The organism is Planctomycetota bacterium (assembly GCA_039182125.1).
Classification (GTDB): domain Bacteria; phylum Planctomycetota; class Phycisphaerae; order Tepidisphaerales; family Tepidisphaeraceae; genus JBCDCH01.
Map to the genome: position 1 here is coordinate 1 of JBCDCH010000025.1, position 54,401 is coordinate 54,401.

Sequence of the window (54,401 nt, forward strand, 5' to 3'; positions counted from 1 at the left end):
CAGGATGTACGAGTGGAGGCACGGCCAAAAAAGCCGTTAAACCGCCACCATGCATATCCGTACGAGTTGCTCACGAACGTGGAACATAACACCGCATGAAGCCACGTCAACTTCGCTCGCCCCGAAACGCCCCACAACGCCCCGCACGGAGCTAGGCCGCGCTATGCCGAATGTCCGGGGCGGGTTGTCCCGTAAAGACGATGGGGCGCGGGGCGAGCCGTCGATAACTTGCTCGACATCGGATCGGTTATCAGACGCCCGAGGCGTCGACCGAACCCAAGTCGTTTCGAACCGAGCCAGCCCGAAAGGACTCCCATGCCCTTCCCCCACACGATCGCGAGAGATGACATGTACACCGCAGTTTCACGGCACGCACTCGCCGCGGCAGCCATCGGCCTCGGCACAACGGGAGCACTCGCGCAGACCGGCGCGTCGGACCTTGGCCAAGCCCTGATCGTCGGTAGCGACGGCCAGGTCAGCGGCATCCTCGCCGACGAACTCGACACCCCCCGCGGCACCGCACTCGCCCCCGACGGCACGTTCTTCGTTTCCGTCACCGGCGGACTCGGCGGGGCCGACGGCTTCGTCCTGCGCGTCAACCCCGACGGCTCCTCCGCGCCGTTCGTCTCGGGCATCTCGCCGTTCGATCTGGAGATCGGACCCGGCGGCGACCTGTTCATCTCCGACGCCTCGGCCGACAACATCCTGCGCGTCCCCACCAGTGGGCCCGACGAGGGCATCGTCTCGGTTTTCACCAGCGGCTTCACGCCCAGCGGCCTCGGCTTCGCGCCCAACGGCAGCCTCTACGCCGGCATGCAGCCCGACGACCCCTCCATCCCCGGCAGCGGCGGGCTCGCCGAAGTCCTGCCCGACGGCACCAACCGACAGGTCGGCATCCTCGACAGCCCCTTCGACGTCCAGGTCGACGCCAACGGCAACGTCTTCGCCAACAACGGCGTCGGCTTCCCGTTCGACGGTGAGATCGCGTTCTTCCCCGGCCTCGGCGCGGTCGATGCCGACGTCCCCGACGAGCCCCTGCCCAGCACCACCTTCTCCCCCACCGGCATCCGCGGTCTCGGCATTGGCCCGGTCGGCACCAGCATCGAAGATCAGATCTTCGCCACCACCGCCGACTTCACCGTCGTCGTCTTCGACCCGTTCGACCCCGACGCCTTCGACCCGACCGACCTCGGCACCATCTTCGCCGGCCCGCCGATCAGCGACATTGAGGACCCTTTCGCCTTCGACATTCAGTTCCTGCCCGGCGGCGACTTCCAACTGTTGATCTCGACCGACGACATCATCCCCGAACCGGCCGGCATCGGCCTGTTCGCCCTCGGCGGCCTGATCCTGCGTCGACGCCGATAGCCCGCACCAACGGCATTTCTCCGTCCCCACGCCGGCGATTACTTCCCGCCGGCGAGGGGTTTTTTCGTTCACCGATGGCCGCGCGGCCTACCGTCACCCACCGGGACATAGCTCAGCTTGGTAGAGCGTCCGCTTTGGGAGCGGAAGGTCGCAGGTTCGAATCCTGTTGTCCCGATTCAATCGCCTCGCCCCAGGGGAACCGGCGGCATCGTGACGATCTTCGCGGCATGCCAGCGGGCGATGAACGCTTCGACCTCGTCGGGATTGTCGGCATACGGGTCGTACGGCGGCTCGCTGTCGATCGGCGGTCGTGGGCCGAACGCTTCGTTTTCGTCGAGCCAATCCCTGATCCGGATCGCGGCCTGCTGCTCGGGTGTCGGACCGCCGGGCCAAACCACACTCGCCCCGCTGAGCAGCTTCCAACACGTCTTTCGCACATCCACGTCCAGCCCGGCGAGGAACTCCGCCACGAACATCGTCGCGAGCATCCGCTCCGAGCTTTCGTCGATACCCTCGACCATCCGCGGCAACCCATCCATCGCTTCTTCCAAGCCCTTGAGCATGCCGAAGCCGTTCTGTAGCCGCTTGATCTGACGGGGGTTGGTGAACGCGAACTGCTCGACGCACTGGCGAAACGCACGGCGTTCATCCGCCGTGAACTGCATCGCTTGGTCGATGTCTTCATCGGTAACCGGCGGCGGACGAAGCTCCGGCGCTGGAGCCGAAGGCGTGTCATCGTTGTCAATCGAGGTGGCAACCTTGCCACCGTTGATGTCGGTACTCGGTACCGGCGGCGATGGTCGATCGGTAAGCGCTTCGACTGCGCCGACCACACTTTCCTCGTCTTCTGCTTCCTGCTTCTCGCGTTCGATCGCATCCTTGAAGAGATGCGTTTCGACGTAGTTCCGCACCACCGCCGGCTCGGGCGGTGGGAGTTGCACGACGGTGTGGAGCACCTTGGCCAGGTAATCCCGGGCCACCCGCGGCCTGTCCTCGGCGGCGACCGTATCGCGGTAGTGGTGCATCACCGCCTGCAACGCGATGTCCGAGTCGACGAGCACCACCACCGTCACTCCCGGCACCTCCGCCACGAGCCGCACCGCGTCGAGCGTCTCCACCACCGACTCCGCGTTACAACGGTCGACGTCGTCGACGAACAGAACCAGTTGCCGCTTTGCGTTGAGCGATGGATCGACCACGTCACGGGCCGTGATCGTGTCGAGCCATCGGCGAAAGCGGCCACGCTTGTCCGTGTTCTCGCCCGACTGCTCTCCCGGCAACAGGCGTAACTTGGCCATCACTTCGAGGTTGCGGCGAATGGCCGGAAGCTCGCCGAGATGGTCCGCGTAGTCCGGCAACTGCATGTACCGGTGCAGGTCCGGCGACAGCGGGTGCTTCGCAAGGCTCGTCAGTTGAGCGAATTCCTTCAGTCCTTTGACCGCTGCGGCGAGCAGGCCCAAGACAGCGATGGTAAGCGGTAGTCCGGTCAACATGCTCAGATTCGGAATCGTGGCGATGACATCGTCGCCAAAGACGGCCACCATCCCAAAAGCCGTCAGGATCAGCACGACAAGCAAGGCGACCCAACCAAGCCTTAGTAAGAACGGCACAGGGTGTGCGTGCCATGCGAACGTCCAGCGCAAACGCAGTTTCGCGAAGAACCCGAGCGGTGCCACCAATCCCTGCACGACTTCCTGCGCCAAGCCCGCAGCGAGGTTGTCGGTTTTCTCGTAACGCCAGGCGTTGAACTCGGCGAAGCAGAAACGTTTGCCGTGGGTCTTGGTGAGACGATCGCGGAGTTGGAGCATGACGCTGCTCTTGCCAGTGCCCCAGTCACCGAGCAGGCCGAGGGTGGTGTGGGCGGGAAACTTCTCGCCGGCGAACATCCGCGCGAGCATGAGCACGAACGGCTTCCGGTCGAGATAGTCGTCCGCCGACGGCTTCTCCGCCGCGATCACCGTCGTGTTGCCGTTGTCCCGCTTGCTCGCCGACCTGGACGCCGCTTCGTCGGTGGATTCGTCCTCAACGAGCGGCTCGCCGCGGGCCGCAAGCCAGTCGTTGAGTCGATGCAGCATCGCCGGATAACCGAGGCCGGCTTTCGACGTCGAGAGGTACGCATCGAGCAGATCGGTCCGCTCCACCGACTCGAACGCCTTGCGAATCGTGGGCAGGCGTTCCTTGATAAGTTCCGGCAAACCAGCTTTCCAGAGCGGGCGTTGATAGAACTCATCCAGCACCTCGGCCGCCACTTCGTCACCAACTTCACCAACTTTAGACTTTAGACTTTAGAAATTCAAAATCGTTGGCGGCAGCGTAGGTAGGAGCGGCGGTGGCGGTGGCGGTTACGTCGGGAGGTAGCTCGCCGGGAATGATAACGACCGGGTGTACGTTAAAGATTGAGTGAGCCTCGGCAACAGCCTTATCGGCGATATCGGCGGAGTTGACACTAGCGGCTGCTGATGCGACATCAGCGGCCGCATCAGCGACAGATTTGGCGATGGCCGCGGCTAACCCAGCGAGGCTGACACTGGAAGAGATGGAGCGCGCCGCAGCGCGGGCGGCTCCTTCAGCAGCGCCGGTAGCCTTTACGACGGCGCTCCAAACCATCGAATCAGTCGGTCGACGACAGAATACAGCACCCGCCACGACTGCAGCGTCAATGTTCGACAGAGTTGAGCCTCCATTTTCCCCCAGAAATCGAAGTCGCCGCCGTAACCTACAACCGGAAACACGCGCATCGCACAACGGACGGCATATGCGACGATCGCCTGCTTCGGCAGCTCGGCAAGTTCCCCTCGTGTTGGTAGCTTTGCCTGCTCGGCCACGCCCGGTGTCCCCTTGCTTGCGGTCGTGGGAACGGTATCAGAACACGTCAACGATGTCGTGACATGGATGCGATCGCCGAACATCCGAGCGGCGCGAGAGCGCTCAGCCGCGTTGCTCCGCAACGCGATTTCGACACCGCGTTGGCGCTGCGAACCAACCGCGTTGCAGAACGACGCAGTCACGCACCACCACGTCGTTGGTACGACGTCGCGTTGACGTGGCAGCGTGTCATGGTGTCCGCTTAGGCCATCGCATCATCTCGTGGCGTGCCCCGGCAGATCGAGAGCGTGGTGCTGGGGTGGCTACGCGCGGCAGTGCGGTGGATCGCGGGGGTGTTTCGACACCGACCGCCCGCGCTCCGAACTACCGGTCGGTGCTCCACATGTTGTTCTCGATCGAGCGGTAGGTGTCCTCGAAGCGCATGAAGGTCACGCTCGAGTCGACCATGCCGTACCACTGGCCGTTGCCGTAGCGGGACTCGCCCTCGTGCTCGGGGCGGCGGCCGTCGATGGGCTGGTCCCATTCGGTGGCGTCCGGATCATCGGGGAAGAGGGTCAGGGGCGGCGCGGCCCGGCCGCGGCTCCAGTGGTACGGGTCGTCCTCGTCGAGCGTGTCCGCCCACGGATCCACGCACACGTCGAAGTACTCGCTGCTCCAGAACGGGTCGTCCTGGTTCGCGAGCGGCAGCGGATCGGGCGGCGTGATCGTGGCGCCTTCCCAGTTGCGTGTCCGGAGGGTGAGCATGATCGTTTCGGACGACCGGCGGACTTGCGTCATCTTCCTGGGTACGCCGGTGAGGAACCCGTTGTCGACGAACGAGCCCCACATCGCGGGGAGGTCGGCGTCAGGATCGAGCGGGTCGAACCAGACGCCGCGGTTGGTGCGTTGGGAGCCGTCTTCCTCCACGCCGCCGCTCTGGCCGATGTAGCTTTCGAGCGCGCGGTGGTAGCTGTCGAGCCGCCACCAGTTGGCGGTCTCGGGGAAGCCGGTAGCCGTGTCCATCGTGCGGGGCATCCAGTCCTCGTTGCCCTGGGAGTACATGCGGGCCGCGATCGCGATCTGGCGCATGTTGTTGGCCGTCTTCACGCCCGCGGCCTGCTTTCGGGCAGCGGTGAGCGACGGAAGAAGGATGCTAATCAACAGCGCGATGATGCCGATGACGACCAGCAGTTCGACGAGCGTGAACGCGCGTGGGCGATGTTGGAGCGAGACTTTCATGCCGGGAGATTACACTTTGATATGTCAAAGTCAATGCCTTTAAATGCCACGGCGTCGACTTTTGCCTGTCGCGGACATGCCGATCTGCTTGACCGATTTTGCCGGACGTCGGCCGCGAAGTAAGGTGCTTGGATGGCACGGCAGGCCGAGGCGGTGGTGCTCGGGTGGCTGCTGGCGGGTTGGCGGTGGCTGGCTCGGCTGGTTTGGCGGAAGCCCGGCGCGGCGTTGGTTCGGCCCGCCGCTTCGGCTACAACCGTGGCCATGCCCCGCACTTTCCTGGCCGATGCCGAGACCGGCAGTGTGCTCGATGACGTGTTCGTCATCACCAACCCGCAGCTCGGCACCACGCGCAAGGGGGACCCGTTCATCAAGCTGCTCGTGAGCGATCGGACGATGCAGGTACCAGGCAAGTGGTGGCAGATGGGGCCGGAGACGCTGGCGAAACTGCCCAAGAACGGGGCGGCGGTGCGGGTGAAGGGGTTGCTCGAGGAGTTCAACGATTCGCCGCAGTTCCGCGTGGACAACATCTGGCCGGTCGACCCGGCGGACGTGGACTACGCCGACCTGCTGCCGAGCACGGAGAAGAACGTCGACGAGCTGCTCGCGACGGTCGAGTCGATCCTCGCGACGATCGAGCACCCGGACCTGCGGGCGCTGACCGCGGCGTACCTGCGGGATGAGAGGCTCATGACCGACTTCAAGCTCGCCCCGGCCGCGATGGCGATGCACCATGCGTACCTCGGCGGCTTGCTCGAACACACCTGCATCCTCCTGCAACTCGCCGACGCGGTGTGCCCGCTCTACCCGGACCTCGATCGCGACACGGTGGTCTTCGGGCTGTTCGTACATGACCTGGCGAAGACGTGGGAGCTGAAGTACGACGTGGCGTTCGGCTACACCGACGGCGGGAATCTGGTGGGCCACATCGTGAAGGCGGCGCTGTGGCTGGAGGACAAGGCCCGCGAAGTCCACGAGAAACGCGGCGAGCCGATCGACCGACGCGTGATGGACATCCTGCAGAACCTGCTGCTGAGCCATCACGGCCTGACCGAGCAGGACTACGGCAGCGCCCGTAACCCGATGACGCCCGAGGCGATCATGGTGCACATGCTCGACACGCTCGATGCGAAGCTGATGCCGGCGTTGGAGCTTTGCCGGTCCGGCGACACGGACGCGACGATGACGGACTTCTCCCGAAGTCTCGGCACGCGGCTGTACCGGCCGTCCATCGCCCAACTCGGCGACGAGCCCGCCAGGCCAGCGGGCGACCAGCCGATCGCCCCGCCGCCGAAGCTGGACAATCCGCTGTTCGGTTCGTGAGCACTTCGGGTATCATCGGGGGATGCTCAACGTTCTGCTTAGCGTGTCGATGGTTCAGGCCGCGCCGGCCGCTGACCCGGTGGCGGAGTTACAGACCGATGTCGCGGCGGCGTACACGCAGCTCGACTCGCTGCACATGGCCGGCAAGCTGGATTACGTCGTCGCCTATGCCGACCTGCGTTACGAGCGGAGCCGGGCGTTCACGGGCGACTTTGCCAGCGGATTGTTCCTGCACGTCAGCGACACGGGGCCGACCTTCGCCAACACCGGCGAGGACATCTTCGTCTACGAACCGGACCAACAGAGCTACCAGCGTTTCGCCGCAGCGAGCGGTACCGAGGAAAGCGCGTTGCCGCCGTACCTGGCCGGGCTCGCGGTGGAGAACCCGGCACTGCTGCTTGCCGCGACGGGCGGCGACCTGACCCCGCTCATCGCCAACGGGGCCGAGTTCATCGTCGACGAGGGCGACGGGAAGAAGATCCTCTCGTTCGAGCGGGACGGCGCGGTGGTGACGTTGATGTTCGACGCGGAGACCATGTTGCTCCGGGGCCGTGAGATCGACCTGCGTCCGGCGTTGATGGCCGACGGGGTCGAGCATGTGACCGAGGGGCGATTGTCGCTGGTTTATGAAACGATGGAGACGGGCAAGGCGATCGACGCGTCGGTGTTCGCGTGGAAGCCGCCGGCCGAGGCCGAGCCCGCCGAAGCCCAGGCCGCCGTGGCCGAGGATCCCAACGCGCTCGTCGGTGCAGAGGCACCAAAGTTCACGCTCGACAACCTTGCCGGCGATCCGGTCACGCTCGAAGACCAGCGCGGCAAGGTCGTCGTCCTCGACTTCTGGGCGACGTGGTGCCCGCCCTGCCGCGAGGGGTTGCCGCATGTCGCCGGCCTTGCCGACCGGTTCGGCGAAGACTTGCGGGTGTTCGCGGTCAACCAACGCGAGGATGCCGACACGATCCAGGGCTTCCTCGACGAGCAAGGCATCGACGTCGAATCGCTATTGGACCTCGACGGTGCCGTCGGTGATCAGTACGGCGTGACCGGCATCCCGACAACCGTCGTCATCGACCGCGACGGCCATGTCCGCCACGTGCTGGTCGGCTTCGGCCCGGACACGCCGGCCCAGCTCGACGCGGCCATCGAGGAGACCATCCGCGACGTCGGCGTGGCGCACTAGGTCCGCTAACCCCATTTGCTTCCAACCCTCTCCCGCCGCCGCAAGTCGCTCGTCGGTCCGACCGATGACAGCAACGTGCGTGCAAGTGTTACCGCGACGCACACGTGATCGGGGACCTAAAAGTGCGGTCGACTCTGCGAGAAGCGAAAATGGCTGAAACCTGTAAAGAAGGCACGGAGCAGACCGATTTGGAATCGGCCGCGAGCGCCAAACTCTTCGAGCGAGTCTCGCAATGCCGGCATCTGCCGTCGCCGCCGGCGGTGGCGATGCGCGTCCTCGAACTCGTCGAGAGCGAGACGTGCTCGGCCGACGAGATCGGCGAGCTCATCGCACAGGACCCCGCGCTGGCCGGCAAGCTGCTCAAGACGGTCAACAGCGCGTTCTACGCGCGATCAACCCCCGTCTCGACCGTGCCGCAGGCGGTGGTGATCCTCGGGTTGCAGGCGGTGCAGACGCTCGTGCTCGGCTTCTCACTCATCATCGAACTGCGTAGCCACGACGAAGACAAGCGGTTCAACCACTCGCTGTTCTGGCAGCGCAGCATCTACGGCGCAACGGCCGCGCGATTGCTCGCCGTCGAGGCCGGCGTCCGCCAGGTCGAGGAAGCCTTTCTCGCCGGTCTCCTGCGGGACATCGGCATGCTCGCGATCGACTGCGCGCTGGGCGACGAGTACGGCAACGTGCTCGGCCAAGCGTCGACGTCCGATCAGATCATCGACGCCGAGCTTGATGCTTTTGACTGCACGCACGCCAACATCGGCGGCAAGCTCGCCGAGACCTGGAGGCTACCCCCGGTACTGGTCGAGCCCATCCGCAACCACCACGGTAACGACGAAGCCGACGGCTCCGGTCCGCTCGATCGGCTCTGCGAAGTTGTCGAGTTCGCCGACCAAATCTCCGAGACGTTCGTCATGCCCGACGGCGCGGAAGCCCGCGAGCCGATCGTCGAAGCGTGCGCCGGTCGGCTCAAGCTCGAGACGGGCGCGATCCGCAAGGTCATTGATCAGATCGAAACTCAGGCCCGCGATGTCGCGACGTTGTACGAGGTGGATCTCAACGAAGCGACCCGCTACGAAGCGATTCTGAACCAAGCCAACGATCGCCTCGTCGATCGCACGCTCCGCGTTCAGGCGGAGGCAACGCAGCTGCAAGTGCAAGCGGCGCAAATGCAGGAGAAAGCGGCACACCTTGAAGTCGACGCCGCCAAGGCACGGGCTTCGGCCAAGGCACTCAAGCACGCCGCCTCGTTCGACGCGCTCACCGGCCTGCTCAACCGTGGCCAGCTCGACCAACAGCTCGCCGCCCAACTCGCATACGCCGTCCAAAAGGGCAAGCCGCTTGCGGTCGCGATGTTCGACCTTGATAAGTTCAAGACGCTCAACGACACGCACGGCCACGCCGCCGGCGACGCGGTCCTCAAGCACGTCGCCCGTATCCTCAAGTCGATGTCGGCCGACAAGCTCATTCCCGCCCGCTACGGCGGCGAGGAGATGACGGTGCTCATGCCCAACTGCGACCGCGCCGTCGCCCTGCCGATCTGCGAACGCATCCGCCAGCGGATCGAGCAATCAACGGTGACACACGAGGGAACGACGCTGGACGTGACCACGAGCATCGGCCTGGCGGCGTACGAACCGGCGACGGCGTATCGCATGTTCGCCAAGCCGAGCGTGCTGATGAAGGCCGCTGACCTCGCGCTCTACCACGCCAAGCAAGCGGGCCGCAATCGCACCAAAGTCTGCCTCCTGCCCGACGCCCAACCTTCAGCCGAGGCTGCCTGACCCACTGCCCGACGCATCGAGCCGGCCGTCGATGTGGACGTCCATCTGCGGGTACGGGATGCCGATGTCCGCGGCGTCGAGCTTGTACTTCACGTTGCGGATCAACGCTTCGCGGACCGCCCAGTAATCCTCGGCGTTCGACCAAACACGCAACACCCAATCCACGCTGCTGCCGCCGAGGCCTGACAGGTAAACCTGCGGTGCCGGCTCTTGGTGAATGCCCTCGGTTGCGACAATCGCTTCATTCAGCACCGAGCGCGTGTGGTCGATGTCCGCGTCGTAGCTCACGCCGACCGGGACATCCACACGCCGCGTACGAAACAGCGTCTTGTTCTCGATGATCCCGTCGTACACCTGGGCGTTGGGCACGAAAAGTCGGCGATTGTCGAACGTGTTGATGTTGGTGGTGAACAGTTCGATCTCGGCGACCTTGCCGCTGACACCGGCAATCTCGATGACGTCGCCGACCTTGAACGGTCGGAAAACCAGCAGCAGCATGCCGGCCGCGAAGTTGCCCAGCGTGCCGGAGAGCGCCATGCCGATCGCGAAGCCCGCCGCGGCGAGGATCGCCGCGAAGCCGGTGACGGGAATGCCGAAGATCCCGAGCACCATGATCAGCACAAGGATCAGCAACGCATAGCGGATCATGCGTGAGATGAAGCCGGCGAGTGTTTCGTCGACCTTCGCCTTCGTCATCGTCCGACGGGCCATCCCGGCGAGCCACTTGGTTACGAACAAACCGACCACCAGCACGACCAACGCACCCGCGAGCTTCCCGAGCAAGCTGGGGCCGTACTTGACCAGCAAGTCCCAGCTCAGATCGGCCAACTGCGACACATCGCCCTCCTTGAGGGAGGTGACGAGTTGATCGGTTTCCGATCCGATGCCGTCGTCACTGCCCCCACTGGTGCCGTCCGTGGGTTCGCCTTCGGCCGGTGCGCCGTTGAAGCTGTCCTGGGCGAAAGCCGCGAGCGATGTCGCCATCACCGCCCCCGTCGCGATCATCGCACGGGCGCGGAGATCCCTGGTGTTATGGGCAACAGCGATTGACGCGGCACCAACGGCGTCGATAATTGGGCGGACGAAATGGGGAATATGCATCGTTTCGTTTTGAACCTGTGGGTCGCCGGCGAAGTCGTTTACCGATGAGTCGGCAACCGATGAACTCCGAGCGTGTCTTTTCTATGTCGGCCTTGCCTAGCGATCCGGTCCAATCTCCTCAGCGTCTGGCTGTTCTCGATCAGACCTACCTGCTCGGCAGCGATGCCGAGCCGACGTTCGACCGGCTCACGAAAATGGCCGCCCGCCTGCTCGACGTACCGGTCGCGCTGATCTCGCTCGTCGGGCAGGACCACCAGTTTTTCAAGAGCCAAACCGGTCTGACCGGCCCGATCGCCGAGTCGTGCCGAACGCCGTTGGACCAGTCTTTCTGCAAGCACGTCGTCGCGGACGACGAGCCGTTGATCGTTCGCGATGCACGGATCGACCCGCGCGTCTCCGACAACGGCGCGATCGAAGCGCTCAACGTGATCGCCTACGCGGGTGTTCCGCTACGCACATCCGACGGCCATGTCCTCGGATCGCTGTGCGCGATCTGCCCGGAGCCGCGTGACTGGTCCGACGAAGATGTCGCCGTTCTCGAACAACTCGCCGACTCGGCCATGCAGGAGATCGAGCTGCGTCGCCGGCTCTCGATCGCCGAGGAAGACAACGCCCGCTATCGCCGGCAACTCGAAAATCAGCAGGCACAGTCGAACAACCGCGACGAACTGTTCGCCGTCCTGGGGCATGAACTACGCAACAACATCGGGCCGGCCATGCTCGCGGCGGAGATGCTGTCGATTGATGACCGCCTGCCCAGGGACATGAAGGAAGACGTCGCCTCGATCCGCCGCTCGCTCGAAGCCGAAGCATCGCTCGTCGGCGATATGGTCGATGTCGCCCGCATGATCCGCGGCCAACTTCGCATCAACCGCCAGCCGACCGACATCAACGAACTCATCCGCGAGATCGCCAACGACTTTCGCACGACCGTGGAAACGCGCGGCCTCACGCTCGATGTCCAAACCTGTCCCGACCACGTTGAGCTCGGCATCGATCCACTCCGCTTACGACAGGTCGTCGTGAACCTTCTCAACAACGCGGCCAAGTTCACCGACAAAGGTACGATCCGCGTGACCTGCACCAAGAACGATCGGTCGGTCGCCGTCGCCGTCGCCGACACCGGATGCGGCATGGATCGCGACCGGATCGAACGACTGTTCGTGCCGATGAGCACGTCAAACGAGAACAAACGCAGCGGACTCGGGCTAGGGCTCACGATCTGCCGTGGCGTGATCGAAGCCCATGGCGGCACCATCAACGCCCGCAGCGACGGACCCGGGCATGGTTCGACTTTCACCTTCACGCTGCCGCGTTGATCAGTCGAGCTTGCCCGTCGGTAGCCAAGCGACCACGTCGATGGACCGAGCGAAGTGCAGCAACGGTTCACCGCCGATCGTCACGCCGATCTGCGACGTCATCTTGAGTTCCGTCAGGTTCAACCACGCCGGCTGCAACGGCCAAGGCTCGTGGTGAATGTCCCCGCGGAGCAGCCGACCACGGCGACTGGCGTAGAGGCAATACCGCTCGGTCAGCCAGTGCTCGAGCGTGCCCGGTCGGCTGCGAAACACGTCACCGTCCGGCCCATAGCTGCCTTCAAAGTTGGCCGGCACCGCACCGGCGTGTGTGCGATCGCTGCGGTACACGACGGCCGAACCTTCCGCACGGCAAACCATGTCCGCGTCGTAGTACGGCAAGGCGAACGTAAAGCGGGCCGTGCGGACGGCCAACCGATGCTCGGCGTCGAGTGAGAAGAACCACACGCCCGGCTTGTCGCCGACCTTCACATACGTCCGCAGGTTCAGTTCCGCGAACGCGTTGGCTCCCGGCAGTCGAGGCATGCAACGCCCGCGAACCCCGCTCATCCGAAACGGCACGACGCCCAACCATGCCTCCCCATCGAACGTGTCCAGTTCCAACCCTTTCGGTAACAACGGTCGCAACGCGTCCGGCTTGACCGGCCAGTGCGCGAACAGCAACTCCTCCCACCGCATGAACATCGCCCACGGCGAACGCGGCAAGGGGTACGGACGATGCTCGGTCAACGCGAGAAGACCCACGGGCAAGTGTAGCCGGGGTGATCGCTTGACCCGGCTTGCTGGCGTGATTACATTCGCCTGTCCGAATATGCGTGTAACCGAATATCCTGACACCCACGCCTTACTCCGTGCGTTCGCCGACCCGACACGCCTTCGGCTGCTCGCGCTGCTGCGTTTGGCCAAGCGTGAAGGCGGCGGCGAGGTGTGCGTGTGCGATCTGGTTGACGTGCTTGAACTGCCGCAACCGACCGTGTCTCGACACCTTGCGGCGCTTCGTGGTGCCGGGCTGGTCCTTGTCCGCAAGGACGGGGCTTGGTCGCACTACCGCCTGGCCCCGGCCGATGGTGCGGTGCATCGCCGGCTGCTCGGCCTGCTCGATGTGGCGCACGAAGGTGCCGCCGATGTTCGAAGCGATGCGTCCCGATTACGCCGTGCCAAATGCTGCTAACCCTCGACCCCACCTGCCATGAAACTCGAACCAGCCTGCTGCGACACCGACTGCTGCAACGACGACGTCACCTCGACCGTTCGCGACAAGTACGCCGACGTCGCCCGAAGTGCGTTGACCAACGATGACGCCGGCGTCCGCCAAGTCGCCGAGGCGTTCGGGTACTCCGCCGAGGAGCTCGACGCGATCCCCGCCGAGGCGAACATGGGCCTCTCCTGCGGCAACCCAACGGCCATGGCGTCATTGCGACCGGGCGAAGTCGTGGTCGATCTCGGCAGTGGCGGCGGACTGGATGTGTTTCTTGCTGCGAAGGCCGTCGGACCGACCGGCAAAGCGATCGGGATCGACATGACCCCCGACATGATCGAGCGCGCCCGACGAAGCGCCGAGGGGTTCGACAACGTCGAGTTCCATCTGTCGACGATCGACAAGCTCCCGCTGCCCGACGCGAGCGTGGATTGCATCATCAGCAACTGCGTGCTCAACCTCGCGGCCGACAAGCCGGCGGTGTTACGCGAGGCGTTCCGCGTACTCAAACCCGGCGGGCGGTTGGCGATCAGCGACATCGCGCTGCGGCGTGAGCTCCCCGCCGATATTGCCGAGAGCGTCGCGGCGTTCGTCGGCTGCATCGCCGGGGCAATCCCAATGAACACGTTCGCGCCCATGCTCACGAGCGCCGGATTCATTGAGCCGACAATCGTTGACGCTGGTGCCGACCTCAATACGTACGCCAAGGTCGAGAACCAAAGCGCATGCTGCTCGCCAAGCATGGAAGGTGACGCCTGCTGCGAGACGACGGTCCACGAAGACCTGACCGCCCTACTCAGCAAGCATGACGTGAACGAATACACGGCAAGCGTCAAGGTGTTCGCGGTGAAACCGGAGTAACCGCGTTGCGGAGCAACGCAGCTTGGCACATTCGTGATGCGCGCTTAGCTGCATTGCTCCGCAACGCGGTTCGATTCCTTAGTCGATGTTCATCTGCATCAAGAACTGCGCGTTGCTCGGGGCCTTCTCCAAGCGGCTCTTGAGCATCTCGATGCCCTCGACCGGGTTCATGTCGCTGAGCACGCGGCGCAGGCGGTAGACCAGGTCGAGTTCCTTCGGATCCATCAGCAGTTCCTCGCGGCGGGTACCCGAGGCGTTGACGTCGATGGCTGGGTAGACGCGCTTGTCGGAGAGGCGGCGGTCGAGGTGGAGCTCGGCGTTGCCGGTGCCCTTGAACTCCTCGAAGATGACGTCGTCCATCTTGGAGTTGGTCTCGACGAGTGCGGTGGCGAGGATGGTCAGGGAGCCGCCGCCTTCGATGGCGCGGGCGGCACCGAAGAAGCGCTTGGGTTTTTGCAGCGCGTTGGCGTCGATACCACCGGAGAGGATCTTGCCGCTGTTGCCGGCCTCGCTGTTGTACGCGCGAGCCAAGCGCGTAATCGAGTCGAGCAGGATCACCACGTCCTTGCCGTACTCGACGTAACGCTTGGCCTTATCAATGACCATGTTGGCCACCTGCACGTGGCGGGAGGACGGTTCGTCGAACGTGCTGCTCACGACCTCGGCCGTGGTGTTGCGTTTGAAGTCGGTCACTTCCTCGGGTCGTTCGTCGATAAGCACGACCATCATGATCACGTCGGGGTTGTTGCCCGTGATCGAGTTGGTGATCTTCTGCAGCAGCACGGTCTTGCCGGTGCGCGGCGGAGCGACGATGAGCATGCGTTGTCCCATGCCGATGGGCGTGACCAGGTCGACGATCCGCATGTTCAGGTCGTTGGTCTCGTGCTCCAGAACGAGCCGCCTGTTGGGGTGTAGCGGGGTGAGGTCTTCGAAGTTGCCGACTTCGTGAGCCTTCTGCGGATTCTCGCCCATGATGCTATCGACGCGGAGCAGCGCGAAATAGCGCTCAGACTCCTTGGGCGGACGCGTTGCGCCGCTGACGACCATGCCGTCGCGCAGGCCGAAGCGGCGAATCTGGCTTGGGCTGACGTACACGTCATCCGGGCACGGCAGATAGTTGTACTCGGGACTGCGCAGGAACCCGAAGCCGTCGGGCAGGATCTCGAGCACGCCCTCGCCGAAGAGCATGCCGGACTTCTTGGTCCGGGCACGCAGAATCTGGAAGATCAGGTCGTTCTTGTTGGTCGGCGGATTCTCAACGCCTTCCTCGGCCGCGAGCTTGTTCAGCTCGTCGACTTCCATCTTTTGGAGATCCTTGATGTACAGCGGCGGGACGTTGGGGTCCGGCGCGGTCGGGCCATCCCAGTCGGGGCCGTACGGGTCCTCCATGTCATCGTCGTACTCGATGATCGGGCCGCGGTAGTGCTCGTTGCGGTTGCCGTCGACGACGCGATTGCCGTCACGGTTGCGGTTCTTGTTGCGGTCCTTGCGGTTCTTCTTGCGTCGTCCGCCCCGACCGTTGTTTTGGTGACGATCGCCTCCCTGGTTGCGATCGCCGTTTTGATTGCGGTCCCGGTCGTTGCGGTCTCGGCCGCGCATGTCGCCGCGGTCGTTGTCGCGATCATCGTCGGCCTGGCCGTCCCGCGACTCGGCGGCGGTATCGCCGTCGTCGTCTTTCGCGGCTTTGACCTCCGTGGCCGCCTCGATCTCCGCGCGGACATCGTCCATTTCGGAGCGGGCGTCGTCCATCGCGTCGGCAACCGGCTCGGGCTTCGCCGCCGCACGCTTGCGGACGGTCTTCTTTGTGGTGCGCTTGGCCTTGGTCTTCGGCTCGGCAGCCTCCTCAACGCCACTGGCCTCGGTGTCTTTGGTTTCGACATCCTTCGTGGCGGTTTTGGTCGCCTTCTTGGTCGTCTTGCGCCGGGTGCGTGGGGTCGTTTCGCTCTTGGCCATGATGGCACATCTCCGAAGGGGAACACATCCGGGGGCGGGGGAAGCTCGACCGGCTCGGGCGCGCGGACGTGGGCGCGTGGTCGATCCGTGGGGTGGTCGGCTTCGGGGCGCATGCCGGATGGAATCCCGGCAGGCTGGTTCGCGGGTGACGAACGGATCAGGCGTCGGTTGCCAAAGGGGCGACACACCGACAACCATTTCCGCAGCCACCGTTGGCGGCGGATTTCTCACAACCGCCACCGCCGAGAATCAGGTCCAGCACGTTTCGGACCTGAACGTCGACCAGCGTGGTTGCGTCCCGACTGACTTGGCCCGACGCACCATGCACGTCGGCATTGTCGGGATGTTTCAGCTTCAACTCGGCCGACGAACCAATGACCGGGTTGGAGGAAAATGTCGATTCGGGGGCGTCAACGTTCGGCGTGCCGCCCGTGCGGTTCGCGTCAGTCGTGCCGGCATCGACACTGGTTTGTGTTTCGGGAAGGACCGCGACGGCGTTGACATCTGCCCCCGCGTTGCTGATGACATAGTCCGCTTTCTCACGCTTTTTGTCCAGCGGCCATTGTACATTTTCCCGCCGAAACAGTTCTTTTTCGTCCCACCCTCGCTCGACGGCCCGGCTCGCACGCACCGAACCCGGCGCGTCCACGAACACCACCGCCGTACAAAGCTTGTCCAAACCTGTCTCAAAGAGCAACGGCGAGTCCCAGACGAACGCCCGGACGTTCGGATCGTCCCCGCCGGCCTGCATGCGTTGCAGGCGGACCTGATTCACGATCGGGTGGAGCAACTGCTCGAGCTGACGACGTTTTTCGACATCGCCGAAAACCGCCTTCCCGATCGCGGCCCGGTCAACCTCGCCGCCGGGGTTGAATGCATCCTCCCCGAACATGTCCATGATCGCCCGCTTAACCGCCGGGTGGGTGTAGGCGGTGCGGACCAGCGCGTCGGAGGAAATGACCATGCAGCCGAACGCGCCAAAGAGCCGGGAGACGTGGGTCTTGCCCGACGCGATCCCGCCGGCGATGCCGATGATGGGTTTGTTGGCGTACATCTGTTGGCGTGCTTGAAACTGGGTCAGCCGACTTCACGATACTCGGTGATCATCACCCAGCCGCCGGCGGGGTCCTTGAGCAGCAGGCCGTCGTTACCGGGCGTGAGGTGTTGGACTTTCTCGTACTCGATCTCGGCGTCGATCAACCGCTCCTCGGTCGCGGGCAGGTCGAACACCTCCAAGGCCACCGGCTGGTAACTCTCCCGCTCGATCGGCGGCTCGAGCACGTCGAACACCAATGCGTGCTTCTCCGCACGATAGGTCGGAAACGGGGCCGACTCGCGCAGTAATGGAAGGAAACCGGTGTAGAACGCGTCGAGTTCACGCTCCTGGCCGGCCACGGTCGGGCGATGAACATCGTCCACGGCAAGCAAACGAACCGGCGGTGGCTCGGGCATGTGCGGGCGATCGTCGGTCGATGCCGCCACGGGCTTCCCCGACGCTTCCACCTCCAACGGGCCGTCATCGGCGCTACTGGCCATCGCCCGATCGTAGCCGCCAGACCAACGCGATGACTGACACGACGCACAGCGTCTTCCACGCCAGCAGCCACCACGGCCGATACCACGCACCGGTCCGCGTTTCGACAATGTCACTCACGCCAAAGGCAATCAGTACCGCCGCGACACCCCACAGCCGCCAACGCCAAACGACAATCAGCGCCACCGCGAACCACAGCCCGGCTTCGGCGAGATTGAGCCGGACGAACCAGGGATCAATGGCAGCAAGCATCACGGCAACGCCTTACCGTCGGCCGACCAAAGGAAACTGAACGTGCGGCGGGCCTGCAGCGGGAGGAACAAGGTCAGCACGGCCCGAGCGATCGGGCGGGCGAGCCAGACCGTGACCGCGAGCGCCGCCCATGCGATCGCCATGTAAGCCATCGCCCAGCGTGTCATCCACGGCGCGGTGAGGCGCATGTTCTCGACGCTCCAAACGATGCCCATGAACAAGCCCACCGATATGAGCGTCACGACCGCCCCCACTGCCCACGGCCACACCCGACGCCGATGCCCCAGTGCGATCGTCAGCACCGAACCGGGCACGACCGAGCCGAGCACGAAAATGGTGATCATGAACGTAAGAAACATCGGCGCATCGTTTCCGATCCGGTCGCGATGGCCCGGCAAGCCCGGCGGGATCATCGTGTAAGTCGTGGGCGGCATCATCTGGTTGGCCACGTCGATCTCGACGCCGTCGATGAGCGTAACGTTCATGCCGTTGCCGGTGGCGTCGACGCGCCACTCCCGGGTGACGAGCCGGCCGTCGCGGGTCATCTGGCCGTAGCTGCAAAAGCCCTCGTGGTGCGCGACGAGCATGCCGAACTGAGCCGCCCCGCAAGCGAGGACGAAACCGATCACCCCAAGCACCCAGACCGAGAGCAGCAGGATACCGAACCGCCGCAACCACGGCCGCGTCGCACTCACAACCTGCCCAGCCGGGTGATGTCGCCCGCACTCGGGGCAGCGGCAAAGCAACAGGTCGAGCCGTTCGTCACGCCACACGCGCTGGGCGTGGAGGTTGAACCCACACTCGTTACAGAACAAGTCCGTCTCGACTTGGGCCACGGTGGGCTGTTCGTCTCTTAAATCCACGCTTCGCTCTGCGAGGCCTCGATCCGGTAAAGCAGCCATTGACGGGCTCCGTGGAGTATGACGATGCCGAGGACGCACATCGCGGCGTCGGCCATCGGCATTCTGAACACCGCGAGGAACGCCCCGAAGGTCAACACCGCCCCGCCGAGCGTCGACACCATTGCGCCGTTGAGTTCGTCCAGCGGAGCGCCGGCGATCCCCGCCAATGCCGAGGGCAGAAGCGCCACGCCGCAGAGTTTCAGGATCGTCGTGGGAATGGCGTTGGGAAAGTCGAAACCGGCCAGGGCCGCGATGCCGAAGCACGCGGCCACCGTCGTCGCAAGGTTCGTAAGGATGTCGGTGAAGCCGGGAACGATGCAGTGGGCCCCGACCTCGAACCCTTTGTCGTCCGGCAACCACATGTGACGCACGAACGTGCAGACCACGCCCAACGCGATCATCGCGATCGGCAGATACGTCATTCGCCAAACGGGCTCGGGCTTGGCGAAGGGGTCCTCGTCCTCGCCGAGCTTGGCCCGGGTGGGCGCGACGCCAAGCTTGCGTTGCAGGTCGTCGGTCGGCGCGGCCATCGGGGCGTCGGCGGTCGGACCGACCTTGCGCCCGACGCGCAGGTCGTAGCCACACGTCACGCACAACACCGCACCCGCCGCAAGACCCGCGCCGCAAGACGGGCACACCGACGCTGCCGCAGGGGTGGCCTCCGGTTGGAACTCGTCCTCGGCGAAGCCGTACAGATCATCACCGTCCTCGTCGGCAAACGCCTCCGGCTCGGCGGGGATGCGCATGACATGCGAACAGGTACACTTGGCCTTCTTCCCCGCCCGCTCCGCAGCCCACGGCCAACGCTTCCCACACGCCCCACACGCGAACTCGCCCTGCTGCTTCGCCGTTGCCATGGCGTGATTGTCGGGAGTCGAAGCCGTTGTCGCAAGCATGACAGGCGGCAGGTCTGCCGCCGGCTGTTGGCTCGGAGGTGACTTGTCGCAGGGCTTCTGAGTCTGCGAGGCCAGGTTGGTGCATGATTTGAGTACGATGCGGCGGTGTCGATCGATGTCCTCTCGTACCACCCACACCGTCCACGTCGGGTGTTGAGTTGGGTTGCTCGACATCGACGCACGCTGGTGTTGCTCACGCTCGTCGGCGTTGTCGGCTGGGCGGTGTGGCGCTATCACGAACCAGTGGGCCAGTGGTTCGCGTGGCAGCGAGCGATGCGGGCATGCATGGCGTTCGAGATGCCGGAGGATGAGCACGCAGCGTCGCCGATGCCCGATGCGTTGCAGCGGCTCTCGGAACTCGATGGGCGCCTCGAGTGGGTGCGTCCCATCACGCGAAACAAAACCCAGTTTGCAAACGACATCATCTTTTTAGGGACACTCCAACGCCCGGACGGCCAGAGGCGCCTGATGATTGTCGGCGGACGGTCGGTCAATGGTTACAACCCACTTACGCAGTTGCGGGTGCTGGCTTTGCCTGAGCCGAGTCTTTCCGGCAGTGAGCGGCAAGAGTGGTGGTCAATTGGTCGAATGTATAGCGGCATTTACATTCCCGCACGATTTCGACTGGCAAGCGTTGATCATGAGGATCCGACATCACTCCTGCTGCCATTGGATGTGCATGCGGGGCTTCGCATGAATGGTGAGGGCGAAGTCACGAGGGTTGAAGAGCCTGACGGAGGCGTGTTGATACGAATGTCGTTGCAAGACGATGACACGGTCACCTTCGAGATCGTGCCCAACACTCAATGGGGACGAGGACCGGAAGAACTGCAACGCCCGACCCGGCGTGCCGCCCCGACAGTCGACTGGCGACAGCGACGCGAGGCGGAGCGGAAGAGACACGCTCTCTACTGAGGCTACGCGCGGCGACCCGTTGAGCTGCGACCGGAGAGAGCTTTGGGCGTTCGGAGGAAAGCTCCCGTCGGTCGCCGCCCAACGGGCTATTGCGCCGGCTGCAACACACGCTCGGCTACTTCCGCACGCAAACGCTCGACTGCTTCGGCGGGCGTCAGGCTCCCGGCGTCGCCGGCGGTGCGGTGTCTCAGGCTGACCGTTCCGTCGGCCTGTTCTTTCTCGCCGACGATGAGCATGTACGGGACCTTCGCCATGGTGGCGGTGCGGATCTTGGCGCCGATCTTTTCGTTGCCCTTGTTGGCGCTGGCGCGCAGGCCGGCGTCCTTGAGCTTGGCCGTGACTTCGTCGGCGTAGTCGTTGAACTTTTCGCTGATGGGCAGGACCATCGCTTGGGTCGGGGCGAGCCAGGTGGGGAACGCGCCGGCGAAGTGTTCGATGAGCACGCCGACGAACCGCTCCATCGAGCCGAAGGGGGCGCGGTGGAGCATGACGGGTCTGTGGGTGGCGTTGTCGGCACCGACGTAAGTCAGGCCGAAGCGTTCGGGGAGTTGGTAATCGACCTGCACGGTTCCAAGCTGCCACTCGCGGCCCAAGGCATCCTTGATGACGAAGTCGATCTTCGGCCCGTAGAACGCGGCCTCTCCGGGCTCGGAGGCGTAGTCGACGCCGAGGGTTTCGGCCGCGTCGATGCAAGCCTTCTCCGCCCGATCCCATTGCGCAGGGTCACCGACGTACTTGCTCGAGTCGGGGTCGCGCAAACCCACCCGCACACGGCACTCGGTCATACCCAACGTGCCGAGCACAACCTTCACCAGTTCGAGACAGCCCTGTATCTCCGCGGCGACCTGATCTTCGGTGCAGAAAATGTGGGCATCGTCCTGGGTGAAGCCACGCACGCGGGTCATGCCGCCGAGCTCGCCGGACTGCTCCCAGCGGTAAACGGTACCGAACTCGGCGATGCGGACCGGCAGGTCGCGATAGCTATGGGCGTCCGAGGCGTAGATGCGCACGTGATGCGGGCAGTTCATCGGCTTGAGCAGGTAACCGTCGATCTCGCCCTTCTCCAGCATCCCGGCCAGGTCCGCACACGATTTGCCCTCGGCCCCGAGCCGCTTGATCGTGTCGTAGTCGATCAGCGGCGGGAACTGGCTGTCGGCGTAGTACGGGTAATGGCCGGAAGTACGGTAGAGGTCGAGCTTACCGATGTGCGGAGTGACGACCTGCTGGTAGCCCTGGCGGGTGAGGTGTTCGCTGATGAAGTTCTGTAACTCCTGGCGAACGACCGCGCCATTGGGCTTCCAGAGCACCAAGCCTTGGCCGGACTGCTCGTCGATGGTGTATAGCCCTAGCTGGGGGCCGAGGACGCGGTGGTCGCGCTTCTTCGCCTCAGCGAGTTTTTCCAAGTGCTCGGCCAGTTCCTTCTTGTCGAAGAACGCGGTTCCGTAGATGCGGGTGAGTTGCTCGCGGTTGGCATCGCCTCGCCAGTACGCGCCGGCGATGCTCATGAGTTTGAAGGCGCCGATCCGGCCGGTGTCGGGTAAATGTGGGCCACGGCACAGATCGGTGAACTCGCCCTGACGGTACAGCGACACCGTCGCCTCGCCCTGGGCCGCGAGTTCGTCGATCAACTCTTTCTTGAACCGCTGATTCTCCGCGGCCAAAGCGGTATTGGCGGCGTCGGGCGTGACGTCCTCGCGGGTGAACGCCAGCTTCTCCTTGACGATCTTCTTCATCTCCTTCTCGACCTTCGACAAGTCATCGGCGGAAATGGCTTCGGGGAGTTCGACATCGTAATAGAAGCCGTTGTCGATGACCGGGCCGATGGTGTACTGGACGTCGTTGCCGTAGATGCGCCGTAGGGCCTGGGCCAGGACGTGGGCGGTTGAGTGGCGCATGACGAACAGGCCCTCGGGGTCGCGGGAGGTGAAGAGCCGAACCTCGTGCGTGCCGGTAAGCGGAAACGAGAGGTCGACCTGCTTGCCGTCGACCTCGGCGGCGAGTGCGGCGCGCGCCAGGCCTGGGCCGATGGTTTCGGCAAGGGTCATGACGGTCGCCCCCTCGGGCAGTTGTTTCTCGGATCCGTCCGGCAGCTTCGCGGTGGGCATGGGGCCATCGTTGCACCGAGATCGGCCCAAGCAAGCAGCCGCCGGCGTCAACCAACGAACCTCAGCCCGGCCCGCGTCCTGAACCTGCGTCGCCCAGCCCGTGCGACAACCCGTCACACGAGGGTGCGACAAATACGACCCCAAGGTGGCTTTATCGCGCCATCAGGTCGAAAAATCAAACGTCGCCACCAACGGAAGCAGCGGCAACCCAGCCGTCCGAACGCTGTGTTAGCAAAGGACGAAACCGGTCGCCGGCCTATGGCAAGTCGCGTATCGGTTTCCTACCTTGGCGGCGACCAGTCGCACCCCCAACCCCTCACAGACAGAACCATGTCCGTCCCACAGATCCCCGGTCTTTCTCTCTCGCAGTCCGCCGAAGCCGTCCTCAACGAGGCCAAATCGGTGACCTTCGCCAGTAGCCCCGAGGAACTAGTCCAGCTCGCGGTCCCCGACGACCAGGTCGACCCGGCAGGCTACTTCACCGTCGGTTACGACGTGAATGGCAAGTTCACCCCCGAGCTGAAGGTCTGTCGCGTCCGCAACGGCATCTCGGCCAACTACCTCGAGCCGTACATGCGGCGTCGCGATGCCCAGTGCATGGTCATCGCCGACGAACGCGCGACCGACAAGCCGACGTACGAGGGCCGCTTCGGTAAGTCGTTTGAAGATCTGCGGCAGGAAACGTTCGCCTGGCTCAAGAGCCAGGACCTGGCCTGCTTCTTCTTCGACGTCGGGCAGCTCGGCGAGACGATGCCCGCCCTGGCGATCTGTCCGGCCAACGCCGGCTTCTTCGCGCTGGGCCTCTCGCTGCTCCAAGGCATCGTGCCCATCGAGGAAATGAAGCGCCGCGCCGACACGTACCACCACACCGCGATCATCTACATCGCCCCGCCGTTCCGGCACACGCACTTCGAGGGCAAACAGGTCGTGGTCCACAACCGACGCGAAGGGCTCCACGAGCTCTTCAGCTACAATCTCTACCCCGGCCCGTCCGCGAAGAAGGGCGTCTACGGCATGCTCCTCACCCTCGGTGAGAAGCAGGAGTGGACCACCGCCCACTGCTCGACCGTGCAGGTCACCACGCCCTATGACAACACCGTCACGATCATGCACGAAGGTGCGTCCGGCGGCGGCAAGAGCGAGATGATCGAGCGCATGCACCGCGAGCCCGACGGCCGGCTGCACCTGGGCACCAACACCGTCACCGGCGACGAACGCTACCTCACTCTGCCGCGGGGTTGTGACCTCGGACCGGTCACCGACGACATGGCCCTTTGTCACCCCGACCTTCAGGACAAGGACGCCAAGCTCAAGAAGCTCACCCTCACCGACGCCGAGGCCGCCTGGTTCCTGCGGGTCAACCACATCGACCACTACGGCACCGACCCGAACCTCGAGGGCATGACGATCAACACCAAGGCACCGATGCTCTTCTTGAACATCGATGCGATGCCGGGCTCGACGGCGTTGATCTGGGAGCACATCCAGGACGAGCCGGGCGTGCCCTGCCCCAACCCGCGCGTGGTATTCCCCCGCAAGCACTACCCCGACATCGTCAACGAACCGGTGACGGTGGACATCCGCAGCTTCGGGGTGCGTTGTCCGCCATGCACGCGGAAGTTGCCGACGTACGGGATCATGGGCCTGTTCCATGTCCTGCCGCCGGCGCTGGCCTGGCTCTGGCGGCTCGTCGCGCCCCGCGGCCACGGCAACCCGTCGATCGTCGACGAGGGCGGCATGACCAGCGAGGGCGTGGGCTCCTACTGGCCCTTCGCCACCGGCCGACGCGTCGACCAGGCCAACATCCTGCTCAACCAGATCAACGACACGCAGGACACGATGTTCATCCTCACGCCCAACCAGCACATCGGTTGCTGGAAGACCGGCTTCGCGCCGCAATGGGTCACCCGCGAGTACCTCGCCCGTCGGGGCGCCACTCCGTTCGACCCGGGTAAACTCGTCGACAGCCGCTGCCCCCTTCTGGGCCGCTCGCTCAAGACACTGCAGGTCGAAGGCCAGACCATCGGCAGGTGGTTCATGCAGGTCGAAACCCAGCCCGAAGTCGGCGAAGAAGCCTACGACATCGGCGCGAAGATGCTCACCGACTTCTTCCACCAGCAGATCGACAAGTTCGTCCACGACGACCTCGACGCGATGGGCCGGAAGATCATCGAAGCGTGCAAGGACGGCGCGACGGTGAGCGATTACGACGGGATGATGTGATCGACATCGGACCGCATTGCGGGGCAACGCCGCTTGGCGCGTCATTGGTGTGCGATGCGCGGCGGCATTCCTCCGCAGAGTTTCACAGGGATCAACGGTCCGACGCTTCGATTTGGGCAAACTGATCCATGGCTTCATCCAGGACTTCGGTTTGCGGCTTGGACCGCCGGCAGGTGCCGCAAATCATGCGGTGTAGCCGCTCGGCGAGCGCTTCGACGCGATCGGACTCGCCGTAGTGCTGGCGAAGCCGAATCTCATCGGCGTCCTCGCAGCGGAGGGTCAGGACCAACAGAAGATGTCGAATGGATCGTCGCAAGGGAGGGGATCTTTCTCTACCCAAAAGGTCGTAAGAGCCTAGCAAAACTTTCAGCGTCAAACGAAATCATTTCCTGCCACTCCGCATCAAAGGACCAAGGTCCGCCCGCAGCCGCAGCCGGGCGCGATGCACCAGCGTCCAGAGATTGGCTTTGGAGATACCGAGCGTCTCGCACACCTCCGGCGTCGGCAGGCGGTCGATCTCGCGCAGAACCATCGCTTGCCGCATGAGCGTGGGCATCTTGTCGAGGCATTGATTGAACTTCTCCCAGAACTCGGCCCGCTCCAGTGCGGCGGCGGGCGGGACGTTCCACCGCTTGGCCGCGACGGCGTACACCTCGTCACGGATCGTCGTCGCCTGGTCGGCGATGATCTGCGAGTACTCGTCGGCCACCCGGCGGGTCCGCACGGTCTTGCGGAGCAGATCCACGATGCGCCGCCGCAGGAGCGTCAGCAGAAACGCCCGCTCGACCTCGGCCTTCTCACCTTTGCTGACCGCGACCGCGGCGGAGAGCAACGCGTCCTGAACGACATCCTCGGCTGCCTCCTCGGAACCGAGCCGTCGACGTGCGAACGTTTTGAGTGTCGCTCCGTGTTTCTCGAACCACGACGCGACGAGCGCGGATTGTTCGTTGCTCAGTCGTGCATCGGGCCCCATCGATTCATCGAGCATAGTGGTCCGGCCGGTGCGAGATTGGCCTGCACAGGTGCCCCGCCGGGCTGCGAGAGCGCCGACGGGGCGGGGTAGAGAGAATGGAAGTGCTGCTGTCACGGTGGCTTAGTAATCCAAACTACAGAGCAGATTCGAGGAAAAGTGAGCCATCAGATCTCGCCTCTGGGGTGTCGGAACGATGGGTTCATTGGCCGTGGTGCGGTAACAGTCGCCAGCTTTTCCGTGCCCTTTCACGAAAACCGGCTGGCATCGCGCGTTTTTCCCTCTTGACGGGAAACAGACTTGCCGTATCTTTCGGTAACTGTTTCACAGGCCCGCGAGCCTGTTGTGTTCGGCACGTCGACGTAGGAGGACGTCCATGGCCAGTTTCAGACAGATCGCCCAGGACGCCGGTGTCTCGATCGCGACGGTTTCGCGTGTACTTAACGCCAATCCGAACGTCAACGAAGACGCCCGGCGCCGCGTCCTCGAAGCCGCCAACCGGGTCGGATATGTCCGCAAGGTCGGCAAACGGTCCGTGGCCGAAGGGCTGGCTTTGGCATATGCCGGGCCGGTCTCGGTCGAGTCGCCGTATGACCACGGCCTTCTTCAAGGGATCGGCTGGGCGGTCGACCAGACTGCCGGTGTGGATCGTTTCGGCCACGACCTGTTGGTTTTGAGCATGCAACGCTCGCTCCGCCCCGGAGAATCGCCTGCCGAACTGTTCCTGCGTAAAGGGATCAAAGGGGCGATCATCCGCACGACCGACGAGTACATTCCGCTCTGTGAAGAACTCGCGGCGACGGGCTTTCCGGCGGTGGTGGTCGGTGAACGGTTCGATGATCCGTCCTCGAAAGTCAGCTTCGTCGACGCCGAGAGCCGTGGCTCCAGCACCGAAGCGGTCCGTTATCTGATCGAACTCGGCCACGAACGGATCGCGGTGGTGAGCAATGCCCACGACGACACGGACCACCTTGACCGCATGAATGGCTGGCGTGACGCCCACGAGCAGGCCGGGATTGTGGTTGATGAGGATCGTGTCATTCGTGTCTGGGCAACGCTGGAAGCCGGCGTGCAGGTGGCCAAGCGGATGGCGTCGCTGCCCAAGAGTTCGCGACCGACGGCGGCGTATGTGGCGGACCCGATGGCAGCGCTCGGCATGCTCCGCGGCCTCCAGGAGGCAGGATTGAACGTCCCCACCGACTTCTCGTTGATCGGCTTCGACGACGGCAACCTACGCAAACTCTCCTACCCGATGATGACGGCGGTGTGCCAGGACGTGGTGCAGCTCGGGGAGAAAGCCGTTGAGATCATGCGGGAGTTGATCGCCGATCGGTCGGTTGCTCGCACCAAAGGAAAGGACAAACCTGAACCGCGACGCCATTGCGTAACCGTGCAAACAACTTTTGAAGTAGGAGAAACCACCGGCCCGCCTGCCTCGTAGTAGTCCCGACGTTCACGCCGCTTGACCGTGTCGTGAACGCTTGGCCCGGGCATTGTGCCCGGCCGACATTCTCTAGTGAGGAGATTTCCATGATTCGCGCTTCATCGCGACGGGCTTTCACGCTCGTCGAGCTATTGGTGGTTATTGGCATCATCGCGCTGCTAATTTCCATTCTTCTTCCCTCCCTCCAACGCGCTCGCGCCTCGGCCATTACGGTGCAGTGCTTGAGTAATGTTCGCCAGCAAGGCTTGGCGACCTACCTCTATACGGTCGAAAATGACACCTCCCTGCCGTTCGGTTTCTTCGTCAACGGCGAATCAGAGCCCGACGACTATGGTGCGGACTGGACAATCCTGATCGCGCCATACATCGGTGCCGAAGGAGCCAGCTATCAGGATCTCGACAACGACACACGTGGCGAGGGTGGCCGTGCCGTCTTCACTTGTCCGTCCGCCCCGCAGCCAGCGGAGTCGGGTGATGACCTGGAAGAAGGGGCCAACACTCAGTATGGCGCTCATCCGCGACTAATGCCCAACCTCGGTGACAACATCCCAGCCGCCCCGGTCGTCGGTGGGTACAAGATCACCAAGGTCGGCAATTCCGCTGGAACACTCCTCGTAGCCGACGCAGCCATCCAGACAACCAACTCCGGTGGCGATGACAACCAGATTTTCGCCGCAACAGCAACGCTGTATCGCTTGGACCACACCGCACCGTTCGGCGGCGGTTTCAACGGGCTCTACTCTGATCCGCACATGATCTTGGGTGCCGAGGGCGATCCCGACTTCTACGACCGCAACCTCTCGGCGGGTGGCGACAACACCGATGGAGCGACATTCAACGACATCGGCCAACTGCGTTTCCGTCACGGCGGCGACAACACCGGGTTCACCGGCGTGTCAGCCAACATCCTCTACGTCGATGGCCACGCTGAATCCCAGAAAGCAGCCGGTGAGTTCGAGGAATTCCCCGGTTACCTCGACACCGGCCTGAGCCGCAGGGCCGTCATGGTCCAGCGATAAGCCAAACGTTCCCCACACGTTCGTTGCGCTTGATCGCGTAACGAACGGCTTCGCCCCCCAAAACCTTGGCGACGGCAACACCCTCGCCGGGGAATCACCTCCTCATTGGTCAAACGGCCCCAAGGCTGCAATCTTGGGGTTCGTTTGATTCAGGTACCGGCCAACTCGCAAGTCAGCTGCAGTTCGCAAGGTGCGGGCGGATAGTCGACGGCCCCGCGAAAATGTCGAAAGCCGGCCACGTCACCACAACCGGCACGGGTGAACGCGTCGCTCAACAGTTGTCCGTAGTCGAAACCGAACGACGCGGACCGCTCGCGGTTCAGTTGCACCGCATCAGCCGGACGAACGGGTTCGAGTTCGCGCTTTGATGCCGGGTCGCTGGCACCTCGTTCCTCGAGATTGCCGAACAAAGCAAACGTCGGCCAGCGGAAGTGCGTCAAGTCCGGGTGCAGCAGCAGATCGAACTGCACGTGTTCGAGAGGCGTCCGCACGGTCAGCACGTATCGGCCTTCGACATTGTCGGTGCTGCGATAACGCGGCAGCGCATTGCGGTAGCGCTCGCCGGCAATGACGGTCACCGCGCCGGCCCGGCCGACATCGCCGGGAGCAAGCTCGTCGTAGAGCCAGCCTTTATCGCCAACCCACTGGCGAATCTCCGGCAGCGGGCGGCTGCAATAGTCGGTCATCAAACTCAGCGGTCGCTCGTCATCCGTCCGCTCCGACGCGCCGCGCGGATCGAGGGCTTCACGCTTGAACGGCTCGTACGGCGTGCCATCGTCCTGCTGCGTGCGAAGCCGACGGATAAGCCAAGGCACCTGAGGACGAAGTCGTTCGAGCTGGACGTAGCCCGAGACCTGCACGCAGTCGAGTTGGTCCGGCTGATCATCGGAGGGGAATAGCGCGAGGGTGAGAAACTGCGTCTGGGCACGAACGCCCCAGATCGCCGAGCCAGCCTTGTAGTACGAGCGGCGCTCCTCGAGTTCGGTCACCGGATCGGGACGAACGCCGGCCAGCATCGCCTCGAACGTCCGTCGGTCGCCGGCGTGTTTGCGGACGAAACCACGCAGACTCTGGTCGGCGGCACGAACCCGTGCCAGTTGATCGGCCGCCACACCCACGCCCTTCGCCGCCTCGACGACGATCTCCACACCGCCCCGACCGGGCAGGTGCTTGAACGCGTCGCACGGATCTTCGTTGACCGTGAAGCGGGCGAGCTTCCAGGCGAGCGTCTTGTCGAGATCGAGCGTTCGGGCCAGGTCGACGGCCCGGGCCCCACCGAGGCCCGCGTCACCGATCAGGCCGGTCATCGCATCCTGCGCCTCGCGAATCGCTTGCGCCGCGGCGTCGATGAACGTGGGCGTGGCCTGGGCGGTAACGCGGCGGGTTGGCTTAGAGGCGGCGGTGATGCGGGAAGCATAACAGCCGACGGGCGATTTGAACGCCCGCGCCAAAAATCTTTGGAGATTTTCTGGAAACATCTGGCGTCGCCGCGAACTTTCGTTATCGTGTTGCTGGTGACGCCCATCAGCCGGAATCCGGCCACCACGGGCGATCCAAACGAAGGAAGAAACATGACAAAATCACAAACACTCTTCTCCGCCGCACTCGGCCTGCCGCTATTGGGTATGCCGCTGCTCGCATCCGCGGGCACGACCACGCAGGTCGTGCCGTTCGACTACTTCGCGGTGGATGGGGCCCTGCCGGTCTTCGAACTTCACGACGACATGGGCGGCACCCGCCCGCTCACGGGGATCACGCTCACCTACGACCAGCGGATCACGTTCGGCGTCAACATCGAGCAGAACTCGCCGGTCGCGATCGCCGAAGGCAACTTCTCCGCCGACGTGCTCTACCTGTCGATCCACCAGTTCGGTCTCGCCGATGGCGGCGGCGGTGATCCCGATGAAGAAGGCGGCGGCAGTTTCCCGCCGTTCATCGGCCCTGGCGCGGCCGGCGACATCTTCAGCCCCGGCCTCGGACCCACCGACGGGTTCAACGGCAGCGGCCCCGACTTCTTCCAGGGCAACTTTGACTCCGGCGAGTTCCAGTTCGTCGCAGAGTTCGACGCCAACGACCCTGACGTGCTCAACGCGTTCACTGGCGTCGTCCCGCTCACGACCGTGCTCGGCGGCTTCACGGAAATCTTCGGCGGCTTCGAGACCGACCCCGGCTTCCCCGACATCGATCCGAACAATCCGCCGCAAGGGCCGTTCTTTCCGTTCCAGGACCCGTTCTTCGGCGCGTTCGTCGACCCGTTCGACGTCCGCCACCAGGGCACGATCACGGCGACGTTCACGTTCGTCCCCGAGCCGGCCAGCCTGACCGGGCTTGCCGTCGCTGGTCTGCTGCTCCGCCGACGCCGCTAGCGCCAAACGGACCCCACCCCCAAGACGAACGCCCCCGGACGCACTCGCGCCGGGGGTCGTTCGCATATGGAAACAGATGGCCTCGCGCCTCTCGTATCCGTCGACCGGGTCAGTCGACCAACACCGGCTTGCCGACGAAGACGTTGGTCTTGATCGAGCCGAAGTTGTCCCACCAGAAGCCGTACTCGTCCTGCATGCCGAGGTAGAGGCGGGTCGCGCCGTCGGGCACGACGATCCGCTGGAGCCGGTCGGCGTCGTTGTTGAGCCCGTCGCCGATGTGGAAGATCTGCTTGTTTTCCGGGCGTAGCTCGTCGTAGTTGCGGGCCGACCGGCTGGAGAAGTCGAGGCCGGGAACGTAGCCGGTCTTGTCGGGCTGATCGTCGGTGAGGAACACACCGGTGAGCGCGTTGAGCGGCCCTCTCATGCCGGCGTAGCCGTTGACGTCGGACTGGATGATGTTGGGCCGTCCTTCGTTGCCATCGAGGCCGTACTTTTGCCCGCCGGAGTTGTAGTCGCCGGTCACGCCGTTGACATCGCGGAAGTAGAGCACTTGGCCCGGCTTGACCGGGATGTCGACGCGATACGCGGCACAACGCTCGATCGTCGAATGCGACGGCGTCAGGTACTGCTTCTTCTTCAAATTGCCGCTGGCGTCCTTTTTGGCCTTGATGGCCTTCTCCCACTTGGCCGGGTCTTCGTTCTGGTCGTAGAGATCGTCCTCGCCGTCACCGTCGAAGTCGTAATCTTCCATGTCCCACTTCCGCCCCTTTTTCCCCTCGTAGAAGGTGAACGGAATCTTCGTGCCCTTGGGCATGCCAGCCATGTAGGGACTGGCGACGGCGTGTACCTCGAGCGGGACGGCCTTGCCGCGAGTCGCGGTGGCGCTGAGCGTGGCTTCGAACTTGGTTTCGCCGAAGAAGCGGGCAAAGTAGGACTTCATCCCGGTGTTGCCATCGGCGTTGACGTCGGCCGTCACCCGCAGGGCCGTCGCATTGGCCGGGTTACCGGTCGGCGTGAACGAACGGGTGTGGGCGTCCCAAATGCCGAACTCGATGTTCGCGTTCGACACTTTCAACGCCACGCCATTGCCGTCGGCGTCACGGAACATCGGGTTGTCGGCCAACGAATCTCGAACACGTTTGCGAACCTCGGCGCTGTTGATGTCCAGCCCGGTCACGCCGTAGAGCGTTGCAGCATCGACCGCCGATTGCATCTTCGAACGCTCCAGCTGCACGCTGCCGACGTCGATCGCCAGCACCGCCATGCCCATGAGCACGAACAACGCCAACGTCGCATAGATCAGCGACATCCCACCGCGTCGGGGATCGCACCGCCTCACCGCCGGCTCGACCGACCGCCCTTCAAGTTGCATCCGTTCCATGGATGAAACATAAAATCGCCCGCCGCATCCGGCCAGCAGGAATCTGCCGGAGATGGTCGTCTGATAAGCGGTGTCGAGAAAAGCCGACGGTGGGACTCGAACCCACGACAACGGCTTTACGAAAGCCGCGCTCTACCAACTGAGCTACGTCGGCGAACCGAAACGCAGGTTAGGACCGCCCCGGAAACTCGGCAACCAATCCCGTCGCAACCTCGCGGCGATTTCGTACTATCGGAGGTCGATGCCGGTCTTTTCGTGCAATGTCTGTGGCGCACAACTCTCGGCCGAGGATCGCTACGCCGGACGGAAGGTGAAATGTCCGACCTGCCAGTCGATCCAGACCGTGCCGGGGGCCGAGGATCTCGCGCCGGTGTCGGCAAAGCCCACCCAGGAGACGTTCGACACCTCGCTGGGCACCGACGCGCCGCCGGTTCCGAGCAACCGGCCCGACCCTCGCGCCGCCCCCACACCGCCCAAGCCTGCCGCGTCGCAACGCCTCTCGGCCGACACCGTCCGCGCCCACAAGGGGACCGGTCGGCGCTACGGCTTCAACTGCCAATACTGCTCGTCCCGCCTCGAGGCCAACGAAGGCATGGCCGGCTCCGAAGGCCACTGCCCCACCTGCGGCAACACGATCATCATTCCGATCCTCGACCGCTACGGCCGACTCATCGACCCGATGACGGGCAAGGTCGTCAAGCCCCCGCCGCACCCGGTCCACGCCTACGCCGCCGCGGGGGAGCGCGCGCCCAAGATTCTGCGGCAAGGTGACGGGTCGCAAGTGATCAAGTGTCCGCGGTGCGGCGCGAACAACTCGATCCAGATGAACAACTGCAAGAGTTGCGGGATGCCCTTCACGATGGAGGGCACGACGCTCGAAGCGGCCGGCGCGAACAACGGGTTCTGCGTCGCGTCGCTCGTGCTGGGCATCATCGGCATCCCGGCCGGCTGCACGATCATCGTCCCGCTGCTGGCGATCGTCTTCGGCATCGTCGGCATCGCCCAGAGCGGCGAAGGCGGCGGCAAGGGCATGGCCATCGCCGGCATCATCTGCGGCGGCATCGGCTGCCTCATCGCCATGTCGCTGTACCTGACATGACCCACGTCACACCAACCCCAGCCGCTTCTCCTCCGGCTCGGGGCGACGCACATACGCCGGCACCAAACGGACCGCATCGACCGGCGTCATTTTCACACCGAGGCAAGCCACGTCCGACGCCAACGGCGGCGTGTCCTCCCGTAGGATTTCCGTACCGGCTGGCAACTCATCAAGCGTCGCGTCCGGCACGATCGTCGGCTCCGAAGTCGCAATCACCTCACCGCTGCGCCGCTCGAACTGACCGAGAATGACACGCCCTTTCCGCGCATCGAGCGCCACCGCGATCCGCTCCGCCGACGAACGCTGTGCCGCTGCGAGCAAGCTCGGCACCGCCACCACCTCGACGCCCAGGCTCAACGCCAACATCTTCGCCACGCCGAGCCCCACGCGCACCCCGGTAAAACTTCCCGGCCCGATCGACACCGCGACACGCTGCAAATCCGTCGGCGTCCAGCCGGCCGACCTGCAAAGCAAGTCGATCTCCCCCACCAGCGACTTCGCCTGTCGAAACCCCGCCGCATACGCCCGCTCCGCGACAACGCCGTCGTCCCACAGCGCGATCGACCCCTGACGGGTGGAGGTTTCCAAGGCGAGCAACTTCACGCCCCGAGCGTAGCAACCGCGTTGCGGAGCAACGCAGCCGAGCACCGGGTCCAGGTTTTCGCCGAGCGCATAGCTGCGTTGCTCCGCAACGCGGTTCGAATACCCAAACGTCACCGACGTTCGCGCCACTCCCACGGCGGGATGCGGTCGCGTTCGGGCAAACCCCACAACCCAAGCCCTGCAGCGCGGGCGGCGTCCTCGGCGGGGATCATCGACGGGCGTGTCGGGAAGCGCCGATCCACCCAAACCGCACCGGCCTTCACCAACGCCAGATTCACGTCGCGGCCCTGATCGTCGAAGACCCATGCGATCTTGCGGCCGTAGCGATCGGTCGCCTTAATGTCGAGGAACACGTCCTTACCCATGAGCGCGTTGCGCAAAAGACCTGTCGCGACCTCGGCATGGGGCTGGTCGTACTCGGGCGCGTCGATGTCGTCGAGGCGAACTTCGAACGACCTGCCGGTCGCGGGTTTCACCTCGATCGTGTCGCCGTCAGGCACACGGACGACCGAGACACGAACCAAGTCCTGCTCGCGAGGACGATCAGCTGCGGCGGCAACAAAGACACCGAGAAGGAGAATCGCATAGGTCGCGATACGCATCCGCGCAAGCTTACCAGAACGTCTTATCCACACCGCATCCGGCATGACGCTCAGCTCTTCTCGCCCCACTCGGTGTGGAACGTCTCACCGACGGGCTTGTCGAGGCGCTCGTAGGTGTGGGCGCCGAAGTAGTCGCGCTGGGCCTGGATGAGGTTAGCCGGGAGGCGGGCGGTGCGGTAGCTGTCGTAGTAGGCGAGGCTCGCGCTGAAGCCGGGGACGGGGACGCCCTGGTTGGCGGCAAGGCGAACGACGCGCCGCCAGGCGGCTTGTCGTTCGGCGATCTCGTTCCTGAACTGCTCGGCCATGAGCAGGTTGGCGATGTCCGGCTCCTTGTTCATCACGCTGGTGATGTCGTTGAGGAAGGCGGCGCGGATGATGCAGCCGGCCCGCCAGATGCCGGCGACTTCCTTGATCCGCAGACCAAAGTCGAACTCCTTGTCGGCCGCTTGCAGGAGCGTGAAGCCCTGGGCGTAGGAGCAGATCTTGCTGCAGTAGAGCGCGGCCCGAACGTCCTGGATGAGCTGCTTCTGGTGAATCCACGAACCGTCGGGCTTGGGGCCTTCGAGCACGCCGTCGGCTTTCACGCGTTCTTCCTTGCGATCGGAGATGCTGCGGGCCATGACCGCCTCGGCGATCGTCGGGATGCTGATGCCCAGGTCCATCGCCGCCTGCACGGTCCACGCACCGGTACCTTTAGCCTTGGCGGCGTCGCGGATCAGGTCGATGAGGTCTTCCTTGTCGCCCTCGGCCGCTCCGTACTTGAAGATGTCAACGGTGATGTCAACGAGGAACGACTGAAGGTCCTTACCCTGGTTCCACTCGTGGAAGATGTCGCCGATCTCGGCGTTGGACAAGCCACCGACGCGCTTGAGCAGGTCGTACGCCTCGGCGATGAGCTGCATGTCGCCGTACTCGATGCCGTTGTGGACCATCTTGACGAAGTGGCCCGCCCCGCCGTTGCCGAGGTAGGTCACGCAGGGCTGGCCGTCCTCTTCCGCTTTGGCGGCGATCTTCTTGAGGATCTCGTCGACCTCGTCGTAGAGCTTCTCGGTGCCGCCGGGCATGAGCGAGGGGCCCCAGAGCGCGCCCTCCTCGCCGCCGGAGACGCCACAGCCGAAGAAGCCGAAGCCGTGCGACTCCATGTCCTTGGCCCGCCGTTCGGTGTCGGTGTAGAGCGAGTTGCCGCCGTCGATGACCATGTCGTCCTTGTCGAGGACTTTCTTGAGATCCTCGAGGACGTAGTCGACCGGCTTGCCGGCCTTGACCATCACGAGGATGCGGCGTGGCTTTTGGAGCAGGCCGACGAACTCTTCGTAAGTCGCGCCCATCTTGGCGTTGATGCCGGGGTTTTCCTTGAGGAACTCCTCGGACTTGCTGGTGGTTCGGTTGTAGACGGCGATGGGGAAGCCGTTGCGCTCGATGTTCTTGGCAATGTTCTTGCCCATGACTTCGAGGCCGATGATGCCGAAAGCTTGCGTGGCAGTGTCGCTCATGGTGGATGTTCTAGTCGACCAAGGGCCGAAGGTCATGGGCCAAAGCGGTTAGAATTTCACCCACGGTCCGACGGACGCATGTCGGCTACCGCAGCACGCGAGTGGCCGACCCGTCGAAGGGAGCGACGTAGAGCTGGCTGGTGCCGGCGTCGGTGTCGGAGACCGGGCGTTTGGCGGTCCACAGCATCCATTTGCCCGTCGGGTCGAACACGGGCAGACCGTCAAAGCCTGGCGCGTCGGTGACGCGCTGCTTGCCGGTGCCGTCGAGGCTGATGCGGTAGACCTCGTAGTTGCGATGGCCCTGCTCACTCGTGGCGTAGGCGACGAACTCACCCGACGGGTGCCAGAACGGACCCCAGTTGACGTGGCGGTTGTCGGTGACGGCGATGATGTTCTCCATGCCCGTGATGTCGCCGTCGGCATTACGGACCAGGTCGCCGACCATGATCTGCAGCAGGTCGTTGCCGGCGTAGTCGGCCCGCCAGATGACCTTGGAATTGTCGGGGTTGACGAAGGGGCCACCGTCGTAGCCGGGGGCGTCGGTCAGGCGCACGACGCCGGTCCCGTCGGCCCGCATGGCGTAGAGCTCCAAGTCCCCATCGCGGTCGGAGGTGAAGATGATGTTGTTGCCGTCGGGGCTGTAAGCACCCTCGGCGTCGTAGGCGTCGTTGTCGGTCAACGCAATCGGCTTTTTAGTCGGCAGGCCGTCTTCGTCGAGCGTGTCGGTGTAGATCTCCATGGCCGCGTCGAAGTCCCACTCGTAGTCGCCGCCCTCGCGTTGGTAGCCGGACTGGCCCGAGGGTGAGTCGGGGCGTTTGAGCGTGGAGGCGTAGAGGATGCGTGGCTGGGTGGGGTGGAAGTAGCCGCAGGTGTTGCGTGAGCCTTCGGGCGTGATACGGACCGGCTCGCTGAGGCCGACGATCTGCTCGCCCTCGAACTGCAACTCGGCGAGGTACATCTGGTAGTGCGCCTCGCCGAGGGGTTTGGCCTGGAAAATCAGGTGCCGCGTGTCGGGGCAGAAGTACGCTTCGCCCGCGGCATCGAACTGCTCGGCGGTGGTCAGTTGCACCGGCTCGCCGAGCGTGGTGCGGGTCTCGGTGCGTTGGTAGGTGCTGGTTGTTTTGCCGCAGCCGGCCAACAGTCCACACCCAATCATTAAAATCGCGATTATCCGTGCAGAAGTCATGAGATGATCGTAGAACAAGGATGCGGTCGGCCGATGCGACCGTGTGTCGTTTGTTCGAGGAGTCGACCGGCGTGGCCAAAGCGGGGGTGCGTGGGTCGGAGTGAATGCACCCGCATCGACCCGTGGGCGGGGCCGACAGGCCCGGTCGTTGGTCGATCGATCGGTCACGCCCATGGCCCTGTCCAAACCACTGCTGCGTCGGCTCCACGCGGAGGTGTGCGCCCCGCCGCCAACGCCGGCACAGGGCGTGGCGCAGCGCCGCCTCGCCGACGACGCCGACCGGCTCTGGACCCGGCTCACCGATTGGCTCGGCCGCGGCGACATGGTCAGCGATGCCGACAACGACGCACTCCAACTGGCCTGCTGGGCGTTGCAGCTACCCTCGGCCCGTGGCGATTTGCCGACGGGCAAGTTCGGCGTCGCCTCCATGCGTGACCGGGCCGAGCGGTCAGCGGAACTGCTGGTGACCGACCTCGCCGACGACATCGACGACGACCTACTGGACCGCACGGTTCGGCTGCTCCAGGAGTTGCACCGCCGGCCACCGATGCTCGAAGAGGCGAAGCTGCTCAGCGACGCGGTCAACCTCGACGACTTCGGCATCGGCGGCTTCGTGCAACAGGTCGGCCGGCTCGCCATCAGCGGCGACGGGCTCACCGCCCTGCTCGACGCGACCCGCGCCCGCAGTCGCTACGGCTACTGGACCGCCCGCCTTGGCGACGAGTTCCACTTCGACTTCGCCCGCCAACTCGCCGAGAAGCGCCTCGAAACGTGGCTGGACGTCGCGCGGCTGCTGGAGGAGGAAGTCTGAAACATGAAGCCGAGGGATGAGTCCGCGAATCCCCGGGTGCTGGCGGCGTTCGACCCGGGGATTCGCTACGCTCGTCCCTCGGCTTCATGCGCACCAACATGCTCCTTCGTGCTCGAACAGTTCTGCCCATCACCGACGCACCCATCGACGGGGGCATGGTGCGTGTCGCGGACGGGAAGATCGTCGAGGTCGGCGTCGGGCTCGACGGGATCGTGACGGACCTGGGCGACGTGACGCTGTTGCCGGGGTTGGTGAATGCGCACACGCACCTGGAGTTGTCGTTGTGCGAGTCGGAGCCGTTGCCCGAGGGCGGGTTCGTGCCGTGGGTGATGGGTTTGCGTCAGCGTTCGAAGCTCGACGGGACCAACGACCCGTTCCACGCGGCCCAGGCGATGGGACGCGGCGTGGCCGAATCGATGCGGTTCGGCGTCACTTGCGTCGGCGACATCACCCGGCTGCCAAACCTGACCCGCCCCACGCTCGCCGCCGCCCCGATGCGCAGCGTCAGCTACGGCGAAGTCCTCGCGCCGTCCGGGAAGGCACACCTGGCCGACGGGATGGTCGCCGCCGCCGTCGAGGCCAACGCAAGTGGCGAACATCTGACCATCGGTGTCTCGCCCCACGCGCCCTACACCGTCGAGCGTGACGGTTGGGAAGCGTGCCTGGCGACCGGGCTGCCGATCAGCACGCACCTGGCGGAGCTGACCGAGGAGGCCGAGTACGTGCGTCATCGCACCGGGCCGTTCGCGGATCTGATCCGGGACTCCGGCTATTGGGCCGACGGTCTGCCGACCTTCGACGGCTCGCCCGTGGAGTTCGCCGAGTCGATCGGGCTGCTCGAACGAAACGCCGTGCTGGCCCATGTGAACTACGCCGATGACGCCGACCTTGACTTGCTAGCAGGCGGCAACTGCTCGGTCACGTTTTGTCCGCGGACCCATTTGTTCTTCGAGCACCCGCCCCACCGCTGGCGCGAGATGCTCAAGCACGGGATCAACCTCTGCCTCGGCACCGACAGCCGCGCGAGTTCGCCCGACCTGGACCTGCGGGCCGAGTGTCGGCTACTGCGCGGGCAGGTCGACGACGCAACGCTGCTGCGGTTGGTCACGGACAATGCCGGCGTCGCATTGGGGATCGAGGTCGGCCGGCTCGCGCCCGGCTTCCATGCGGACATGATTGCCATCGCCGGCGACGTGTTCGATGGCGAGATCGTGGGCCGATGGGTTGGTGGCAAACGGGCCGACGGGTAACGTCATGCGCATGGCTTGGCACCCGCACATCAGCATCGTGACGCTCGGCGTGGCCGACGTCGCCGTCTCCACCGCGTTCTACGAACGCCTCGGCTGGAAGAAGGCGTCAGGCTCGAACGAGCACATCAGCTTTTTCAAACTCTCGGGCACCGTCTTCGGCTTGTACGGCCGGGCGGCGCTGGCCGAGGACGCGGAAGTCTCCGCCGAAGGCAACGGTTTCCGTGGCGTGACGCTCGCGCACAATCTCAACAGCCGCGCGGAAGTCGACGAAGCGTTCGCCTTCGCCGTCGACTGCGGCGCTACACCGATCAAGGAGCCACAGGAAGTCTTCTGGGGCGGCTACTCCGGCTACATCGCCGACCCCGACGGCCACCTCTGGGAGATCGCCCACAACCCGTTCTCTCCCAACGACGAGAACGGACAGATGCAGATGGAGGATTGAACGAACGCCCCAAAGCCCACGGCTTCAGCCGCAGGTCGGCGGGGAGCGTCGCGGACCCACGGCTGAAGCCGTGGGCTTTTGGGGGAGATCAACTGAACGTCTCGTCCTTGAGCACGACGATGTCGGGGAGATTGCGGTACATGTCGTTGTAGTCCAGCCCGTAGCCGACGACGAACGCATCGGGGATGTCGAAGCCGACGTAATCGCCCACGACGTCCGCGGCCTCGGGGCGATTTTCCTTGCGCAGCAACACGCAGGTCTTGACCGACTTGGCACCGAGCTCTTTCAGTTCGGCGGTGACGGCACGCAGCGTGTTGCCGCTGTCGAGGATGTCATCCACGAGCAACACCGGCCGACCGACGACGCGCTCCTTGAGCTTCTCGATCTGATCCTCGACAAACTTCACGCCCTGGCTGGTCGTCGCGGTGCCGGGGTAGCTGCTGACGGTGAGCAAACCGATCTTCATCGGCACCGGCATGCGTCGGATCAGGTCGCACGTGAACACCATCGCTCCGGTGAGGATTGGCACGATGATCAGCCCGTCCTCGCCCTCGTAATCGTGAACGATGTCGGCGGCCATCGCGCCCACGCGAGAAAGGATCTGATCGCTGGTGAGCAGGACGCGGTCGATACCGGAGTGGCCGTGCATGGGCAAAGCGTACCCGGTCGGCGGCAAGCCGCTACCCTTGGCGGCCTTGCGTGAAGCCGACACCATCTCGCTCCGACGAACGTTCCTGTTGGTGGCGAAGAACGTGGTGGGCTGGTTGTTCATCCTCGCGTCGCCCTTGCTGGGGATCACGCTACCCGGGCCTGGCGGGATTCCGGTGTTCCTGATCGGCTTCGCGCTGGTGACGTTTCCGGGCAAACGCAAACTTACCACGCGGTTTCTCAGCGGTCGCAGGCTCGAACTAAGCGATCGGCTGCTCGTGGGCCTCTCGACGCTCGCGGCGGTGCTGGTGACCGTCGGACTCGTCACGTACGGGGCCGCGCAGTTTGATCGGATCGAGTCCCTGCTCGAAGACTACGCGCTGGGGACCGGGGCGTTGGTGCCCTTCACCGCGTTGGCCGTGCTCACGTCGTTTGCGACGGCGTGGGTCGGATTGCAGGTGCTCAACTGGTCGCTCGGAAAAATCCCGAAGCTGCGCCGGCTGGCGCGTCGCTGGTTCAAGAAGTTCGGCCTGCGACTGCTGCCGCCCCGCCGCAAGCACGGCCGATCCGGCGAGGGTGAAATCCTCGAACTTTCGGAGACATCGCAACGCAAACTCCGCAGGGTGTGGTCGATCGCCGGCCCGTGGCTGGCGCGGATGGTGGTCACATCGTTCGCGCTGGGGCTGCTTTGGTTGATCGTGCTGCCGTTGCTACGCGGCATCGGCGAGGTGCCGCGGCTGCTGCGTGGAATCGACGTACTGGGCCTGGTGCTGGCGGCGGGCGTGCTGCTGGCGTATCTGCTGGTCGCTCGGCCGGCGCTTTGGCGGGCGGTGCTCGCGGGGCTCGGGCACTGGATACCTTTGCGGGAGGCGTCGAAAGTCTGGACCGTGGCGGAACTGGCCGGCTACCTGCCGGTAAACATGTTGCCGCTGCTGGGTCGGCCGTATCTGCTGCGACCGTTCGGCGTCCCGGCACGCACGACCTGGTCGGCACGCTTTTACGAGACGGCGATCATCCTCGCGGCGTCGCTGATGACCGCCGCCCTGTTTCTCGTCGGCGCGGCGATTGGCGAAGTGGACCTGCGCGTGCCGACGTGGTCGGTCGTTGCGGTGGCGGCCGCGGTGCTGGTCGGTGCGCCGTTGATCCTCCGACCGACTTGGCTGCGTCGGATTTTCAACATCATCGCCGACCTCCTCGACCGGCCGCCGCTCGCGTCGGGATTGGGTGAAGCACGGCTTTACACAATTCTCGGGCTGGGCGTCGTCGGTCAAGCGTTGTTTGCAATCGCGGGAGCGTCGGTGGTGGCCGATGTCTTGCGGCTGCACGGCGGCGAGATCGCGCTGTGTGCGGCGGCGGTCGCGGTAGCGTATGCCGCGGGCAACACCGCCCGGCCCGTCCCCGCCGGCCTTGGCGTGCGCGAGCTGGTTCTTTACGGCATGCTCCGACTACTGCTGCCCGACGGCGCGGTCACGATGAACCCGATCGACCGGGATGCCGCGTTCGCACTGGCGGCGATCACACTGCGCGTGTGGACGCTGCTGGGCGAGATCATCGCCGTTGTGGTCGATGTGTGGTTGATGCGAGGCAAGGGTTGATGCGAGGCAAGCACCGCTAAGCGGCGACCGAAGCGAGCCTCGACCGGTGATCACTTCAAGAAGCCACGCTGACGCAGCAGGTCCATGATCTTGGCGACACACGCCTCGGCGGCGAGTTCGTCGGTGCGCAACGTCAGGTCGGCGTTGCGAGGATCTTCGTACGGTGCGGTCACGCCGGTGAAGTCCTCGAACTCCCCGGCATCGGCCTGCTCGTACACACCGCTGACTCGGCGACGACACACGTCCAACGGCGTACTCAGGTGAACCTGCACGAACCCGTCGGGCCCGGTCGCGGCGGCGATGTTTTCACGGGCAAGTGCCCGGTCGGATTCGAACGGACTGATGAACGCACAGACGCTGAACAGGCCGGCCTCGCACATGAGGCGGGCGGCCTCGGCTGCGCGGCGGACGTTCTCACTGCGGTCGTCACCGGTGAAATCAAGATCGCTGTTGAGCGTGGACCGGAGGTTGCCACCGTCGAGCACGGTGCCGACCAAGCCCGCGTCGAAGAGAGCACGCTCCAAGGCGTAGGCGATGGTGGTTTTGCCGCTGCCCTTGAGACCGGTGAGCCAGACGCAGAGCGGCTTTTGACCGAGGCGCGTTTCGCGTTCGTGCGGACCGACGGTCGAGCGATGGCGATGCACGGCGGGCCGAGGCTTGCGGCGCCGGTCCTGGCCTTTCCAGCCTTCCTCGCTCGGGTGCCGATCGTCGGATTCGCGGTCGAGGATCATGCCGGCCCCGACGGTCCAGCCGTTCTCCTTGTCAATGAGGATGAACGCGCCGGTCTGTCGATTCCGGGTGTAAGCGTCAAAGGCGATGGGCCGGGCGAGATTGATCTCGACGCGGCCGATCTCGTTGAGCTCGAGCCTCTCGGCCGGGTGCTGACGCAGCGTGTTCACATCCGTGCGATAGCGGATCTGGCTGATCTCGGCGGGAACCTGACGGGTGCAATGCTTGAGCAGATAGCCCTTGCGGGTCGCCATGGCCTCGGGGTGCATCCAGACGAGCATGGCGTCGAAGCCGTTGCCGACACGGGGGACGTTGTTGGGGTTGGCCAGCACGTCGCCGCGGGAGACGTCGATCTCAGATTCGAGCGTGACGGTGCAGGCCATGGGCGGGTAGGCCTCGTCGACCTCGTTGCCGGAGGAGTCGAGCACCTGCTTGATGCGGGACTTCACGCCGCTAGGCAGCGCGATGACGTCTTCACCGGGGCGGAGGATGCCGCCAGCGGGGCTGCCGGCGTAGCCGCGGAAGGTGCGGTCGGGACGCAGCACGTACTGCACGGGGAAGCGCATGTCGACGAGGTTGCGGTCGCCGGCGATGTGGACGTGCTCGAGGTGTTCGAGCATCGGTCGGCCGGTGTGCCAAGGCATCTTGTCGCTACGCGACGTGACATTCTCCCCGGCGAGCGCGCTCATTGGGATGAACTCGACGTCCGGGAAGCTGAGCCGGGCGGCGAAGTCGGTGAACGCGTTGCGGATGTCGTCGAAGACCTTCTGGTCGTAATCGATCAGGTCCATCTTGTTGACCGCGACGACGACGTGCTTGATGCCCAATAGTGAGACGATGAACGCGTGACGGCGGGTCTGGACCTGCATACCCTTGCTCGCGTCGACCAACAAGATCGCGAGGTTGGCGGTGCTGGCACCGGTCACCATGTTGCGGGTGTACTGCTCGTGGCCCGGCGTGTCTGCGATGATGAACTTGCGGTGGGCCGTGGAGAAATAGCGGTAGGCGACGTCGATCGTGATGCCCTGCTCACGCTCGGCCTTGAGCCCATCGGTCAGCAGCGCCGGGTCGAACTCGCCGCCGGTGGTGCCGAAGCGTTTGGAGTCGACCTCCAGCGCGGCCAGTTGGTCCTCGTACACCATCTTCGAGTCAAACAGCAGCCTCCCGATGAGCGTGGACTTGCCGTCGTCGACGCTGCCACAGGTGAGGAAGCGGAGCAGGTCCTTACGCTCGTGCTGGTCGAGGTAGGCGTGAATGTCGGAGGCGATGAGCTGGTCTTGCTGCATGGGAGTAGGCGCTAGGGGCTAGGGGTTAGGCGCTAGGGCCTGTTGATCAACATCTGGTCAGGTTCGTGACTGGATGAGGCGGGTGAGGAGCTTGCCTGTTTCTTGGGCTAGTTGCCATGCGTCTTTCACATCGTCTCGATTGAGCCTGTTGCAACGAACTGCGATTTCGATCTGTGTCTCGACCTCTGCGAGCGAGCCCATCGCGTAGCGCAGATGCTTTACGTAATCCTTGCCCGCTCCGCGTCCGTATCCCTCCGCAATGTTCGACGGCACCGACACGCCCGCCCGCTGCAACTGGGAGATCAATCCGAACTTCTCCGACTCGCTCATCTGATCCGTCAACGCATACACCGCTACACAAAGCTCCATCGCTCGCTGCCAAACCACCAACCCCCGATACCCAGAACCATCCGCTTTCAAGTCAAACTCCAATAACAAGCCCTAGCGCCTAACCCCCAGCGCCTAGTAGTACCCCTGCTGCTTCTTCTCCTCCATCGAAGCCCCCGGGTCCTTGTCCACTGCTCGCCCTTCCCGTTCACTTCTCGTTGCAAGCAGCATCTCCTGGATGATCTGCGGGAGGTTGTCCGCTTTGCTCGGCGTCGCTCCCGACAGCGGATAATCGCCGAGGGTGCGGAAGCGGACCCACTCCTTGCGGGCGGTCTTGCGGAGCGCTTCGGGCGTGCGGTCGTCGTCGACGGCGATGAGGTTGCCTTCGAACTCGACCACGTCACGCTCCGCGGCGAAGTAGGCGGGGACGAGCTTGATGTTTTCGCGGTAGATGTATTGCCAGATGTCGAGCTCGGTCCAGTTGCTCAGTGGGAAGGCGCGGATCTGCTCGCCCTTGTGGACGTTGCCGTTGTAGAGGTTCCAGAGCTCGGGGCGTTGGTTCTTCGGGTCCCACTGGTGGTTGGCGTCGCGGAAGCTGTAGACGCGCTCCTTGGCGCGGGACTTTTCTTCATCGCGTCGACCACCGCCAAACGCGGCGTCGAAGTCGAACTTGTCCAGCGCCTGGCGCAGCGCGCCGAGGTTCATCACTTCGGTGAACCGCTTGCTGCCGTGCTCGAAGGGATTGATGTCCTGCTTCAGGCCGTCTTCGTTGATGTGCACCAAACACTCCATGCCAAGCTCACCGACAATGTGCTCGTCGCGGAACTCGTACATGCTGCGGAAGTTCCAAGTGGTATCGATTAGCAGCAACGGAAACGGCGGCTTGCCCGGCGCGAACGCCTTGCGCGCCAAATGCAACATCACGCACGAGTCCTTGCCCATCGAGAAGAGCATCACCGGGTTTTCGAACTCCGAGACGACCTCACGGAAGATGTGAATGCTCTCGGCCTCGAGCTGGTCGAGGTGGGTCATCCGGCGGGACTGCTCGGGCTTGGACGTGCTGGGGTCGGCGACTTGTTGCATGGTTCTCGGTTTCCCGCGGGCACCTTCGGTGCTGCCGCTACACGGGGAGGATGTTTTTATCGCGGAGCAGGGCGAGCACCTGCTCCACTTCCTGGTCGAGGGTCAGTTCGGCGGTGGGCAACTTTAGCGCCGGGGACTGCGGTGCTTCGTAAGGATCGTCGATTCCGGTGAACTGCTTGATCTGGCCGGCCCGGGCTTTCTTGTACAAGCCTTTGGGGTCGCGAGCCTCGGCCGTCTCCAGCGGCGCGTCGACGAACACCTCGAAAAAGGGCACCAACCCCTTTTCGTGCAGCGTCGCTACGGCGGCGCGGTCGGTGCGGTAGGGGCTGATGAAGCTGCTGAGCACGATCAGGCCGGCGTCGGCCATGAGCTTCGCCACTTCGCCGACGCGGCGGATGTTCTCGGTGCGATCCTCGGCGGAAAAGCCTAGATCCCCGCAAAGGCCGTGGCGGACGTTGTCCCCGTCGAGCCGGTAGCAGGCATGCCCGGCCGCGAGCAGCGCCTTCTCCACGGCCACCGCGACGGTCGACTTCCCGCTTCCCGAGAGCCCGGTGAGCCAGAGGGTGCAGCCGGTCTGATTCAGCACGCGGCGACGGTCCGCGGGCGTCACGTCGCCGCCGTGCCAGACGATGTTGTCGGCTTTGGGCATATGAGCTAAATGAGATTGCGAGCGTGGCCGACCTCGTCGAGGACCTGCTGGAGGTTGCGGGCGGCGGCTTCGTCGGAGTAATGGGCCGCGGCTTGCAGGCGCGCGGCGGCACCGAGCCGGTTGCGTGTCGTTTCGTCGGTCCAGAGGCGGTCGATCGTCCGGGTCAGTTCGTCGACATCGCGGTTCTTGACGAGCAGGCCGGTTTGCTCGTGCTCGATGTAGTCCACCGTGCCGGGCGAGTCGGTGGCGATGAGCGCTCGGCCACTCATCATCGCGTTGATCACCGTGACCTGCCCGCTGGCGGTGTCTTCGTTGTCGATGGGTACGACGTTGACGCGTGCCTCCTGTTCAAGCTTGCGGCACTCGTCAAGCGACAAGCCCCTGTGTACCTCGACGTTATCGGGCAAATCCAAACCCTCGACGGCCGACTGACCGGCCACGATGACCACGCGATGACCGAGCCGTTTGGCCGCTTCGCCGAGCGTCCGGTAGTCGCGCTTGGCCGTACCCATCGCGAGGATGAACGGATCGTCCTCATTCTCGTCCGCGAGATGCCCGACCATGCCGCGTTGTAGCGGCATGAACGTGAACCGATCTTCGGGCCAACCGATCCATTCGGCGTACGCCTTGACCTCGAAGCGGCTATGCACGATGAAACGGTCGACGTGCTTGAGCGCGAAGCGGGCCAGAGAACGTTGCAGGCCGCCGTGGAGCTTACCGAGGTTGAAGGTCCACGCGACCACGGGGATGTTCTTGCGGCGTTTGAACCGCTGCCGCATGCCGACCAGCACGGGCAACTGCGGGAACAGCGTGACAATCCCCGACGGCGGGTCGGTCACAGCATACTCCCAGACGAGCTTGGCGTGTTGATTGTGCTTGCGCCACTCGCTCATTGGCGAAGTGCCACCACGGTTGTGCCAGTTTTCGTTGGGCGTGGGCCGGGGGATCTTGCGGAGACTGTGCCACTCGGGCATGCCCAGATCGAACCACGGGCTGTCCTCGGACCCGAAGAACGGAGCAGCGACGTACCAGTGGAGTTGATCGGCACGCGCGGCTTTGCCATCGGCCGACCGCAGCCCGTCAGCCGGTGTTACCGCGTGAAGTTTCATCACTGAGCCATCCATAGGGCGCTTATCCGAGGCATCGGTCTTTGAGCGGTCTGGCGTGGGAACGGGCAACGGCACGGGTGGATAATTCAACTTCGACACCCGGACGATGTCGAATTGGCCGGCTCACACGCCAAGCACGTCCGAGACGGCTGATAATACCGCGTCGTGAAAACGCCCGCTGGTAGCAACGACGCCGCGGTTGTCTTCCAGTTTACGGCCACGCGAGAAATCGAGCGGCTTTCCATCTACATCGGTCACCCGGCCGCCCGCACATTCGACACAAATCAAACCCGCCCCGTGGTCCCAGATGCGCTCCCGATAACCCGGACGCGTCGGCAGACGCAGGTACACCTCCGCGTCGCCCAGCGCGACGGCGGCGTACTTCGCCTGACTGTCCATCCGCAACGGGTCGCGGCCGATGCCCAGAGCGCGGGCGATTTGCACCGACTGGTCTTGGTCGGAATGGCCGGATTCGACGGATTCGACCAGCCGGGCTTGCGTCGGGTCGGTCACCGTGCTGACCGAAAACGGTGGCGTTTTGCCGCGCTCGGCGGCGAGGACGGTACCACAGTTGAGCGCCGGGCACGCCAACGCCCCGAGCACCGGTGTCCCTTCCTCGATCAACGCCAGGGCGACGGCGTATTGGTCGTTTCGCAAAAAGCCCTTGGTGCCGTCGATCGGGTCGAGCGTCCAGAATCGCCCTTTCGCCTCGGCGTGGCCACCGGCGTCGAGGCGGCGCATCACGTCCGCTTCGCTCGCCCCGGCCAGTTCGCAGACCTTGGCTCGCACCGCCGCATCCTCCCGCAGCGCGTCGGCCGACTCCTCGCCAACCACCGGGATGCCCAGCGGCTCCAGCGCCTCGATCACGATCGCCTGCGACGCCAGGTCCGCGACCGTCACCGGGCTGCGGTCCTTTTTCTCGATGCTCTCGGGCGTGACCATCTCGGCCCGCACCCGCTGACAAACGTCCGCCGCCTTGCGCACGGCCGCCTCGGCGGCTTGTAGTAACTCCATGCGGCAGATCATGCGATTCGCCGGCGTGATATCCAACCCGCCCGAAAAATCTCCGACCCCGGCGCGAAATCCGACGCCCGGCATCGTTGGTATCTTGAAAACCCCACAAGGACACACCCATGCGAAAACATATCCTCCCCGCCGCGCTACTCGCGTCGACCCTGCCGCTGACCACCCTCGCACAAGAGGGCGGGTTCGGCGGCGAATTCGGCGGCCGGCAAAACGTGCAAAAACCCGTCTACGACGCGCCGGACGACGCCAAATACTTTGACGAGATCAACCTTTACAACGCCGGCGTGGGCCAGGTGATCGACTACTTCCGCGACAGCGATCCGACGTTCCAGGCGATCATCATGACGCCCGAGCATGCCGACGCGGTTCTGCCGCCGTTGCAGCTCAAAAATATGCGCGCTCACGACGTGCTGGCACTGCTCAACGGTGAGCGTTTCGACAACTTCGTCATGGAAGTCGTGCATGAGCAGGTCGGTGGCAGACTGATCTACAAAATCCACGTCCACCCGGCCCATGGCCGAGTCACGCCCCAAACGGAGCAGGAAGTCCGCACTTTCGCGCTGGGTTCACCGATCGAGGACGGCGACGACATCCTCGGCCTGCTCGACCAACTCGCCGCCACCCTCCCCGGCGACACACCGCCGACACTCCAGATCCACCGCGAGACCGGCATCGTCATCGCCAAGGGCTACGTCCCCCAACTTAAGGCCATTGAAAGCCTGTTCGACCGACTTCAAGAAACGAAGGATTGGGATGGTTGGCGACAGGAGTTTTTTGTACTCCAGGAAAAGGCCGAGCAAGCGACCCGCCAAGTCGCGGGACTCACCGCCCAACTCGAGGCCCAGCGCTTGGAAAACGAGCTGCTCAGGAGGCAACTTGCACAGACGGAACAGCGTCTTGCACAGACGCAAGAACGTAACGACGAGCAGTCTGCTGTCATCATCAGGCTGCAGCGCACCGTGGACGCACTCGAACAGGCCAACGCTTCCGACGCGGAGTACGCGGATTAGACCGCTTGTCGACGCCCGACGCCGAAACGGATGACACCCCCGCCCTCACCACGGCCATGGCCCGCGGTGAGCGGTCGGCCGTCGAGACCTTCTACCGGCGGCACTTCGACGGCATGCTCGCCGACGCAAGCCGAAACACCCGCCGCGACGAACACTTTTGCCTCGACGTCGTGCAGGACGCGACGCTCAAGATCGTTCGGAGTATCAAGCCGATGCGCGACGCCGCCCATTTGCGTCGCTGGGTCCGTCGGGTCGTGCTCAACGCGGCGATCGACCGGTTGCGGGCCGAGCAACGCCGCTCGACACGGGAGCGAGCCGTCGCCGGCGCGCCGTCGATCGACCCGGCCGACGACGTGGAACTCGCGGAGCGGATCGCGGACCTGCGCCGACGCGTTGGCCGGCTCGACGCGGCCAGCCGGCGTCTGCTGCTGCTCCGCCACGTCCGCAATATGACCCTCGCGGACATCGGCCGCAAGCTCGGTCTCGGCCCCGGCGGCGTCGACAGCCGACTCCGCCGCATCGTCAGACGCGTCCGCACCTCGCATCCGGAGCAACCATGACCACCAAAGCCCACATCCTCGAACTTGCTCTGCGGGCAGCCGACCGACGCCGGCGGCAACGCCGCTTCGCACGGGCATCAGGCGTTGCCGCGGTGTTGCTCGTTGCCGGTGGCAGCTTGCTGTGGGCGCTGGCGACGCCCGCGCCGGACGAGACAAGTCCTGACTTGATCGCAAATCCCTCGTTGTCCAAGCCGGTGACACCGCCACCGTCGGTTCCCGCGGTCACGGTCATCGCCGCCGGGCCGCTCCGGCATGTGAACGTGATCAGTCATGACCCCGGACTCGAACACGTCACCTGGCTCGACGACACGCAGTTGCTCGACACGCTCGCCGACGCCGGCCTCGATGCGGGACTCGCCTATCACGGCGACCGGGCGTTCCTGCTCCCTCGCGGGTGGACGCTGCACACGACGGCCCCCGGTGACCGGGACGACAAGTAGCCCCGGGTGGTCCCGGTACTCACTTCGCCACTGCGTTGTGCGCGATCACGAGCAGCACGGCCAACATCGCCAACAAGCCGGCCGGATACGCCGCGGCGATCAGGTCACCGCGCTCGAAAGCCGCGTAGACAGCGATGGGCAGTGTCGTCTTTCCCGGCAGCCAACCCAACACCATCAGCGTCGCACCAAACTCCCCCAGACCGCGGGCGAACCCAAGCAACAACCCCGCCGCGATGCCGTGTCGGGCCAACGGGAGATCGACGTGCCAAAGGGACTGCGACCGACTCGCGCCGAGGATCCGAGTTGCATCGCGCAGGTCCGGATCGATCGCCGCGAATGCCGCCCGGGTCGGCAGGTACACCAGCGGCAGTGCGACCACCGCTGCCGCGATGATTGCCCCGCCGACCGTGAACACCATCGGCACACCCAGCCACCCTGCCGGCCCGCGATTGCCCAGCAGCACCACCAACGCAAACCCCACCACCGTCGGCGGCATCACCACCGGCAAAAGCACCGCCACTTCGAGCCAACGCAAACGACGCCGCGCCACGAACCACGCCAATGGCACCGCGATCAGTGCCGCCAACATCGTCGCCGCCGACGCGACCTGCAGCGAAAGCCAGGCACTTTGCACGAGCCCACTCATCGCGCTCCCGCTGGTTCGGAGCCACGTTGCTCCGCAACGCTGGGGCCTGGCAAATCCGAAACACCAGCGTTACGGAGCAAAGCGGCTCGGTCGACGAAACCATGCGCTTCAAACGCCAGCCCTGCCGTCGGTTTGTGCAAGAAACCGGCGAAGCGATCACCGGTGTCGGTGAAATACGTTGCTCGGTAATCGATCGGATCGTGCAACGCCGGGTCGATCGGCACACCCTCGGCATCGGTCGCATATACGAGTGCGGCATCCACCTCGCCGCGTTGCACATACGCCAACACCTGCCGGACGTTCGCCCCGTACACAAGCCTGCCGTCGAGGTCGTCCCATACCCCGGCGGATTGCAACGCTTGCCGGGCGTACTTGCCCGCCGGGACGGTGTCTGGCGCGCCGATGGCAACTCGGCCAATGTCGTCCAGTTCGTCGAGCGACCCGACGCCAACCAGCACGAGCCGGTTGCCCGCGACCGGCGTCCCGTCCAATGAATCGTCGGCGAGGACGGTCACGTCGTACCCGGCCCCCGCGAGTTGCTGCTGAACGATCTTGCCACTGGAGGCAAAGACCAGTTGCACACGCACGCCGGTCTCGACCTCGTACGCCGCGGCGATCTCTGGCATCACCTCCGCCAGACTCGACGCTGCTCCGACGGTGACGGTCGCGCGGTCGTCGCAACCGAGCAACAGAAGGATGAGCAGCAAGAAGCGCACGGCGACACGTTACCCGGATTTGCGGTTACCGTGCGACCATGCGTTGGATCGTGGCGGGCATCGACGAGGCGGGGTACGGGCCGATCCTCGGGCCGTTGTGCGTCGGTTGCCATGCGGCCGCGGTCGAGGCCGACGGACCGCCCGACCTTTGGGATCTGCTACGCCGCGTGACGAGCAAGAAGCGTGACACCCGCAAGATCCACGTCGCGGATTCCAAGAAAGTGCACGTCTCCAAAGATCTGAGTCGGCTCGAAACGGCCGCACTGGGCATGATCGGCCCGGACTGGCGTCCCGACGTGCCGAGCCTGCCGTGGTATCAGACCATCGGACCCATCCCGATCTCGGTGGACGCGACCGCCGTCACGATCCTGCACAACGCCTACGTGGCCGAGTGCGACCGGCTCGGCGTCGAGACCGTCCACCATGTCGCCCATGTCTACGGCGAGGACGTGCTCAACCAGCGATTCGCCGCGACGAAGAACAAAGCGTCGGTCCTGTTCACCGCAACGGCCGTGCATCTGCAAAACCTGCTCGGCGATTTCGCCGAGCCCGGCGTGCGGCTGCACATCACCTGCGACCAACACGGCGGCCGCGACAGCTACACCGGCCTGCTTCGGGATATGTTCGGCGACTGGGACTTGACCGTCGTCGAGGAAACCGACGGCATAAGCACCTACGACCTGGCACAAGGCGGGGCGATCGCGACGGTCAGGTTCGCCGAAAAGGCCGATAATCACTGCTATTCCGCCGCCGCCGCGAGCATCCTGGCCAAGTATGCCCGGGAAGCGCTCATGCATCGGTTCAACGCGTGGTGGGCCGAGCGTGTGTCCGACCTGAAGCCGACCGCCGGCTATTGGACCGACGGTCTACGTTTTCTCGAGGACATCTCCAACACCCGCACCGCCCTCGGGCTTGACGAAGCGGCCCTGCGGCGGTCAAGGTAGGTGCCCACAAGCAAGGAACCTTCCCATGTCAGCGATCGTCGTCATCCTGCTCATCGCGTTCATCGTCGTACTCGTCGTCGGCGGCGGCCTGGCGCTCTGGGGCATCGGCGTCTACAACGGCCTGGTCCGCGGCCGGGAGGCGGTCAACAACGCCTGGGCCCAAATCGACGTGCTGCTCAAGCGTCGCCACGACCTGATCCCCAACCTCGTCGAAACCGTCAAGGGGTACGCGAGCCATGAGTCCGAGACGTTCGAAAAGGTGATTCAGGCCCGCAACGGGGCCGTGGCGGCGACCGGCCCGCAGCAATCATCCGCGGCCGAGGGGATGCTCACCGGTGCCCTGCGGCAACTCTTTGCCGTCGCCGAGGCATACCCCGATCTCAAGGCCAACCAGAACTTCATGCAGCTCCAGGCCGAACTCTCCACCACGGAGGACGAAATCGCCGGCGTCCGCAGCCGGTACAACGACGTCGCCAAGGGCTACAACATCAGCGTCAAGGAGTTCCCGCGGAACCTGCTGGCGGGCATTTTCGGGTTCAACGAAGAGCCGTACTTCGAGGTCGAGGACGCCGAGGTACAAGCCGCCCCGAAAGTTCAGTTCTGACCGTGGATTTTTTCAAGAGGCCCGCCGGCCGAGTCCGATATCAGCACGGATGAACACACTGCGCGCGACGATTTTCCTGACGCTGGGCGTGATGCTGGCCGCCGGTTGTGAGACCACGACCAGGCCGGTGGCATACACGTCGAGCGATCCGGTGCCCGTCGCGCCGCACGAACGGCACAAGGGCAGACAAGCCAGCCACCGCACGCCGGAGATTCAGCCGCACCGTTCACAGCACGTCATCGCCGTCCCGACGGCCTGGCGTCCCCGTGCGACCGCCCAACCTTGGCGGTACATCGTGATCCACCATTCGGCCACCACGGGCGGCAACGCCCGGACCTTCGATCGGGCCCACCGCTCCAAGGGCTGGGACGAGTTGGGTTACCACTTCGTCGTCGGCAACGGCCACGGCTCACGCGATGGCTTCGTCGAGGTCGGCCCCCGATGGACCAAGCAGAAGCACGGTGCCCACGCCAAGACCGCCGACAACCGCTACAACCAGCGCGGCATCGGCATCTGCCTCGTCGGCAACTTCGACAACAAACGCCCCACCCCCGCCCAGCAGGCCGCCCTGACCAAGCTCGTGGCCTATCTCATGCACGAGCACAACATCCCGGCCTCCAACGTCATCGGCCACCGCGACACCAAGCCCACCGCTTGTCCCGGCCGCAATATGAACGTCGCCGTCGTCCGCAACCAGGCCCTGCGCACCCTCGCTGCGGCCAACCTCCCCGCCCCCGACGGCCCCGCCCTCACCGCCGCCGAGATCGACGAAATCGACTGGGATCACCCCGAGGAGCACGTACATCACGCCAGCACGTGTTCGGGCTGCGACCATCACGATCACGGAGAAGACGCGGAGTGAGAAAGGCGGATTGCGGAGCGAAGAACAGCTTCTTCATTCCGCAATCCGCCTTCCATCTTCCGCATTTCCCTCGGCCCTGATCCGCGCCTAATGTGCCGACCTGCGGGATGTAGCTCAGCTTGGTAGAGCGCTGCGTTCGGGACGTAGAGGTCGCTGGTTCGAATCCAGTCATCCCGACTCACGATCGAGAGTCCACACAACGACGGTCCGGCGCACCTACTCATGCGTCCGGGCCGTCACTTTTTGGTCGGTGGGCATAGCCGCGAGGAAGTACGGACGTTCACGTCGCATTTCGGTGCGTCAAGACTGCAAACAGGCGATTCTGATTGTCCGTAGTGCCTTGAGCCGCCACGCCCGGGCGTGACCCAACGCGAACGCCCCGGTGCATTTCTGCACCGGGGCGTTCGCTTAAAGAACTTGAATCAGGTTTAACCGAGAAGCTGTAGCGCGAGCTGCGGGCTCTGGTTGGCCTGGGACAGCACGTTGGTGCTGGCCTGGCTCAGGATCTGCTGACGGGTGAGCTTCGCCGTCTCCTCGGCGAAGTCCGTGTCGCGG

The 54,401-nt window shown here is 64.5% G+C and carries 53 protein-coding genes and 3 tRNA genes; 25 read left to right on the forward strand and 31 right to left on the reverse strand.

Features of this window, described 5'->3' with window-relative positions; all coding sequences use genetic code 11:
- Nucleotides 1–315 precede the first annotated feature (315 nt).
- Entirely contained in the window at nt 316–1,368 is a 1,053-nt protein-coding gene (locus tag AAGD32_08470; GenBank protein MEM8874282.1) for a hypothetical protein, read from the forward strand.
- A 101-nt stretch (nt 1,369–1,469) separates the two neighbouring features.
- Nucleotides 1,470–1,543, forward strand: a tRNA-Pro gene (locus tag AAGD32_08475).
- 1 nt (nt 1,544) lies between these two features.
- Here the strand turns inward: AAGD32_08475 and AAGD32_08480 are convergent.
- The 3 genes from AAGD32_08480 to AAGD32_08490 all read right to left on the reverse strand — a co-directional run bounded on the left by AAGD32_08480 (nt 1,545) and on the right by AAGD32_08490 (nt 5,412).
- Nucleotides 1,545–3,563: a P-loop NTPase fold protein gene (locus tag AAGD32_08480; GenBank protein MEM8874283.1), complete on the reverse strand. Its 2,019-nt coding sequence runs from the start codon at nt 3,561–3,563 to the stop codon at nt 1,545–1,547.
- A gap of 76 nt (nt 3,564–3,639) precedes the next feature.
- Nucleotides 3,640–3,975, reverse strand: coding sequence for a hypothetical protein (locus AAGD32_08485; GenBank protein MEM8874284.1), 336 nt, complete (start codon nt 3,973–3,975; stop codon nt 3,640–3,642).
- Nucleotides 3,976–4,557: 582 nt separating this feature from the next.
- Nucleotides 4,558–5,412 (reverse strand): prepilin-type N-terminal cleavage/methylation domain-containing protein, encoded by an 855-nt coding sequence (locus AAGD32_08490; protein ID MEM8874285.1) that lies wholly within the window; start codon nt 5,410–5,412, stop codon nt 4,558–4,560.
- Between the two features lie 132 nt (nt 5,413–5,544).
- On the opposite strand from AAGD32_08490, the gene AAGD32_08495 reads away from it, so the two are divergent.
- From AAGD32_08495 to AAGD32_08505, 3 genes are all read left to right on the forward strand, one after another.
- On the forward strand, nt 5,545–6,732 hold the full coding sequence (locus tag AAGD32_08495) for an HD domain-containing protein (protein MEM8874286.1): 1,188 nt from the start codon (nt 5,545–5,547) through the stop codon (nt 6,730–6,732).
- 22 nt (nt 6,733–6,754) lie between these two features.
- Nucleotides 6,755–7,909: a TlpA disulfide reductase family protein gene (locus AAGD32_08500; protein MEM8874287.1), complete on the forward strand. Its 1,155-nt coding sequence runs from the start codon at nt 6,755–6,757 to the stop codon at nt 7,907–7,909.
- 149 nt (nt 7,910–8,058) lie between these two features.
- Entirely contained in the window at nt 8,059–9,690 is a 1,632-nt protein-coding gene (locus AAGD32_08505) for a GGDEF domain-containing protein (GenBank protein MEM8874288.1), read from the forward strand.
- Here the strand turns inward: AAGD32_08505 and AAGD32_08510 are convergent.
- On the reverse strand, nt 9,673–10,791 hold the full coding sequence (locus AAGD32_08510) for a mechanosensitive ion channel domain-containing protein (GenBank protein MEM8874289.1): 1,119 nt from the start codon (nt 10,789–10,791) through the stop codon (nt 9,673–9,675). The genes AAGD32_08505 and AAGD32_08510 overlap by 18 nt on opposite strands.
- Before the next feature lie 44 nt (nt 10,792–10,835).
- On the opposite strand from AAGD32_08510, the gene AAGD32_08515 reads away from it, so the two are divergent.
- On the forward strand, nt 10,836–12,110 hold the full coding sequence (locus AAGD32_08515; protein MEM8874290.1) for a GAF domain-containing sensor histidine kinase: 1,275 nt from the start codon (nt 10,836–10,838) through the stop codon (nt 12,108–12,110).
- Here AAGD32_08515 and AAGD32_08520 read toward each other — a convergent pair whose 3' ends face one another.
- A complete protein-coding gene (locus tag AAGD32_08520; GenBank protein MEM8874291.1) occupies nt 12,111–12,851 on the reverse strand; it encodes a DUF2071 domain-containing protein in 741 nt (246 codons plus the stop codon).
- Nucleotides 12,852–12,918: 67 nt separating this feature from the next.
- Here AAGD32_08520 and AAGD32_08525 point away from each other — a divergent pair, with 67 nt between their 5' ends.
- Nucleotides 12,919–13,278, forward strand: a complete 360-nt coding sequence (locus tag AAGD32_08525) for a metalloregulator ArsR/SmtB family transcription factor (GenBank protein ID MEM8874292.1) — start codon at nt 12,919–12,921, stop codon at nt 13,276–13,278.
- An 18-nt stretch (nt 13,279–13,296) separates the two neighbouring features.
- Nucleotides 13,297–14,166 (forward strand): arsenite methyltransferase, encoded by an 870-nt coding sequence (gene arsM / locus AAGD32_08530; GenBank protein MEM8874293.1) that lies wholly within the window; start codon nt 13,297–13,299, stop codon nt 14,164–14,166.
- A 78-nt stretch (nt 14,167–14,244) separates the two neighbouring features.
- Here the strand turns inward: arsM and rho are convergent, their stop codons facing one another.
- From rho to AAGD32_08560, 6 genes are all read right to left on the reverse strand, one after another.
- Nucleotides 14,245–16,119, reverse strand: a complete 1,875-nt coding sequence (gene rho / locus AAGD32_08535; protein MEM8874294.1) for a transcription termination factor Rho — start codon at nt 16,117–16,119, stop codon at nt 14,245–14,247.
- Between the two features lie 157 nt (nt 16,120–16,276).
- On the reverse strand, nt 16,277–17,173 hold the full coding sequence (coaE, locus tag AAGD32_08540; protein ID MEM8874295.1) for a dephospho-CoA kinase: 897 nt from the start codon (nt 17,171–17,173) through the stop codon (nt 16,277–16,279).
- A gap of 23 nt (nt 17,174–17,196) precedes the next feature.
- Nucleotides 17,197–17,655 carry a hypothetical protein gene (locus AAGD32_08545; GenBank protein ID MEM8874296.1) on the reverse strand — a complete coding sequence of 153 codons (459 nt, stop codon included), beginning with the start codon at nt 17,653–17,655 and terminating at the stop codon, nt 17,197–17,199.
- A complete protein-coding gene (locus AAGD32_08550) occupies nt 17,645–17,905 on the reverse strand; it encodes a hypothetical protein (GenBank protein MEM8874297.1) in 261 nt (86 codons plus the stop codon). The genes AAGD32_08545 and AAGD32_08550 overlap by 11 nt, the downstream gene beginning before the upstream one ends.
- Nucleotides 17,905–18,741: a hypothetical protein gene (locus AAGD32_08555; protein ID MEM8874298.1), complete on the reverse strand. Its 837-nt coding sequence runs from the start codon at nt 18,739–18,741 to the stop codon at nt 17,905–17,907. Before AAGD32_08555 ends, AAGD32_08550 begins: the two co-directional genes overlap by 1 nt.
- 17 nt (nt 18,742–18,758) lie before the next feature.
- Nucleotides 18,759–19,664, reverse strand: a complete 906-nt coding sequence (locus AAGD32_08560; GenBank protein MEM8874299.1) for a hypothetical protein — start codon at nt 19,662–19,664, stop codon at nt 18,759–18,761.
- A 225-nt stretch (nt 19,665–19,889) separates the two neighbouring features.
- Here AAGD32_08560 and AAGD32_08565 point away from each other — a divergent pair, with 225 nt between their 5' ends.
- On the forward strand, nt 19,890–20,618 hold the full coding sequence (locus tag AAGD32_08565; GenBank protein MEM8874300.1) for a hypothetical protein: 729 nt from the start codon (nt 19,890–19,892) through the stop codon (nt 20,616–20,618).
- Nucleotides 20,619–20,704: 86 nt separating this feature from the next.
- On the opposite strand, the gene thrS is transcribed toward AAGD32_08565, so the two are convergent.
- Entirely contained in the window at nt 20,705–22,723 is a 2,019-nt protein-coding gene (thrS, locus tag AAGD32_08570; GenBank protein ID MEM8874301.1) for a threonine--tRNA ligase, read from the reverse strand.
- Between the two features lie 330 nt (nt 22,724–23,053).
- On the opposite strand from thrS, the gene AAGD32_08575 reads away from it, so the two are divergent.
- Nucleotides 23,054–24,946 carry a DUF4914 family protein gene (locus AAGD32_08575; GenBank protein MEM8874302.1) on the forward strand — a complete coding sequence of 631 codons (1,893 nt, stop codon included), beginning with the start codon at nt 23,054–23,056 and terminating at the stop codon, nt 24,944–24,946.
- A 91-nt stretch (nt 24,947–25,037) separates the two neighbouring features.
- Here the strand turns inward: AAGD32_08575 and AAGD32_08580 are convergent, their stop codons facing one another.
- Together AAGD32_08580 and AAGD32_08585 are read right to left on the reverse strand one after the other, a co-directional pair.
- Nucleotides 25,038–25,262, reverse strand: a complete 225-nt coding sequence (locus AAGD32_08580; GenBank protein ID MEM8874303.1) for a hypothetical protein — start codon at nt 25,260–25,262, stop codon at nt 25,038–25,040.
- A 66-nt stretch (nt 25,263–25,328) separates the two neighbouring features.
- Nucleotides 25,329–25,919 carry a sigma-70 family RNA polymerase sigma factor gene (locus AAGD32_08585; GenBank protein MEM8874304.1) on the reverse strand — a complete coding sequence of 197 codons (591 nt, stop codon included), beginning with the start codon at nt 25,917–25,919 and terminating at the stop codon, nt 25,329–25,331.
- A 373-nt stretch (nt 25,920–26,292) separates the two neighbouring features.
- On the opposite strand from AAGD32_08585, the gene AAGD32_08590 reads away from it, so the two are divergent.
- Together AAGD32_08590 and AAGD32_08595 are read left to right on the forward strand one after the other, a co-directional pair.
- Nucleotides 26,293–27,357 carry a LacI family DNA-binding transcriptional regulator gene (locus tag AAGD32_08590; GenBank protein ID MEM8874305.1) on the forward strand — a complete coding sequence of 355 codons (1,065 nt, stop codon included), beginning with the start codon at nt 26,293–26,295 and terminating at the stop codon, nt 27,355–27,357.
- A gap of 89 nt (nt 27,358–27,446) precedes the next feature.
- Nucleotides 27,447–28,379, forward strand: a complete 933-nt coding sequence (locus AAGD32_08595) for a DUF1559 domain-containing protein (protein MEM8874306.1) — start codon at nt 27,447–27,449, stop codon at nt 28,377–28,379.
- Nucleotides 28,380–28,528: 149 nt separating this feature from the next.
- Here the strand turns inward: AAGD32_08595 and AAGD32_08600 are convergent, their stop codons facing one another.
- Nucleotides 28,529–29,857: a hypothetical protein gene (locus tag AAGD32_08600; protein ID MEM8874307.1), complete on the reverse strand. Its 1,329-nt coding sequence runs from the start codon at nt 29,855–29,857 to the stop codon at nt 28,529–28,531.
- A 93-nt stretch (nt 29,858–29,950) separates the two neighbouring features.
- Here AAGD32_08600 and AAGD32_08605 point away from each other — a divergent pair, with 93 nt between their 5' ends.
- A complete protein-coding gene (locus tag AAGD32_08605; protein ID MEM8874308.1) occupies nt 29,951–30,745 on the forward strand; it encodes a hypothetical protein in 795 nt (264 codons plus the stop codon).
- A 109-nt stretch (nt 30,746–30,854) separates the two neighbouring features.
- Here the strand turns inward: AAGD32_08605 and AAGD32_08610 are convergent, their stop codons facing one another.
- Both AAGD32_08610 and AAGD32_08615 read right to left on the reverse strand, forming a co-directional pair.
- Nucleotides 30,855–32,126, reverse strand: a complete 1,272-nt coding sequence (locus AAGD32_08610) for a pilus assembly protein TadG-related protein (GenBank protein MEM8874309.1) — start codon at nt 32,124–32,126, stop codon at nt 30,855–30,857.
- An 81-nt stretch (nt 32,127–32,207) separates the two neighbouring features.
- Nucleotides 32,208–32,280, reverse strand: a tRNA-Thr gene (locus AAGD32_08615).
- 87 nt (nt 32,281–32,367) lie between these two features.
- On the opposite strand from AAGD32_08615, the gene AAGD32_08620 reads away from it, so the two are divergent.
- Nucleotides 32,368–33,225, forward strand: coding sequence for a DUF4190 domain-containing protein (locus AAGD32_08620; protein MEM8874310.1), 858 nt, complete (start codon nt 32,368–32,370; stop codon nt 33,223–33,225).
- 6 nt (nt 33,226–33,231) lie between these two features.
- On the opposite strand, the gene tsaB is transcribed toward AAGD32_08620, so the two are convergent.
- From tsaB to AAGD32_08640, 4 genes are all read right to left on the reverse strand, one after another.
- Nucleotides 33,232–33,828, reverse strand: a complete 597-nt coding sequence (tsaB, locus tag AAGD32_08625) for a tRNA (adenosine(37)-N6)-threonylcarbamoyltransferase complex dimerization subunit type 1 TsaB (GenBank protein MEM8874311.1) — start codon at nt 33,826–33,828, stop codon at nt 33,232–33,234.
- Between the two features lie 110 nt (nt 33,829–33,938).
- Nucleotides 33,939–34,430, reverse strand: a complete 492-nt coding sequence (locus tag AAGD32_08630) for a thermonuclease family protein (protein MEM8874312.1) — start codon at nt 34,428–34,430, stop codon at nt 33,939–33,941.
- Nucleotides 34,431–34,480: 50 nt separating this feature from the next.
- The gene (gndA, locus tag AAGD32_08635) at nt 34,481–35,923 is read right to left on the reverse strand and encodes an NADP-dependent phosphogluconate dehydrogenase (GenBank protein MEM8874313.1); all 1,443 of its coding nucleotides are present in this window, start codon (nt 35,921–35,923) and stop codon (nt 34,481–34,483) included.
- Nucleotides 35,924–36,008: 85 nt separating this feature from the next.
- Nucleotides 36,009–37,079 (reverse strand): hypothetical protein, encoded by a 1,071-nt coding sequence (locus tag AAGD32_08640; protein MEM8874314.1) that lies wholly within the window; start codon nt 37,077–37,079, stop codon nt 36,009–36,011.
- A 202-nt stretch (nt 37,080–37,281) separates the two neighbouring features.
- Here AAGD32_08640 and AAGD32_08645 point away from each other — a divergent pair, with 202 nt between their 5' ends.
- The 3 genes from AAGD32_08645 (at nt 37,282) to AAGD32_08655 (ending at nt 39,612) form a co-directional block, all read left to right on the forward strand.
- Entirely contained in the window at nt 37,282–37,920 is a 639-nt protein-coding gene (locus tag AAGD32_08645; protein MEM8874315.1) for a hypothetical protein, read from the forward strand.
- A gap of 98 nt (nt 37,921–38,018) precedes the next feature.
- Nucleotides 38,019–39,170 carry an amidohydrolase family protein gene (locus AAGD32_08650; protein ID MEM8874316.1) on the forward strand — a complete coding sequence of 384 codons (1,152 nt, stop codon included), beginning with the start codon at nt 38,019–38,021 and terminating at the stop codon, nt 39,168–39,170.
- A gap of 10 nt (nt 39,171–39,180) precedes the next feature.
- Entirely contained in the window at nt 39,181–39,612 is a 432-nt protein-coding gene (locus tag AAGD32_08655) for a VOC family protein (GenBank protein MEM8874317.1), read from the forward strand.
- Nucleotides 39,613–39,700: 88 nt separating this feature from the next.
- On the opposite strand, the gene hpt is transcribed toward AAGD32_08655, so the two are convergent.
- Nucleotides 39,701–40,261: a hypoxanthine phosphoribosyltransferase gene (gene hpt, locus AAGD32_08660; protein MEM8874318.1), complete on the reverse strand. Its 561-nt coding sequence runs from the start codon at nt 40,259–40,261 to the stop codon at nt 39,701–39,703.
- Here hpt and AAGD32_08665 point away from each other — a divergent pair.
- Nucleotides 40,260–41,855 (forward strand): lysylphosphatidylglycerol synthase domain-containing protein, encoded by a 1,596-nt coding sequence (locus tag AAGD32_08665; protein ID MEM8874319.1) that lies wholly within the window; start codon nt 40,260–40,262, stop codon nt 41,853–41,855. The genes hpt and AAGD32_08665 overlap by 2 nt on opposite strands.
- 50 nt (nt 41,856–41,905) lie before the next feature.
- Here AAGD32_08665 and cysN read toward each other — a convergent pair whose 3' ends face one another.
- The 6 genes from cysN to AAGD32_08695 all read right to left on the reverse strand — a co-directional run bounded on the left by cysN (nt 41,906) and on the right by AAGD32_08695 (nt 48,052).
- Nucleotides 41,906–43,870: a sulfate adenylyltransferase subunit CysN gene (gene cysN / locus AAGD32_08670; GenBank protein ID MEM8874320.1), complete on the reverse strand. Its 1,965-nt coding sequence runs from the start codon at nt 43,868–43,870 to the stop codon at nt 41,906–41,908.
- A gap of 57 nt (nt 43,871–43,927) precedes the next feature.
- Entirely contained in the window at nt 43,928–44,302 is a 375-nt protein-coding gene (locus tag AAGD32_08675) for a four helix bundle protein (GenBank protein ID MEM8874321.1), read from the reverse strand.
- Between the two features lie 30 nt (nt 44,303–44,332).
- Nucleotides 44,333–45,280 carry a sulfate adenylyltransferase subunit CysD gene (cysD, locus tag AAGD32_08680; protein ID MEM8874322.1) on the reverse strand — a complete coding sequence of 316 codons (948 nt, stop codon included), beginning with the start codon at nt 45,278–45,280 and terminating at the stop codon, nt 44,333–44,335.
- Nucleotides 45,281–45,317: 37 nt separating this feature from the next.
- Nucleotides 45,318–45,929 (reverse strand): adenylyl-sulfate kinase, encoded by a 612-nt coding sequence (cysC, locus tag AAGD32_08685; GenBank protein MEM8874323.1) that lies wholly within the window; start codon nt 45,927–45,929, stop codon nt 45,318–45,320.
- A 5-nt stretch (nt 45,930–45,934) separates the two neighbouring features.
- Entirely contained in the window at nt 45,935–47,038 is a 1,104-nt protein-coding gene (locus AAGD32_08690) for a glycosyltransferase (protein MEM8874324.1), read from the reverse strand.
- A 123-nt stretch (nt 47,039–47,161) separates the two neighbouring features.
- Nucleotides 47,162–48,052, reverse strand: a complete 891-nt coding sequence (locus AAGD32_08695; GenBank protein ID MEM8874325.1) for an inositol monophosphatase family protein — start codon at nt 48,050–48,052, stop codon at nt 47,162–47,164.
- A 119-nt stretch (nt 48,053–48,171) separates the two neighbouring features.
- Between AAGD32_08695 and AAGD32_08700 the strand changes: the two genes are divergently transcribed.
- The 3 genes from AAGD32_08700 to AAGD32_08710 are packed head-to-tail and all read left to right on the forward strand — an operon-like array spanning nt 48,172 to nt 50,074.
- The gene (locus AAGD32_08700) at nt 48,172–49,074 is read left to right on the forward strand and encodes a hypothetical protein (GenBank protein MEM8874326.1); all 903 of its coding nucleotides are present in this window, start codon (nt 48,172–48,174) and stop codon (nt 49,072–49,074) included.
- A gap of 5 nt (nt 49,075–49,079) precedes the next feature.
- The gene (locus AAGD32_08705) at nt 49,080–49,634 is read left to right on the forward strand and encodes an RNA polymerase sigma factor (protein MEM8874327.1); all 555 of its coding nucleotides are present in this window, start codon (nt 49,080–49,082) and stop codon (nt 49,632–49,634) included.
- Complete coding sequence (locus AAGD32_08710) at nt 49,631–50,074, forward strand: hypothetical protein (protein MEM8874328.1); 444 nt, start codon at nt 49,631–49,633, stop codon at nt 50,072–50,074. The genes AAGD32_08705 and AAGD32_08710 overlap by 4 nt, the downstream gene beginning before the upstream one ends.
- Nucleotides 50,075–50,093: 19 nt before the next feature.
- Here the strand turns inward: AAGD32_08710 and modB are convergent, their stop codons facing one another.
- Both modB and modA read right to left on the reverse strand, forming a co-directional pair.
- On the reverse strand, nt 50,094–50,708 hold the full coding sequence (gene modB, locus AAGD32_08715) for a molybdate ABC transporter permease subunit (protein ID MEM8874329.1): 615 nt from the start codon (nt 50,706–50,708) through the stop codon (nt 50,094–50,096).
- A gap of 8 nt (nt 50,709–50,716) precedes the next feature.
- The gene (gene modA, locus AAGD32_08720) at nt 50,717–51,436 is read right to left on the reverse strand and encodes a molybdate ABC transporter substrate-binding protein (protein MEM8874330.1); all 720 of its coding nucleotides are present in this window, start codon (nt 51,434–51,436) and stop codon (nt 50,717–50,719) included.
- A gap of 38 nt (nt 51,437–51,474) precedes the next feature.
- Between modA and AAGD32_08725 the strand changes: the two genes are divergently transcribed.
- The 4 genes from AAGD32_08725 to AAGD32_08740 all read left to right on the forward strand — a co-directional run bounded on the left by AAGD32_08725 (nt 51,475) and on the right by AAGD32_08740 (nt 54,023).
- Nucleotides 51,475–52,380: a hypothetical protein gene (locus AAGD32_08725; GenBank protein MEM8874331.1), complete on the forward strand. Its 906-nt coding sequence runs from the start codon at nt 51,475–51,477 to the stop codon at nt 52,378–52,380.
- A gap of 25 nt (nt 52,381–52,405) precedes the next feature.
- Nucleotides 52,406–52,984 (forward strand): LemA family protein, encoded by a 579-nt coding sequence (locus tag AAGD32_08730; protein ID MEM8874332.1) that lies wholly within the window; start codon nt 52,406–52,408, stop codon nt 52,982–52,984.
- Between the two features lie 49 nt (nt 52,985–53,033).
- Nucleotides 53,034–53,846, forward strand: a complete 813-nt coding sequence (locus AAGD32_08735) for a peptidoglycan recognition family protein (protein ID MEM8874333.1) — start codon at nt 53,034–53,036, stop codon at nt 53,844–53,846.
- 103 nt (nt 53,847–53,949) lie between these two features.
- Nucleotides 53,950–54,023: transfer RNA gene (locus AAGD32_08740), tRNA-Pro, on the forward strand.
- Between the two features lie 251 nt (nt 54,024–54,274).
- Here the strand turns inward: AAGD32_08740 and AAGD32_08745 are convergent.
- Nucleotides 54,275–54,401: flagellin (locus AAGD32_08745; GenBank protein MEM8874334.1), on the reverse strand; the 127-nt coding region annotated here is incomplete at its 5' end.

What these genes read in the sequence shown, in the direction of transcription:
- AAGD32_08640 (MEM8874314.1), bottom strand. Translation starts at nt 37,079, where the DNA reads ATGATTGGGTGTGGACTGTTGGCCGGCTGCGGCAAAACAACCAGCACC.
- coaE (MEM8874295.1), bottom strand. Translation starts at nt 17,173, where the DNA reads ATGTACGCCAACAAACCCATCATCGGCATCGCCGGCGGGATCGCGTCG.
- cysD (MEM8874322.1), bottom strand. Translation starts at nt 45,280, where the DNA reads ATGCAACAAGTCGCCGACCCCAGCACGTCCAAGCCCGAGCAGTCCCGC.
- hpt (MEM8874318.1), bottom strand. Translation starts at nt 40,261, where the DNA reads ATGCACGGCCACTCCGGTATCGACCGCGTCCTGCTCACCAGCGATCAG.
- cysN (MEM8874320.1), bottom strand. Translation starts at nt 43,870, where the DNA reads ATGCAGCAAGACCAGCTCATCGCCTCCGACATTCACGCCTACCTCGAC.
- AAGD32_08600 (MEM8874307.1), bottom strand. Translation starts at nt 29,857, where the DNA reads ATGTTTCCAGAAAATCTCCAAAGATTTTTGGCGCGGGCGTTCAAATCG.
- AAGD32_08620 (MEM8874310.1), top strand. Translation starts at nt 32,368, where the DNA reads ATGCCGGTCTTTTCGTGCAATGTCTGTGGCGCACAACTCTCGGCCGAG.
- AAGD32_08560 (MEM8874299.1), bottom strand. Translation starts at nt 19,664, where the DNA reads ATGGCAACGGCGAAGCAGCAGGGCGAGTTCGCGTGTGGGGCGTGTGGG.
- AAGD32_08735 (MEM8874333.1), top strand. Translation starts at nt 53,034, where the DNA reads ATGAACACACTGCGCGCGACGATTTTCCTGACGCTGGGCGTGATGCTG.
- AAGD32_08665 (MEM8874319.1), top strand. Translation starts at nt 40,260, where the DNA reads ATGGGCAAAGCGTACCCGGTCGGCGGCAAGCCGCTACCCTTGGCGGCC.
- AAGD32_08655 (MEM8874317.1), top strand. Translation starts at nt 39,181, where the DNA reads ATGGCTTGGCACCCGCACATCAGCATCGTGACGCTCGGCGTGGCCGAC.
- arsM (MEM8874293.1), top strand. Translation starts at nt 13,297, where the DNA reads ATGAAACTCGAACCAGCCTGCTGCGACACCGACTGCTGCAACGACGAC.
- AAGD32_08730 (MEM8874332.1), top strand. Translation starts at nt 52,406, where the DNA reads ATGTCAGCGATCGTCGTCATCCTGCTCATCGCGTTCATCGTCGTACTC.
- AAGD32_08695 (MEM8874325.1), bottom strand. Translation starts at nt 48,052, where the DNA reads ATGGAGTTACTACAAGCCGCCGAGGCGGCCGTGCGCAAGGCGGCGGAC.
- AAGD32_08505 (MEM8874288.1), top strand. Translation starts at nt 8,059, where the DNA reads ATGGCTGAAACCTGTAAAGAAGGCACGGAGCAGACCGATTTGGAATCG.
- AAGD32_08725 (MEM8874331.1), top strand. Translation starts at nt 51,475, where the DNA reads ATGCGTTGGATCGTGGCGGGCATCGACGAGGCGGGGTACGGGCCGATC.
- AAGD32_08470 (MEM8874282.1), top strand. Translation starts at nt 316, where the DNA reads ATGCCCTTCCCCCACACGATCGCGAGAGATGACATGTACACCGCAGTT.
- AAGD32_08510 (MEM8874289.1), bottom strand. Translation starts at nt 10,791, where the DNA reads ATGCATATTCCCCATTTCGTCCGCCCAATTATCGACGCCGTTGGTGCC.
- AAGD32_08605 (MEM8874308.1), top strand. Translation starts at nt 29,951, where the DNA reads ATGACAAAATCACAAACACTCTTCTCCGCCGCACTCGGCCTGCCGCTA.
- AAGD32_08485 (MEM8874284.1), bottom strand. Translation starts at nt 3,975, where the DNA reads ATGGTTTGGAGCGCCGTCGTAAAGGCTACCGGCGCTGCTGAAGGAGCC.
- AAGD32_08645 (MEM8874315.1), top strand. Translation starts at nt 37,282, where the DNA reads ATGGCCCTGTCCAAACCACTGCTGCGTCGGCTCCACGCGGAGGTGTGC.
- AAGD32_08595 (MEM8874306.1), top strand. Translation starts at nt 27,447, where the DNA reads ATGATTCGCGCTTCATCGCGACGGGCTTTCACGCTCGTCGAGCTATTG.
- AAGD32_08690 (MEM8874324.1), bottom strand. Translation starts at nt 47,038, where the DNA reads ATGAAACTTCACGCGGTAACACCGGCTGACGGGCTGCGGTCGGCCGAT.
- AAGD32_08495 (MEM8874286.1), top strand. Translation starts at nt 5,545, where the DNA reads ATGGCACGGCAGGCCGAGGCGGTGGTGCTCGGGTGGCTGCTGGCGGGT.
- AAGD32_08610 (MEM8874309.1), bottom strand. Translation starts at nt 32,126, where the DNA reads ATGGAACGGATGCAACTTGAAGGGCGGTCGGTCGAGCCGGCGGTGAGG.
- AAGD32_08590 (MEM8874305.1), top strand. Translation starts at nt 26,293, where the DNA reads ATGGCCAGTTTCAGACAGATCGCCCAGGACGCCGGTGTCTCGATCGCG.
- cysC (MEM8874323.1), bottom strand. Translation starts at nt 45,929, where the DNA reads ATGCCCAAAGCCGACAACATCGTCTGGCACGGCGGCGACGTGACGCCC.
- thrS (MEM8874301.1), bottom strand. Translation starts at nt 22,723, where the DNA reads ATGCCCACCGCGAAGCTGCCGGACGGATCCGAGAAACAACTGCCCGAG.
- AAGD32_08575 (MEM8874302.1), top strand. Translation starts at nt 23,054, where the DNA reads ATGTCCGTCCCACAGATCCCCGGTCTTTCTCTCTCGCAGTCCGCCGAA.
- AAGD32_08545 (MEM8874296.1), bottom strand. Translation starts at nt 17,655, where the DNA reads ATGGCCAGTAGCGCCGATGACGGCCCGTTGGAGGTGGAAGCGTCGGGG.
- AAGD32_08710 (MEM8874328.1), top strand. Translation starts at nt 49,631, where the DNA reads ATGACCACCAAAGCCCACATCCTCGAACTTGCTCTGCGGGCAGCCGAC.
- AAGD32_08700 (MEM8874326.1), top strand. Translation starts at nt 48,172, where the DNA reads ATGCGAAAACATATCCTCCCCGCCGCGCTACTCGCGTCGACCCTGCCG.
- AAGD32_08525 (MEM8874292.1), top strand. Translation starts at nt 12,919, where the DNA reads ATGCGTGTAACCGAATATCCTGACACCCACGCCTTACTCCGTGCGTTC.
- rho (MEM8874294.1), bottom strand. Translation starts at nt 16,119, where the DNA reads ATGGCCAAGAGCGAAACGACCCCACGCACCCGGCGCAAGACGACCAAG.
- gndA (MEM8874313.1), bottom strand. Translation starts at nt 35,923, where the DNA reads ATGAGCGACACTGCCACGCAAGCTTTCGGCATCATCGGCCTCGAAGTC.
- AAGD32_08650 (MEM8874316.1), top strand. Translation starts at nt 38,019, where the DNA reads ATGCTCCTTCGTGCTCGAACAGTTCTGCCCATCACCGACGCACCCATC.
- AAGD32_08515 (MEM8874290.1), top strand. Translation starts at nt 10,836, where the DNA reads ATGAGTCGGCAACCGATGAACTCCGAGCGTGTCTTTTCTATGTCGGCC.
- AAGD32_08585 (MEM8874304.1), bottom strand. Translation starts at nt 25,919, where the DNA reads ATGGGGCCCGATGCACGACTGAGCAACGAACAATCCGCGCTCGTCGCG.
- AAGD32_08490 (MEM8874285.1), bottom strand. Translation starts at nt 5,412, where the DNA reads ATGAAAGTCTCGCTCCAACATCGCCCACGCGCGTTCACGCTCGTCGAA.
- AAGD32_08500 (MEM8874287.1), top strand. Translation starts at nt 6,755, where the DNA reads ATGCTCAACGTTCTGCTTAGCGTGTCGATGGTTCAGGCCGCGCCGGCC.
- AAGD32_08550 (MEM8874297.1), bottom strand. Translation starts at nt 17,905, where the DNA reads ATGCTTGCTGCCATTGATCCCTGGTTCGTCCGGCTCAATCTCGCCGAA.
- AAGD32_08630 (MEM8874312.1), bottom strand. Translation starts at nt 34,430, where the DNA reads ATGCGTATCGCGACCTATGCGATTCTCCTTCTCGGTGTCTTTGTTGCC.